58 protein-coding genes and 2 riboswitches (1 of these 60 running past the window's edge) are annotated in these 54,844 nt (G+C 64.8%); of the genes, 29 read left to right on the forward strand and 29 right to left on the reverse strand.

The window, feature by feature from the left end; translation table 11 throughout:
• Nucleotides 1-355: 355 nt before the first annotated feature.
• On the reverse strand, nt 356-973 hold the full coding sequence (gene thrH, locus B597_RS38490) for a bifunctional phosphoserine phosphatase/homoserine phosphotransferase ThrH (protein ID WP_003294463.1): 618 nt from the start codon (nt 971-973) through the stop codon (nt 356-358).
• A 191-nt stretch (nt 974-1,164) separates the two neighbouring features.
• Between thrH and B597_RS38495 the strand changes: the two genes are divergently transcribed.
• On the forward strand, nt 1,165-1,899 hold the full coding sequence (locus B597_RS38495; RefSeq protein WP_003294460.1) for a phosphoadenylyl-sulfate reductase: 735 nt from the start codon (nt 1,165-1,167) through the stop codon (nt 1,897-1,899).
• 48 nt (nt 1,900-1,947) lie between these two features.
• Here B597_RS38495 and cysB read toward each other — a convergent pair whose 3' ends face one another.
• The gene (cysB, locus tag B597_RS38500) at nt 1,948-2,922 is read right to left on the reverse strand and encodes an HTH-type transcriptional regulator CysB (protein ID WP_003294458.1); all 975 of its coding nucleotides are present in this window, start codon (nt 2,920-2,922) and stop codon (nt 1,948-1,950) included.
• Between the two features lie 178 nt (nt 2,923-3,100).
• Nucleotides 3,101-4,054, reverse strand: coding sequence for a putative 2-dehydropantoate 2-reductase (locus B597_RS38505; RefSeq protein ID WP_003294456.1), 954 nt, complete (start codon nt 4,052-4,054; stop codon nt 3,101-3,103).
• 274 nt (nt 4,055-4,328) lie between these two features.
• Here B597_RS38505 and B597_RS38510 point away from each other — a divergent pair, with 274 nt between their 5' ends.
• Nucleotides 4,329-5,405, forward strand: a complete 1,077-nt coding sequence (locus B597_RS38510) for a 3-deoxy-7-phosphoheptulonate synthase (protein WP_003294455.1) — start codon at nt 4,329-4,331, stop codon at nt 5,403-5,405.
• 31 nt (nt 5,406-5,436) lie between these two features.
• Here B597_RS38510 and B597_RS38515 read toward each other — a convergent pair whose 3' ends face one another.
• Complete coding sequence (locus tag B597_RS38515; protein WP_003294454.1) at nt 5,437-5,730, reverse strand: GNAT family N-acetyltransferase; 294 nt, start codon at nt 5,728-5,730, stop codon at nt 5,437-5,439.
• A gap of 391 nt (nt 5,731-6,121) precedes the next feature.
• On the opposite strand from B597_RS38515, the gene B597_RS38520 reads away from it, so the two are divergent.
• Nucleotides 6,122-6,376: an Lpp/OprI family alanine-zipper lipoprotein gene (locus B597_RS38520; protein ID WP_003294452.1), complete on the forward strand. Its 255-nt coding sequence runs from the start codon at nt 6,122-6,124 to the stop codon at nt 6,374-6,376.
• 66 nt (nt 6,377-6,442) lie between these two features.
• Here B597_RS38520 and B597_RS38525 read toward each other — a convergent pair whose 3' ends face one another.
• From B597_RS38525 to B597_RS38535, 3 genes are all read right to left on the reverse strand, one after another.
• Nucleotides 6,443-7,408 carry a L,D-transpeptidase family protein gene (locus B597_RS38525; RefSeq protein WP_003294451.1) on the reverse strand — a complete coding sequence of 322 codons (966 nt, stop codon included), beginning with the start codon at nt 7,406-7,408 and terminating at the stop codon, nt 6,443-6,445.
• 71 nt (nt 7,409-7,479) lie between these two features.
• Complete coding sequence (locus B597_RS38530; protein ID WP_024162224.1) at nt 7,480-7,761, reverse strand: hypothetical protein; 282 nt, start codon at nt 7,759-7,761, stop codon at nt 7,480-7,482.
• Nucleotides 7,762-7,804: 43 nt separating this feature from the next.
• A complete protein-coding gene (locus B597_RS38535) occupies nt 7,805-8,410 on the reverse strand; it encodes an arylesterase (RefSeq protein ID WP_003294449.1) in 606 nt (201 codons plus the stop codon).
• 11 nt (nt 8,411-8,421) lie between these two features.
• On the opposite strand from B597_RS38535, the gene B597_RS38540 reads away from it, so the two are divergent.
• Genes B597_RS38540 through greB form a run of 3 tightly spaced genes read left to right on the forward strand, consistent with a single transcriptional unit; the run spans nt 8,422 to nt 12,143 of the window.
• Nucleotides 8,422-9,108 (forward strand): ABC transporter ATP-binding protein, encoded by a 687-nt coding sequence (locus B597_RS38540; protein ID WP_003294448.1) that lies wholly within the window; start codon nt 8,422-8,424, stop codon nt 9,106-9,108.
• Nucleotides 9,105-11,606, forward strand: coding sequence for an ABC transporter permease (locus tag B597_RS38545; protein ID WP_003294446.1), 2,502 nt, complete (start codon nt 9,105-9,107; stop codon nt 11,604-11,606). Before B597_RS38540 ends, B597_RS38545 begins: the two co-directional genes overlap by 4 nt.
• Before the next feature lie 39 nt (nt 11,607-11,645).
• Nucleotides 11,646-12,143 (forward strand): transcription elongation factor GreB, encoded by a 498-nt coding sequence (gene greB / locus B597_RS38550; RefSeq protein ID WP_024162225.1) that lies wholly within the window; start codon nt 11,646-11,648, stop codon nt 12,141-12,143.
• Between the two features lie 36 nt (nt 12,144-12,179).
• Here greB and B597_RS38555 read toward each other — a convergent pair whose 3' ends face one another.
• The gene (locus B597_RS38555) at nt 12,180-13,595 is read right to left on the reverse strand and encodes an MltF family protein (RefSeq protein WP_031323573.1); all 1,416 of its coding nucleotides are present in this window, start codon (nt 13,593-13,595) and stop codon (nt 12,180-12,182) included.
• Nucleotides 13,596-13,762: 167 nt separating this feature from the next.
• Here B597_RS38555 and B597_RS38560 point away from each other — a divergent pair, with 167 nt between their 5' ends.
• The 20 genes from B597_RS38560 (at nt 13,763) to B597_RS38650 (ending at nt 35,716) form a co-directional block, all read left to right on the forward strand.
• Nucleotides 13,763-14,569: a TatD family hydrolase gene (locus B597_RS38560; RefSeq protein WP_003294441.1), complete on the forward strand. Its 807-nt coding sequence runs from the start codon at nt 13,763-13,765 to the stop codon at nt 14,567-14,569.
• A 105-nt stretch (nt 14,570-14,674) separates the two neighbouring features.
• Nucleotides 14,675-16,144 carry a methyl-accepting chemotaxis protein gene (locus B597_RS38565; RefSeq protein WP_003294440.1) on the forward strand — a complete coding sequence of 490 codons (1,470 nt, stop codon included), beginning with the start codon at nt 14,675-14,677 and terminating at the stop codon, nt 16,142-16,144.
• A 345-nt stretch (nt 16,145-16,489) separates the two neighbouring features.
• Nucleotides 16,490-16,588: riboswitch (guanidine-I (ykkC/yxkD leader) on the forward strand.
• A gap of 163 nt (nt 16,589-16,751) precedes the next feature.
• A complete protein-coding gene (locus B597_RS38570; RefSeq protein WP_024162226.1) occupies nt 16,752-17,567 on the forward strand; it encodes an ABC transporter permease in 816 nt (271 codons plus the stop codon).
• Nucleotides 17,564-18,397, forward strand: coding sequence for an ABC transporter ATP-binding protein (locus tag B597_RS38575; protein WP_003294434.1), 834 nt, complete (start codon nt 17,564-17,566; stop codon nt 18,395-18,397). The genes B597_RS38570 and B597_RS38575 overlap by 4 nt, the downstream gene beginning before the upstream one ends.
• A gap of 1 nt (nt 18,398) precedes the next feature.
• Entirely contained in the window at nt 18,399-19,127 is a 729-nt protein-coding gene (locus B597_RS38580) for an urea amidolyase associated protein UAAP1 (protein WP_003294433.1), read from the forward strand.
• A gap of 13 nt (nt 19,128-19,140) precedes the next feature.
• Entirely contained in the window at nt 19,141-19,776 is a 636-nt protein-coding gene (locus tag B597_RS38585) for an urea amidolyase associated protein UAAP2 (protein ID WP_003294432.1), read from the forward strand.
• A 229-nt stretch (nt 19,777-20,005) separates the two neighbouring features.
• The gene (uca, locus tag B597_RS38590; RefSeq protein ID WP_003294431.1) at nt 20,006-23,653 is read left to right on the forward strand and encodes an urea carboxylase; all 3,648 of its coding nucleotides are present in this window, start codon (nt 20,006-20,008) and stop codon (nt 23,651-23,653) included.
• Nucleotides 23,654-23,841: 188 nt separating this feature from the next.
• A complete protein-coding gene (gene atzF, locus B597_RS38595; protein ID WP_003294430.1) occupies nt 23,842-25,644 on the forward strand; it encodes an allophanate hydrolase in 1,803 nt (600 codons plus the stop codon).
• Nucleotides 25,645-25,924: 280 nt separating this feature from the next.
• Nucleotides 25,925-26,179, forward strand: coding sequence for a hypothetical protein (locus B597_RS47100; protein ID WP_152028183.1), 255 nt, complete (start codon nt 25,925-25,927; stop codon nt 26,177-26,179).
• Nucleotides 26,180-26,352: 173 nt separating this feature from the next.
• Nucleotides 26,353-26,455: riboswitch (guanidine-I (ykkC/yxkD leader) on the forward strand.
• A gap of 48 nt (nt 26,456-26,503) precedes the next feature.
• Nucleotides 26,504-27,505: an ABC transporter substrate-binding protein gene (locus B597_RS38600; protein WP_003294428.1), complete on the forward strand. Its 1,002-nt coding sequence runs from the start codon at nt 26,504-26,506 to the stop codon at nt 27,503-27,505.
• A 45-nt stretch (nt 27,506-27,550) separates the two neighbouring features.
• Nucleotides 27,551-28,573, forward strand: coding sequence for a fatty acid desaturase family protein (locus B597_RS38605; RefSeq protein ID WP_003294426.1), 1,023 nt, complete (start codon nt 27,551-27,553; stop codon nt 28,571-28,573).
• 1 nt (nt 28,574) lies between these two features.
• On the forward strand, nt 28,575-29,363 hold the full coding sequence (locus B597_RS38610) for an SDR family NAD(P)-dependent oxidoreductase (RefSeq protein WP_003294424.1): 789 nt from the start codon (nt 28,575-28,577) through the stop codon (nt 29,361-29,363).
• Nucleotides 29,363-30,121 (forward strand): SDR family NAD(P)-dependent oxidoreductase, encoded by a 759-nt coding sequence (locus tag B597_RS38615; RefSeq protein ID WP_003294422.1) that lies wholly within the window; start codon nt 29,363-29,365, stop codon nt 30,119-30,121. Before B597_RS38610 ends, B597_RS38615 begins: the two co-directional genes overlap by 1 nt.
• The gene (locus B597_RS38620; protein WP_024162227.1) at nt 30,118-31,002 is read left to right on the forward strand and encodes a DMT family transporter; all 885 of its coding nucleotides are present in this window, start codon (nt 30,118-30,120) and stop codon (nt 31,000-31,002) included. Before B597_RS38615 ends, B597_RS38620 begins: the two co-directional genes overlap by 4 nt.
• Nucleotides 30,999-31,760: a creatininase gene (locus tag B597_RS38625; protein WP_003294419.1), complete on the forward strand. Its 762-nt coding sequence runs from the start codon at nt 30,999-31,001 to the stop codon at nt 31,758-31,760. Before B597_RS38620 ends, B597_RS38625 begins: the two co-directional genes overlap by 4 nt.
• Nucleotides 31,757-32,413: a cysteine hydrolase family protein gene (locus B597_RS38630; RefSeq protein WP_003294418.1), complete on the forward strand. Its 657-nt coding sequence runs from the start codon at nt 31,757-31,759 to the stop codon at nt 32,411-32,413. Before B597_RS38625 ends, B597_RS38630 begins: the two co-directional genes overlap by 4 nt.
• Complete coding sequence (locus tag B597_RS38635) at nt 32,410-33,192, forward strand: N-acyl homoserine lactonase family protein (RefSeq protein ID WP_024162228.1); 783 nt, start codon at nt 32,410-32,412, stop codon at nt 33,190-33,192. The genes B597_RS38630 and B597_RS38635 overlap by 4 nt, the downstream gene beginning before the upstream one ends.
• Nucleotides 33,189-34,001 carry a hypothetical protein gene (locus tag B597_RS38640; RefSeq protein ID WP_003294416.1) on the forward strand — a complete coding sequence of 271 codons (813 nt, stop codon included), beginning with the start codon at nt 33,189-33,191 and terminating at the stop codon, nt 33,999-34,001. Before B597_RS38635 ends, B597_RS38640 begins: the two co-directional genes overlap by 4 nt.
• Entirely contained in the window at nt 33,998-34,873 is an 876-nt protein-coding gene (locus B597_RS38645) for an ABC transporter permease (protein ID WP_024162229.1), read from the forward strand. The genes B597_RS38640 and B597_RS38645 overlap by 4 nt, the downstream gene beginning before the upstream one ends.
• Before the next feature lie 3 nt (nt 34,874-34,876).
• Nucleotides 34,877-35,716 carry an ABC transporter ATP-binding protein gene (locus tag B597_RS38650; RefSeq protein WP_024162230.1) on the forward strand — a complete coding sequence of 280 codons (840 nt, stop codon included), beginning with the start codon at nt 34,877-34,879 and terminating at the stop codon, nt 35,714-35,716.
• Nucleotides 35,717-35,764: 48 nt separating this feature from the next.
• On the opposite strand, the gene amt is transcribed toward B597_RS38650, so the two are convergent.
• A complete protein-coding gene (gene amt / locus B597_RS38655) occupies nt 35,765-39,160 on the reverse strand; it encodes an ammonium transporter (protein WP_003294413.1) in 3,396 nt (1,131 codons plus the stop codon).
• Nucleotides 39,161-39,361: 201 nt separating this feature from the next.
• Complete coding sequence (locus B597_RS38660) at nt 39,362-40,387, reverse strand: alpha/beta fold hydrolase (protein ID WP_003294412.1); 1,026 nt, start codon at nt 40,385-40,387, stop codon at nt 39,362-39,364.
• A 142-nt stretch (nt 40,388-40,529) separates the two neighbouring features.
• Here B597_RS38660 and glnT point away from each other — a divergent pair, with 142 nt between their 5' ends.
• From glnT to B597_RS38675, 3 genes are all read left to right on the forward strand, one after another.
• Nucleotides 40,530-41,894: a type III glutamate--ammonia ligase gene (gene glnT, locus B597_RS38665; RefSeq protein ID WP_031323577.1), complete on the forward strand. Its 1,365-nt coding sequence runs from the start codon at nt 40,530-40,532 to the stop codon at nt 41,892-41,894.
• 20 nt (nt 41,895-41,914) lie between these two features.
• Nucleotides 41,915-42,985 (forward strand): putative urea ABC transporter substrate-binding protein, encoded by a 1,071-nt coding sequence (locus B597_RS38670; protein WP_003294409.1) that lies wholly within the window; start codon nt 41,915-41,917, stop codon nt 42,983-42,985.
• A 64-nt stretch (nt 42,986-43,049) separates the two neighbouring features.
• Complete coding sequence (locus B597_RS38675) at nt 43,050-43,670, forward strand: TetR family transcriptional regulator (protein ID WP_003294408.1); 621 nt, start codon at nt 43,050-43,052, stop codon at nt 43,668-43,670.
• On the opposite strand, the gene B597_RS38680 is transcribed toward B597_RS38675, so the two are convergent.
• The 19 genes from B597_RS38680 to B597_RS38760 all read right to left on the reverse strand — a co-directional run.
• Nucleotides 43,667-43,939, reverse strand: coding sequence for a DUF1652 domain-containing protein (locus B597_RS38680; RefSeq protein ID WP_003294407.1), 273 nt, complete (start codon nt 43,937-43,939; stop codon nt 43,667-43,669). The two genes, B597_RS38675 and B597_RS38680, sit on opposite strands and share 4 nt — an antisense overlap.
• A gap of 464 nt (nt 43,940-44,403) precedes the next feature.
• Nucleotides 44,404-45,573, reverse strand: a complete 1,170-nt coding sequence (locus tag B597_RS38685; RefSeq protein WP_024162232.1) for a tyrosine-type recombinase/integrase — start codon at nt 45,571-45,573, stop codon at nt 44,404-44,406.
• 100 nt (nt 45,574-45,673) lie between these two features.
• Nucleotides 45,674-45,880, reverse strand: a complete 207-nt coding sequence (locus B597_RS46085) for a DUF7696 family protein (protein WP_003294405.1) — start codon at nt 45,878-45,880, stop codon at nt 45,674-45,676.
• The gene (locus B597_RS38690; RefSeq protein ID WP_003294404.1) at nt 45,877-46,500 is read right to left on the reverse strand and encodes a hypothetical protein; all 624 of its coding nucleotides are present in this window, start codon (nt 46,498-46,500) and stop codon (nt 45,877-45,879) included. The genes B597_RS46085 and B597_RS38690 overlap by 4 nt, the downstream gene beginning before the upstream one ends.
• Nucleotides 46,493-46,729: a hypothetical protein gene (locus tag B597_RS38695; protein WP_003294402.1), complete on the reverse strand. Its 237-nt coding sequence runs from the start codon at nt 46,727-46,729 to the stop codon at nt 46,493-46,495. Before B597_RS38695 ends, B597_RS38690 begins: the two co-directional genes overlap by 8 nt.
• Nucleotides 46,719-46,928 (reverse strand): hypothetical protein, encoded by a 210-nt coding sequence (locus B597_RS38700; protein ID WP_003294400.1) that lies wholly within the window; start codon nt 46,926-46,928, stop codon nt 46,719-46,721. The genes B597_RS38695 and B597_RS38700 overlap by 11 nt, the downstream gene beginning before the upstream one ends.
• The gene (locus tag B597_RS38705; protein ID WP_003294399.1) at nt 46,918-47,151 is read right to left on the reverse strand and encodes a hypothetical protein; all 234 of its coding nucleotides are present in this window, start codon (nt 47,149-47,151) and stop codon (nt 46,918-46,920) included. The genes B597_RS38700 and B597_RS38705 overlap by 11 nt, the downstream gene beginning before the upstream one ends.
• A complete protein-coding gene (locus B597_RS38710) occupies nt 47,138-47,377 on the reverse strand; it encodes a hypothetical protein (protein ID WP_003294398.1) in 240 nt (79 codons plus the stop codon). Before B597_RS38710 ends, B597_RS38705 begins: the two co-directional genes overlap by 14 nt.
• Nucleotides 47,377-48,585, reverse strand: a complete 1,209-nt coding sequence (locus tag B597_RS46090) for a hypothetical protein (protein ID WP_003294397.1) — start codon at nt 48,583-48,585, stop codon at nt 47,377-47,379. Before B597_RS46090 ends, B597_RS38710 begins: the two co-directional genes overlap by 1 nt.
• A gap of 63 nt (nt 48,586-48,648) precedes the next feature.
• Nucleotides 48,649-48,789, reverse strand: a complete 141-nt coding sequence (locus B597_RS47395; RefSeq protein WP_024162234.1) for a hypothetical protein — start codon at nt 48,787-48,789, stop codon at nt 48,649-48,651.
• A gap of 11 nt (nt 48,790-48,800) precedes the next feature.
• Complete coding sequence (locus B597_RS38720) at nt 48,801-49,598, reverse strand: hypothetical protein (protein ID WP_003294395.1); 798 nt, start codon at nt 49,596-49,598, stop codon at nt 48,801-48,803.
• Between the two features lie 36 nt (nt 49,599-49,634).
• A complete protein-coding gene (locus B597_RS38725) occupies nt 49,635-52,394 on the reverse strand; it encodes a toprim domain-containing protein (protein WP_003294394.1) in 2,760 nt (919 codons plus the stop codon).
• The gene (locus B597_RS38730) at nt 52,391-52,627 is read right to left on the reverse strand and encodes a hypothetical protein (protein WP_024162236.1); all 237 of its coding nucleotides are present in this window, start codon (nt 52,625-52,627) and stop codon (nt 52,391-52,393) included. Before B597_RS38730 ends, B597_RS38725 begins: the two co-directional genes overlap by 4 nt.
• Complete coding sequence (locus B597_RS38735) at nt 52,624-52,857, reverse strand: hypothetical protein (RefSeq protein WP_024162237.1); 234 nt, start codon at nt 52,855-52,857, stop codon at nt 52,624-52,626. The genes B597_RS38730 and B597_RS38735 overlap by 4 nt, the downstream gene beginning before the upstream one ends.
• A gap of 76 nt (nt 52,858-52,933) precedes the next feature.
• The gene (locus B597_RS38740) at nt 52,934-53,308 is read right to left on the reverse strand and encodes a hypothetical protein (protein ID WP_024162238.1); all 375 of its coding nucleotides are present in this window, start codon (nt 53,306-53,308) and stop codon (nt 52,934-52,936) included.
• Nucleotides 53,305-53,622 carry an Ogr/Delta-like zinc finger protein gene (locus B597_RS38745; protein ID WP_003294391.1) on the reverse strand — a complete coding sequence of 106 codons (318 nt, stop codon included), beginning with the start codon at nt 53,620-53,622 and terminating at the stop codon, nt 53,305-53,307. Before B597_RS38745 ends, B597_RS38740 begins: the two co-directional genes overlap by 4 nt.
• Before the next feature lie 127 nt (nt 53,623-53,749).
• A complete protein-coding gene (locus tag B597_RS38750) occupies nt 53,750-54,292 on the reverse strand; it encodes an antA/AntB antirepressor family protein (protein ID WP_003294390.1) in 543 nt (180 codons plus the stop codon).
• A complete protein-coding gene (locus tag B597_RS38755; protein ID WP_024162240.1) occupies nt 54,289-54,771 on the reverse strand; it encodes a YmfL family putative regulatory protein in 483 nt (160 codons plus the stop codon). The genes B597_RS38750 and B597_RS38755 overlap by 4 nt, the downstream gene beginning before the upstream one ends.
• Before the next feature lie 36 nt (nt 54,772-54,807).
• Nucleotides 54,808-54,844, reverse strand: the final stretch of a protein-coding gene (locus tag B597_RS38760; protein ID WP_003294388.1) for a hypothetical protein. 200 nt of this gene lie beyond the right edge of the window; only the last 37 of its 237 coding nucleotides appear in the window; its start codon lies beyond the right edge, outside the window; its stop codon occupies nt 54,808-54,810.

A 54,844-nucleotide genomic window follows, 5' to 3' on the forward strand; every position in this document is an offset into this window, starting at 1 on the left:
CAAGTTTTTCCCGTATTCCAGCCCAACGCAACGACAGCGCCAGGACTTGGTGGGCTGAAGCCCACCCTACGGGCTGCAAGCGAATCAAAAGCGCGGCCGAGGCATCCGTCAGGTTTTCCCCGTATTCCAGCCCAACGCAACGACAGCGCCAGGACTTGGTGGGCTGAAGCCCACCCTACGGGCTGCAAGCGAATCAAAAGCGCGGCCGAGGCATCCGTCAGGTTTTTCCCGTGTCCCAGCCCAACGACAGGCCAGGATTTGGTGGGCTGAAGCCCACCCTACGGACTGCAAGCGAATCAATGGCGCGGCCGGCAGCAAACGCCTGTCGAGCTTTTTCTCGCAGCTTGGTGGTGCTTCAGAGCGTGAGCTTGCGGTTCGACGCTTTGAGGAATTCCTGCCTCAACTCATCGAACGTATGCACCGCCGGGAACTGCGGGAACTCGGCGATGACGTTGTCCGGCGCATGGAACAGGATGCCGGCGTGGGCTTCGCTGAGCATGGTGGTGTCGTTGTACGAGTCACCTGCGGCGATTACCCGGTAGTACAGGCTCTTCAGCGCGATGACCGACTGGCGCTTGGGGTCCTTCTGGCGCAGCTGGTAATCCACCACACGATCGTTCTCGTCGGTGATCAGACGGTGACAGAGCAGCGTGGGGAAACCCAGCTGGCGCATCAGCGGCTGCGAAAACTCGTAGAAGGTGTCCGACAGGATCACCACCTGGAAGCGCTCGCGCAGCCAGTCGACGAACTCCGGCGCGCCTTCCAGCGGCTTCAGCGTCGCGATGACCTTCTGGATGTCGGCAAGCTTCAGGCCGTGCTCGTCGAGAATGCGCAGGCGCTGCTTCATCAGTACGTCGTAATCGGGAATGTCACGCGTGGTCGCCCGCAGCGATTCGATTCCGGTGGCCTCGGCAAAGGCGATCCAGATTTCCGGAACCAGCACACCTTCCAGGTCGAGACAGGCTATTTCCACGGGCCACTCCTCAATGCAGAAAATTGAAGGCGGCACTCTAACGGCAGCTCGCGAGCGAAGCAACGCAAGCCTTATATCCGAAGCAGCTGATTAGCGTAGCTAAACGTTATTTAGCGGCATAAACGCCTTTTGCTACCATCCGCCGCCTCAGAGCGCCAAAGCGCCGATGTTACCTATAAGGAAGCCGCCCGATGAGCCCATCTATCGACGTCGCCGCGTTGTCCGCCGCCTACGCCGAAAAATCTCCGCAGGATGTCCTGAAGCTTGCCTTCGACCTGTTCGGCGATGACCTGTGGATTTCCTTCAGTGGCGCCGAAGACGTGGTGCTGGTCGACATGGCCTGGAAGCTGAACAAGAACGTCAAGGTGTTCACGCTCGATACCGGCCGCCTGCACAGCGAAACCTACCGTTTCATCGAGCAGGTCCGCGACCACTACGGCATCGCCATCGAGATCATGACGCCAGACCCCGCGCTGTTGCAGCCGCTGGTCAACGAGAAAGGCCTGTTCAGCTTCTACCGCGACGGGCATGGCGAATGCTGCGGGATCCGCAAGATCGAACCGCTGCGGCGCAAACTGACGACCGTCCGCGCCTGGGCGACCGGACAACGCCGCGACCAGAGCCCCGGCACGCGCAGCCAGGTATCGGTGCTTGAGCTGGACAGCGCGTTCTCGACAGCGGACAACGCATTGTACAAGTTCAATCCGCTGGCGCAGATGACCAGCGAGGAAGTCTGGGGCTATATCCGCATGCTGGAAATCCCCTACAACAGCCTGCATGAACGCGGCTTCATCAGCATTGGCTGCGAGCCCTGCACCCGCGCGGTGCTGCCGAACCAGCACGAGCGTGAAGGCCGCTGGTGGTGGGAAGAAGCGACCCACAAGGAATGCGGGCTGCATGCCGGCAATCTGATCGCCAGGAGCTGATTGACTGAAACAGGGCCGGCGGGCGCAGACGCGACCCGCGGTTTCCGGCTAGTAGGTCGGCAGTTGAATGTCGTCGAACAGCTCATCCAGTTCCGCCTTGTTGCGGCACTGGATCGCTGTTTCGAGCATGTCGCGATTCAGGTGCGGAGCGAACTGCTGAATGAAGTCGCACATGAAGCCGCGCAAGAAGGTGCCACGCCGAAAGCCGATCTTGGTCACGCTGGATTCGAACAGCTCGCTGGCATCCAGCACCACCAGGTCCGAATCCAGCTTGGGGTCGACCGCCATGCGTGCAACGATCCCGACCCCCAGACCGAGACGGACATAGGTCTTGATCACATCGGCATCGGCGGCGGTGAACACCACCTTCGGCGAAAGCCCCCGATGACCGAATGCCTCGTCGAGCTTGGAGCGACCGGTGAAACCGAACACGTAGGTCACGATCGGATGCTCGGCCAGCGTCTCCAGCGTGAGCTTTTCCAGCTTCGCCAGCGGATGCCCCTGAGGCACGATCACGCAGCGGTTCCAGCGATAGCAGGGCATCATCACCAGATCACCGAACAACTCCAGCCCTTCGGTGGCGATAGCGAAGTCGACAGTCCCATCGGCGGCCATCTCGGCAATCTGCATCGGCGTTCCCTGATGCATGTGCAGGGAAACGTCAGGATACTGCTTGATGAAGCTGCTGATCACCCGGGGTAGCGCATAGCGTGCCTGGGTGTGGGTGGTGGCGATGCTCAGCGTTCCCTTCTTTTCATTGGAGAACTCCTGGGCGATTTGCTTGATGCTTTCGCATTTGCGCAGAATTTCGCCTGCCGTGGTGATGATGCGCTCCCCGGCTGGCGTCACCCGGGTCAGGTGCTTGCCACTGCGAGCGAATACTTCCACGCCGAGTTCGTCTTCCAGAAGCCGGATCTGCTTGCTGATGCCGGGCTGAGATGTGAACAGGCTCTGCGCGGTCGCGGACACGTTGAGGTCATGGTGCGCCACTTCCCAGATGTAACGCAGTTGCTGAAGCTTCATAGATATCCCTCAAGGCAACGGCGCCACCGCGCCTGCCGCAACACTTATAACCAAATGGACGAATCACCCCTGATGATAGATATTCCGTCCGGTTTTTGCTGTGCGACCTTTAGTCAGAGTGGACGCCGCGACGAATTCAGCTTAGCAGCGCGGCGGCGACCGAGCCGGGACGCTGCCTTCAGCGGCCGCGGCGATCGAGAAAGCGCAGCAAGTCGTGCAGCAACGCGGTCCGCGGCATGCAGACGCCCGCCGCGGCGGCCGCCGCCAGCGGTGCCGCGTAGATGGCCTGGAGTTCCATGGGGCGGCGCTGGAATCGATCGTGATACATGCTCGGCAGATAATCGGGCATGCGTGCCGTCCCCATCAGCAGCTTGTCCGGAAAATCCTCGGGCAGGATATGTCCCAGCGCATGCGCCGCCGCACACACCTCCTGCATGATCGCCTTGATCTGTTCGCGCGTATCGTCACTGCCAAGCAGCGCTTCGGTGCCGGCATCCAGCAGCGCAGAAAGGCCGTTGAACGGCACGTTCCACACCAGCTTCATCCAGCGAGCCTGGGCCAGGCTCGGCATCGCCGACGAATCCACGTTCGCGCACCGGAACATCTCGACCATCTCGTTGAGCAGAGCGAGCTGCGCGTGCGAATCGTCCTGCACAGGCCCCGAGTGGTAGCCGAGGCTGACTCCGCCGAGTGCCTGATGCTCCACAACTCCTGGCGCCGAGCGATGAGCGCAGATCGCGCACAGACCACCCAGCAGGTGGATACTTGGCGGCAGTGACGGCCGCAGGTCGTCTTCGACACCCAGCCCGTTCTGCAGCACCACGACCTTGCAGCCCGGCGCGGCAACCTGCGCGATGAGGGGTGCCAGCTCCTCGTTACTGGTACTTTTGGCGCCTACCAGCACCCAGTCGCATGGCGGCATCTGCGATGCGTCACGATAGACCCGAGGCTGCTCCAGCAGCAGGGAACCATGAACGGCACTGTGGACACGCAGGCCGTGCTCGCGAACGGCAGCATATTCGCTGCGCAGCAGAAAATGGACCTCGTAACCGGCCCGCGCCAACATCAGGCCGTAAAAACCACCGATGGCGCCAGTACCGATGATGCCTATACGCGGGCTTACTGCAGTCATACACGCTCCATAGAAGGACCGATGGTCATGACCATCGCGCCAACCGATTGAAAAACCGAACAATAGCAGTCGGGTAGCCTGACTCCCAGCTCCCGGCCGGTTCGCGAGCGCAGCGTCCATCAGAAGCGGGCGGATCACGCCTATGGGCCATCAATCTCGTTGTCGAGTGCGGCCAATAGCGCTAAGGTTCCGTTTCCCCGCTGCGCCCTCAGGCTGTGTTCCGCCGCACCGGGATCGCTGGCGGACGGCCCCCGTGATTCCTGACGAGTAACAAATGGCTGATTTACCAATCGACGACCTCAACGTTGCCTCCAACGTGACCCTGATCACGCCCGAGCAACTGAAGCGTGAAATCCCGCTGACCGCCTCGGCACTGCAGACCGTCTCCCACGGGCGCCAAGTGGTTCGCGACATTCTCGACGGCAAGGACCACCGCCTGTTTCTGGTGATCGGCCCCTGCTCCATCCACGATCTCAAGGCTGCCCATGAGTATGCCGAGCGCCTCAAGGTCCTGGCGGAAAAGGTTTCCGATAGCCTGTTCCTCGTCATGCGGGTGTACTTCGAGAAGCCACGTACCACGGTCGGCTGGAAAGGACTGATCAACGATCCCTACATCGACGACTCGTTCAAGATCCAGGATGGCCTGCACATCGGCCGCAAGCTCCTGCTCGACCTGGCCGAAATGGGCCTACCCACGGCGACCGAAGCACTGGACCCGATTTCCCCGCAGTACCTTCAGGACCTGATCAGCTGGTCGGCTATCGGTGCACGTACCACCGAATCGCAGACGCACCGCGAGATGGCCTCGGGGCTCTCGTCTGCCGTCGGCTTCAAGAACGGCACCGATGGCAGCCTGACCGTGGCAATCAATGCCCTGCAATCGGTCTCCAGCCCTCATCGCTTCCTTGGTATCAACCAGTCCGGCGGCGTTTCCATCGTCACCACCAAGGGCAACAACTACGGCCACGTGGTGCTGCGTGGTGGCAATGGCAAGCCCAACTACGACTCGGTCAGCGTCGCAGTATGCGAGCAGGAGCTGAACAAGGCCGGCATTCGCCCGAACATCATGATCGATTGCAGCCACGCCAACTCCAACAAGGACCCCGCCCTGCAACCGCTGGTGATGGAGAACGTCGCCAACCAGATTCTCGAAGGCAACGAGTCCATCGTCGGCCTGATGGTCGAAAGCCACCTCGACTGGGGCAACCAGTCGATCCCGAAGGATCTCTGCGACCTCAAGTACGGCGTATCCATCACCGACGCCTGTATCGACTGGGAGACCACCGAGAAAGCCGTCATGAGCATGCATGAAAAGCTCAAGGACGTGTTGCCCGGGCGGCAGCGCAACTGAAATGAAAAACGCCGGTCTTCCGGCGTTTTTTTCATGGGCCCGGATCGGCCTTGTCCGGGCTCGATCGGTTGCGCTCGATATAGCGTTCGACATATGAGCAGGAAGGAATGACCTGATAGCCCTCGCGCTCGGCATATTCGAGCGCGTGCTGCGCCAGCACCGCGGCTATGCCTCGTCCACGCAGGGCATCGGGTACGAATGTGCGGTACATATCCAGCGTCTGCTTGCCCAGATCCATGTAAGCCAGATAGGCGCAGTGGCCATCGACCTCGGCCTCGAAACGATGACCGGCAAGATCATGGTGAACGCGCACCGTATCGCTCATCTTTAACTCCTCAGCAGGGTCGCCCTGTCTTCTTGTTCTCAGTGGCAGAAGGCACGTTGCTGCATCCGCCGTCAATTTCATGGGTCTTCTGTTCTACCTGTTTCCGCTCGATTCGGCCAGCCTCTCACTGATCAATATTTGTTCGACAGGATTAGGGGAACTTCGACCCCAGCGTCGGATCATTCCAACCAGGCAGCGTTAGAAACAGGCCCTGGGCTGGATGTTTTTCATCCAACTTGCCGTAATGAGCGCTGAAGCAACGGCAGTTTGAAAAAAAACCTGTAGCACCACCGTCGGCTCAGTTTACTTAAGCTAACTTATAGGTAGTATGTGCGCGCAAACTTTCCATAACGGAAGTTGCTTTATGGATTTCCACCTTAAGGGGAACAAGATGAACAACGTTCTGAAATTCTCTGCTCTGGCTCTGGCCGCAGTTCTGGCTACCGGTTGCAGCAATAGCATGACCAAAGAAAGCGAAGCTCGCCTGACCGCGACCGAAGACGCCGCTGCCCGCGCCCAGGCTCGCGCTGACGAAGCGTACAGCAAGGCCGACGAAGCTCTGGCCGCCGCTCAGAAGGCTCAGCAGACTGCTGACGAAGCCAACGAGCGTGCTCTGCGTATGCTGGAACGCGCCAGCCGCAAGTAAGCTTCACGAAATGAAAAAAGCCGACCTTTGCAGGTCGGCTTTTTTTATACGCTCACGACCGCCCCATCAGAACAACTGATCCTCCTGGGCCGCGACTTCGGTACGCTGCTCGGCAATCTGCACCGGCAGACCATCCTCGCCGGCGATGATCTCACGCACCATTTCCCAATCCAGATGCAGGTTGCCCGCCGCCTCGTCACGCTTGAGCAGCGTGTTGATGACAACGGCATGCTTGTCCATCAGGGTCAACGTCTTTTCCTCGCCCTCCTCCAGCGGCGCATGCGCCTCGAGGTAGACCTTGCCCTCGCTGACGCCGAACTTGTATGGCTCGTCGACGATACGCACCGGCGTGCCGACCTTGACCATCTTCGCCAGCTCCAGCACGTTGTGGTTGAGCATGCGGAAGCAACCGTGACTGACGCGCATGCCGATGCCGAATTTCTTGTTCGAGCCATGGATCAGGTAGCCGGGCAGGGCCAGGCTCATCTTGAACGGTCCCAGCGGGTTATCGGGCCCCGGCGGCACAACGGTCGGCAGCGGATCACCTTCGGCGGCATGCTCTTCGCGAATCGACTGCGGTGGGTACCATGCAGGGTTGCTGGTCATCGCCGAAATACGGGTATTGCCGACTGGCGAACCCCAACCTTCCCGGCCGATGCCTAGCGGAAAGGTGTGCACCACATTCTGCCCTTGCGGGTAGTAGTACAGGCGATATTCGGCAAGATTGATCACGATCCCCTCGCGGGGGCCGGACGGCAGGATGAAGCGGGTCGGCAGGATGATGTCCGTTCCCGCCCCCGGCAGCCAGGGATCGACGCCAGGATTCGCCGCAACCAGCTCCAGATAACCGAGGTCATGGGTTTCACCGAGCGCCGCGAAGGTGTCTTCGTAGCGAGCCTTGATGACCTGGACCTGGCCGACGATATCGTCCCCCTCGGGCGGCAACGGCAACTCAAGGGCTGCGCAGGTGCCTGCCGAGAGCAACGCAGCGAATGACAAACAGGAGGCGACAGCGGACGCGCGCGAGAGCATTCAGAGAATCCTTGGACATGGAATATGAAGAGATGGTGGCGATTGTACTTGAAGCCGCTGAAAACAGTGATCTACCACGCCGCTGCCGCGGACGGAAGTCCCTTGCGCCGCGCTTCCAGAAGCTGCCGGCAGTGTGGGCACAACTGCCGATCCTTCAGCGTGGCGCGTTCGAGCTCCCTCCAGCGCGGCTGGGCCGGCAGCAGGCCGCCGCACAGCGTACGGTCGGCATTACCGCTCAGCTCCAGTTGGCGCAGCGCCAGGTGCAGTCGATTTTCACGACAGGCGAACATGTCGTACTGCTCGTCCGGCACGATAAGTCGATAAGCGTAAAGGGTCCTGGCTGAGCGCGACATCTGAGGCTCCAATCGAGGGCGCGACAGTAGCTGCGCGCACGCCTCAAAGCAAGGGCTCGAGCGCCGGCCAGACCGTCTCCAGCAGCAGTGTCTGCGCTTGCGCCGTAGGATGGATGCCGTCGGCCTGCATCATGCCCGCAACGCCCCCTACGCCCTCCAGCAGGAAGGGAACATAGGCGACCGATTTCTCGCTAGCCAGCGAATCGAACGCATCGGCAAACGCACGGGTGTAACGCTGACCGAGATTCGGCGGCATGCGCATGCCCAGCAACAGCACGTCTGCTCCGGCACCACGACTGCGCTCGATCATCCCGGCAAGATTCTGTTTCAATTGGACCGGCGACTGACCACGCAGTCCATCGTTGCCTCCCAGCTCCAGGATGACCACCTCCGGGGCATGCTCCTCGAGCAGCGGTCCGAGCCTGGCAAGCCCACCAGCCGTGGTGTCGCCACTGATGGAGGCATTCACTACACGCCAGGAATCATCCTTTTCGACCAGCCGCTCCTGCAGCAGGTGCACCCACCCCTGGCTGGTTTCCAGCCCGAAAGCGGCGCTGATACTATCGCCGACCACCAGAACGGTTCCGGCCAGGGCTCCCTGAGTCCAGCAAAGCAACGCCAGGGCCCCGCATTTCAGCCAACTACGCATCGGATTCCCTCATGAGCGGCAACATTCTCGACGCCCGGAACCTTAACAAAGTGGTACCCAGCGCGGAAGGCGAGCTGAGCATCCTTGCCGACCTGTCGCTGCAGCTGGCCAAGGGCGACAGCCTTGCCATCGTCGGCACCTCGGGCTCGGGCAAGTCCACCCTCCTCGGCCTGCTTGCCGGACTGGATCTGCCGAGCTCGGGTGAAGTGCATCTCGCCGGCCATGCGCTTTGCATGCTCGACGAGGACCAGCGAGCCCGGGTACGTGCCGAGCATGTCGGCTTCGTCTTCCAGTCCTTTCAGCTGCTGGACAGTCTGAACGCACTGGAGAACGTCATGCTGCCGCTGGAGCTGGACGGTCGTCATGACGCGCGCGAGCGCGCTACCGGGCTGCTCACGCGAGTGGGGCTGGGAGAACGCCTGCATCACTATCCGCGCCAGCTTTCCGGCGGCGAACAACAGCGCGTGGCGCTGGCGCGCGCCTTCGCGGCCGAACCGGACGTGCTGTTCGCCGACGAGCCTACCGGCAACCTCGATACCCATACCGGCGCGCACATCACCGAACTGCTGTTCGAACTCAACCGCGAGCGCGGGACCACGCTGGTTCTGGTGACCCATGACGAACGGCTGGCCAGCCGCTGTCAGCGGATGCTGCGGCTCGAGGGCGGCCGGCAGATCGCTGTCGAGGCCGGCGCATGATGCGCCTGCCCAAGACCCGCCTCCTTGCCCTGGCGTATCGCCAACTGGTGCGCGACGCCCGCGCCGGCGAGCTGCGGGTACTGTTCTTCGCGCTGCTCGTCGCCGTCGCCGCCAGTACCGCGATCGGTTACTTCGGCGCGCGCCTGAACGACGCCATGCTACTGCGCGCCAGCGAGTTTCTCGGCGCCGATCTGGTGCTACGCGGCAGTGCTCCGGCGACACCGGAGCAAATAGAGGCAGGCCAGCGGCGCAGTCTGACGCATGCCCAGGTGGTGGAGTTTTCCAGCGTCATCGCCACCGACCAGAATCTGCAACTGGCCAGCGTGAAGGCGGCCGGTAATGGCTACCCGCTGCGCGGCACACTGCGTAGTTCCGCACAGCCGTACGCGATCGAGCAGCCGGGCGGCGGCCCAGCACCCGGCGAGGCATGGGCCGAAGCCCGGCTGTTCGCCGCGCTGGACCTGGTGATCGGTGACAGCATCGAGGTTGGCAACAAGCCTCTGAGACTGACCCGCGTGCTGACCTATGAACCGGACAGGGTTGGCGACTTCTACAGTCTGACCCCGCGCGTGTTGATGCATCTCGACGACCTGGCTGCGACCGGCGTCGTGCAACCTGGCAGCCGGGTGCGCTATCGCGAACTCTGGAGCGGCGAAAGCGATGCGTTGGCCGCGTATCAGGACGATCTGAAAAGCAGCCTGCAGCCGCACCAGCGCATCGAAACCGCGGGTGACAGCAACCGCCAGATCGGCGGCGCCCTGGGGCGCGCCGAGCGCTACCTGAACCTCGCCAGTCTCGCCGCGATACTTCTGGCCGGTGTAGCCGTTGCCCTTTCCGCGGCTCGCTTTGCCAGCCGCCGCTTCGATGCCAGCGCGCTACTGCGCTGTCTCGGCCTGTCCCGCGCTGATGCGCTGCAACTCTATGCCCTGCAGCTGGGCATGCTCGGCCTGTTGGCCAGTGTCGCGGGCGCCTTGCTCGGCTGGCTCGCACAACACGGGCTGTTCTTCCTCCTGCGCGATCTGCTGGCGCAGGAAATTCCACCTGGCGGCTTCTGGCCCGCTGTTGCCGGGATCGCTACCGGACTGGTGGCACTGGCCGGATTCGCCTTGCCCCCACTTGCCGCACTGGGACGCGTGCCGCCGTTGCGCGTGCTGCGCCGCGACATGCTGCCCGTGCCTCCGAGTGTCTGGCTGGTGTACGGCACGGCGATTCTCGCCCTCGGGCTGATCATGTGGCGCCTGAGCCTCGACCTGAAGATCACCCTGGCTCTGCTGGGCGGCGGTCTGCTGGCCACGCTGCTGCTCGGCGGCCTGTTGTTGCTGGGCCTCAAAGGCATGCGGCGGCTGCTGGCCGGCGCGTCGCTGAGCTGGCGCCTGGGCCTTGGCCAGTTGTTGCGGCACCCGCTGGCTGCCGCCGGCCAGGCGCTCGCCTTCGGCCTGATCCTGCTGGCCATGGCGCTGATCGCGCTGCTGCGTGGCGAGCTGCTCGATACCTGGCAGGACCAGTTGCCGGACGATGCGCCCAACCATTTCGTACTCAACGTGCTGCCAGCCGAGAAGGACGCGTTCGCCGAACGTATCGCCGCGCTCTCCAGTCATGCCGCGCCGTTGTACCCCGTCGTGCCGGGGCGTCTCGTTGCGATCAATGGCGAGCCGGTGCGCCAACTGGTCAGCAAGGAATCCCAGGGTGAGCGCGCCGTTCACCGCGACCTCAGCCTTACCTGGTCTGCCGAGCTACCGGAGGACAATCGACTGATCGCCGGCCAGTGGTGGGGCCAGAAGAATCAGCAGACCCCCGGCGTATCGGTCGAGGCGGAGCTCGCCGAGAGCCTGCGCCTGAAACTGGGCGACCGCCTTTCCTTCAGCATCGGCGGCCTCACCCGGGACGCCAGCGTCACAAGTCTGCGCGAGGTCAACTGGGACAGCTTCCAGCCAAACTTCTACATGATCTTCGAACCCGACAGCCTGCAAGGCATGCCTGCGACCTACATGACCAGCTTCCATCTGCCGGCCGGCAACGAGCGTGCTCTGGTGGAGCTGGCCCGCGCCTTCCCGTCGGTCACCCTGCTGCAGGTCGAGGCGCTGCTCGGCCAGCTGCGCAGCATTCTTGCGCAGGTGTCGCTGGCCGTTGAGTACGTGCTGCTGTTCGTACTCGCTGCGGGGCTTGCGGTGTTGTTCGCCGGGCTGCAGTCGACGCTCGACGAGCGCATCCGCCAAGGTGCGCTGTTGCGGGCGCTCGGGGCGGAGCGACGCTTGCTGCTCCGCGCTCGCCGGGCCGAGTTCGGTTTGCTTGGCGCAGCCAGTGGGCTGCTCGCGGCGCTCGGTTGCGAACTGGTCAGCGCACTGCTCTATCACTATGCCTTCGATCTGCGCTGGGAGCCGCATCCATGGCTGCTTACCTTGCCACTCATCGGAGCGCTGCTGGTCGGCGGAGCGGGCATCATCGGTACGCGACGCGCGCTCAACGTCAGCCCGTTGACCGTGCTGCGCGATAATTGAGCAGGTAGAATCGGCGCTTTTCAGCAAGGTCGGAATTCCATGAGTCGCTACCGTCCCCCCCGCCCGGCTGGCACCCCCCTGATCACGCCGGAGGGTGAAGCGCGGCTTCGCGCCGAACTGCACGAGCTCTGGCACGTCAGGCGACCGCAGGTAACCCAGTCGGTGAGCGAGGCGGCAGCGCAGGGTGACCGTTCGGAAAACGCCGAATACACCTATGGCAAGAAGATGCTGCGCGAGATCGACAGTCGCGTGCGTTTTCTCACCAAGCGTCTGGAAAAGCTCAAGGTGGTCACAGAGCGCCCCGGCGACCCGAACAGAGTGTACTTCGGCGCCTGGGTGACGCTGGAGGACGAGGACGGTGAGGAGGCCCGCTACCGGATAGTCGGGCCGGACGAACTGGACCTGCGTAAGGGCCTGATCAGCATCGACTCACCGCTGGCACGCGCGCTGGTGGGAAAGGCTCTGGATGCCGAGATTCAGGTACAGACCCCTACCGGTACGAAGCTCTGGTATGTGATAGCCATCGACTACCCGTGACCCGCCGGCCAGGCGACGCGTAGAGCGACCGGGCGATCAGTTGGCCGCCGTCTTGCGGTCGGCTTCCAGCAGGTAGCGCTCGCGCTGGTAGGCCAGGTAGTACTTGTTGACGCTGTTGACATAGGCCACCACCCCCATGCCGAGGGTTTCCATGGCGATTCGCTCGACCTGAAAGAACCACTGGTCCGGGTTGAGGCCGCGCCGACGCGCCTCGGCGCGCATGCTCTGTACCCGCTGAGGTCCCAGGTTGTATGCCGCCAGGATGAACGCCATGCGCTCGCGCTCGTTCAGGCGCGGGCTGGCGAAGTAGTTGCGGCGAATACTGGCCAGGTACTTCGCGCTGGCCTGCACATTGCGGTCCAGCTGCTCGATATTGCTCACGCCCATCGCGCGAGCCGTCGCCGGCGTCACCTGCATCAGGCCCGTTGCGCCGCCCGCGCCTCTGGCGGCGGGGTTCAGCGTGGACTCCTTGAATGCCAGGGCAGCAAGGTTCAGCCAGTCCAGCTCGATCTGTTCGGCATAGCGCTGCAGCGTCGGCCGGACCTTTTCCAGGCGCTGCCGGCCGACACGGTCGAGCGGGTACTGCACCTTGTACAAGCGTCGGTAAACCCGCTCGAAAGCTGCATCCTGGTTGTCTGGCAGATCGAAATCCTTGAGGAAGCGGTCGGCACTGGCTCGCAGCATGCTGGCCTCCTTGCGCACGAACCAGTGAATGCTGGCCTTGTCGCCCAACCTCAGGTGCTGTTCGATGCGCAACCTTGGCATGACCTTGGCCCAGCGCTGCGCGATGGTCTGTTCAACGACGGTCGCCGGGTAGACGCCGGCCTGCACCATCTCCAGCACATCCTCGACCGCCAGCGTCGGATCGACCCACTCGGCGACGATAGGCGCCAGCCTGCGGGCCATCAACTGCTTGTTGAGCCGCGCCAGCGCAGGCCCGGCGGCGCTGCCCGGAGATAATGCGAGGCTGCGCCCGGACAGCTGTTCCAGCCGCTGATAGCGAGGCCCGCCCTGGCGACCGACCATCACCAGCGACACGTCACGAACCACTGGCAGGCTACGGCTGACGCCTTTCATCCCGGACAGCGGCAACAGTTCACCCGGCGCCACCAGATCGCCTTCGCCGCGCTGCAGCGCGCCAAGCAACTGATCCTTGGCTTTGGGAATGAGCCTCAGGGTCACCGTCCGCCCCGCTGCCGCGTTGCGGTTCAAATATTGCTCGAAGGCCCGCAGCCGCGCGTACTCCACGCCGATCGCCTCGCCCTTGACCTCACCGGAACTGTTGCGACTCTGATTGACCAGCACGCGCAATACGCCGCTGCGGCGTATTTCGGCAAGATCACGTACCTTGTCGGTCGATTGCCAGGCCTCGGGGCCGGCCAGGCGCGCGTTCGCCATGGCCGGCAACAACGCCAGCAACAGGGAGAACAGAAGTGGCAGCAATCGTGACATCGAGGATGCACCGGTTCGAAGACGCTGGAAAACGCTAACGCGGTGCTCCCTGCCCGCGACGGTGGCAAGCGTCTCACAGGCGCCGGATTTGTGCCAGTTCAGCCCTAGCAAGCGCTTTAGGTATATTGTTTATATATCTGATTTTATTATGTTTTTAAGAGGCCCTTATGCAGCTCATCGACATCGGCGTCAATCTGACCCACCCGACATTCGCCTCTGCACCCGCTGCGGTCGTCGAGCGCGCCAGGGCAGCCGGAGTCACCCAACTGGTGCTTACCGGCACCAGCCTCGACGAAAGCGAAGCAGCGCTGAAACTCTGCCGCGCCCTCGATGAGACCCGCCAGCATCTGTTCAGCACCGCCGGGGTCCATCCGCATGACGCCAGCCATTGGACAGCCGACAGCGCAAGCCAGCTGAGCGCCCTGCTGAGCGAACCCGAGGTGCGGGCGGTCGGCGAGTGCGGACTGGATTTCAATCGCGACTTCTCGCCTCGCCCACAGCAGGAGCGCGCCCTGGAGGCCCAGTTGCAGCTGGCGGTCGAACTGCAGCAGCCGGTGTTCCTGCATGAGCGTGAGGCCAGCGAGAGGCTGGTGGCGATCCTGCGCCCATTCCGCGACCAGCTGAAAGCTGCCGTGGTGCACTGTTTCACCGGCGACAAGCGCGCGCTGTATGCCTACCTCGACCTCGACCTGCACATCGGCATCACCGGCTGGATCTGCGACGAGCGCCGCGGCACCCACCTGCACCCACTGGTCAAGGACATTCCCGAAGGACGATTGATGCTGGAAAGCGACGCCCCCTATCTGCTGCCGCGCAGCTTGCGACCGAAACCCAGGAGTGGCCACAACGAACCGGCCTATCTGCCCGAGGTGCTGCGCGAGGTCGCCCGCCATCGCGGCGAAAGCGAAGCGTCCCTGGCAGCCCACTCCACAGCCTGTGCGCGATCATTCTTCGGCCTGCCCGGTCTGGACTGATTCACAGAATTTGCTCAAGCTCTGCCCACCGCGGCCGCTAATTGTTCAGCCGTACCGCAAGCGTTCATCCGCGCTCGGGCAAATCCATATCGAAGAAGAGCAGTCATGGCCGTCTGGATTCGCGATCTGTCGCTCAAGTACAAGTTCTGGGCACTCAACATGGTGTCCTTCGTCATCGCTCTGTTGCTGGTGCTTTACGCCGTGCAACTGGAACAAGACGCCCGTAGCGCCGATAGCCGCGCAGCCAGCCAGGCCCAGGCCGCATTGCTGGCGGCCTGGCCGGAAGCCGCGGAGCTGCCGCAAGGCCAGGGGCTGATCGCCTTCCAGGCCGGCCAACCCGTACAGGTCGAAGGCCAGCCAGTGGCTGACAGCGGCTGGACGCAACTGCCCCACGACCGTCTGTTCTCCAGCAACCCCGTGGTTGGAGTGCAGGTGGTCGAGCGCCCGGATGGACAGAAGCTGGCCGTGCTGGCGCGTGCGCCCAGTATCATCGAGGTGCTGAGCGAGCATTTCATCAGTTATGCCGCAACCGTCGCGGTACTGATGTTCGGGCTGCTGGCTGCATCGCAGTTGCTGATCCGCTTCCTGCTCAGCCATCTCAATACGCTCAAGGATGTCATGTTGCACGTAGAACGCAGCGGCGACCTGCAGGCCCGCGTGCCGCTGGACAGCCGCGATGAGGTCGGCCAGATGGCCAGCGCCTTCAACGCCATGCAGGACGGTTATCAGCGCGTGGTCAGCACCGTCGCCCAGGCCGCGGCCCGCCTCGACGAGGGTGCCGGGCGCCTGGCCAGGAGCATGAATGACGTCCATCAGGGCATGCGCGGTCAGCAGGGTGAAACCGACCAGGCCGCGACGGCGATCAACGAGATGAGCGCCACGGTCCATCAGATCGCCAACCATGCACGCGAAACACGGGACCAGTCGCAGAACGCCGACCGGCTGGCCGGCGATGGCCACCGGGTGGTCGGCCAGGTCGAGAAATCCATTTCCAGCCTTTCCCGGGGTGTTCAGCAAACCGGCGAGATGATCGAGCAGCTCGCTGCCGACAGCCAGAAGATCAACGGTGTCGTCAGCGTAATCCACAGCATCGCCGAGCAGACCAACCTGCTCGCACTCAACGCTGCGATCGAAGCGGCGCGCGCCGGCGAGCAGGGTCGTGGCTTCGCCGTGGTCGCCGACGAAGTGCGCAACCTGGCCAGGCGTGTACAGGACTCCACGGACGAGATCACCCAGATGATTTCCAGCCTGCAGGCCATGACCCGTGATGCAGTGGAGTTCATGCAGGAAAGCTCGCTCAAGGCCGATGACTGCGTCCGGGAAGCCCATGAAGCGGCTCAGGCGCTGGAAGCCATCACCGATGCAGTGGCGCAGATGCGTGACAGCAACATGCAGATCGCCGTCGCCGCCGAGCAGCAGAGCCAGGTTGCCGAAGAGCTCAATCGCTCGGTCACCGGCATCCGCGATGTCACCGAACGGACCGTCGACCAGACCGTCGCCTCGGCTACCACCAGCGAGGAACTGGCGGCCCTGTCGGGGGAACTTAGCCGGGCCATCCGCCAGTTGAAGTTGTAACTCCTCCGCCGTTTCTCCTACGGTTGAACCGGGCGGCGCTCCGCAAAGGAGCGCCGCGACGAAGCCCAACGCACCACACCGATGCCTGCCGGGCTTCGCTGCGCTCAGCGCCAACCCACGTAGCTACGCCAGGCAAAGCACCTGCAGCAACGTGCCGGCGACAGCTCGCTTCGAACACTCCCTGCAAGAAAAGCATGCACCCCTCTCGATATGCGCACCACGATGGCGCAGCCACATGCCGTTCTCACGCTTGCAGCGCCCGGGATACGGCCATGCCGGCGTTTGGCACTGCTCTTGCTACGACCAAGGTGCAGGAAGCTGCAGCTCATGGAACGAGAACAATCCGAAATAGCCGACTAGGGTTCCGGCTCGCGTTGCGAGTGGCTGGTCCGAGAGTTGGCGACCTCCAGTGAGGTTACACGGCGGGACAAAAGCCCGGGAGAAGAGCGTCATGCCACGCAGCTCCTGCGCCATTCCCACACACTGGAGGGTTTGTCATGTGCCCATTCGAATCGGCTTTGCCGGTCACTGTCCTGCCGCATGCTGGTGCACTAGCCGCTCGTAGCGCTAGCAACCGTGTGTCGGTCGCGGTGCGGGGTGCATGCCCATGCGCCTGATCAATCGCTCTCCGAGCCGCAGCGGCTGGCTGGCGCTGGCCATCCTGCCGTTCGCCCTGCTGCTGGCGCTGTACCTGACCAATTCGGCCCAGCGCCTGGAACTCAACCCCAACGACAAACTGCTACCCAGCTTCAGCCAGATGGCCGCCGCGGTGGATCGGCTTGCCTTCACCCCGGACAAGCGCTCCGGCGACTACCTGTTCTGGCAGGACAGCGCCTCCAGCCTGAAACGCCTCGGCACCGGCCTCGCCATCGCCGCCGTTGCCGGTCTTTGCCTGGGCATTGCCGCCGGTACCCTGCCGTTGTTCGCAGCGCCGTTGTCGCCCTTGCTCACGGTACTGTCCATGGTGCCGCCGCTGGCGATCCTGCCCATCCTGTTCATCGTCTTCGGCCTGGGCGAGCTGTCCAAGGTGATGCTCATCGTCATCGGCATCACGCCGATTCTCGCGCGGGATCTGGAGCAGCGAGCCCGCGAAATCCCCCGCGAGCTGCTGATCAAGGCGCAGACCCTGGGCGCCAACACCTGGACCCTGATCCTGCGCCTGGTGCTGCCGCAACTGATGCCGCGCCTGCTGATCAGCCTGCGCCTGGTGCTCGGCTCGGCCTGGCTGTTCCTCATAGCCGCCGAAGCCATCGCCTCTACCGACGGTCTGGGCTACCGCATCTTCCTCGTGCGTCGCTACATGGCCATGGACGTGATCCTGCCCTACGTCGCCTGGATCACTGCATTGGCCTGGGCCATGGATTATCTGCTGCGGCGCCTGACGCAAAAGCTGTTCCCCTGGTACGAAGGAGCCAAGGCATGAGCGACAAGAATGGCAAGACCGTCGCAGGCGGCCCGAACAGTTTCATCCAGGTCAGGAATGTCTGGCAGCAGTACGGCGATCAGGTGGTGCTGGAGCGCCTGAACCTGGCTATCGCCGAGGGTGAGTTCTGCACCCTGGTCGGTGCCTCCGGCTGCGGCAAGTCGACCTTCCTGCGTCTGTTGCTCGGCCAGGAATCGCCCAGTCGTGGCGAGATTCTGCTCGATGGCCAGCCGCTGGCCGACGAACCGGACGCCAGCCGCGGCGTAGTCTTCCAGCGTTATTCGGTGTTCCCGCATCTGTCCGTGCTGGATAACGTCGCGCTCGGCCTTGAACTGCCCCGTGCACCACTGCTGGGTCGCCTGTTCGGCCAAAGCAAGCGCGACGCGCGCGAGCAGGCAGCGCAGATGCTGCACAAGGTCGGCCTCGGGCATGCCCTCGACAAGTATCCGGCGCAGCTGTCCGGCGGCATGCAGCAACGCCTGGCGATCGCCCAGGCGCTGATCATGAAGCCACGCGTGCTGCTGCTGGACGAACCCTTCGGCGCGCTCGACCCGGGTATTCGCAAGGACATGCACGCGCTGTTGCTGGAGCTGTGGCGGGAAACCCGGCTGACCGTGTTCATGGTCACCCACGACCTGTCCGAAGGCTTCACCCTCGGTAGCCGCATCCTGGTCTTCGACAAGCCGCGCATCGATCCCCACGAACCCGGTGCCTACGGCGCGCGCGTGACCTACGACATTCCCTTGCACGCCAGCCGCGGCGCCAATGCTGCCGACAGCCTGCCGGGCCACCTTTCTGCCCACCTTCCAACTGCCTACCAAGGAGCCTGACATGAGTGCTTCCCTCAGCCTGCGCCCGACCCTTTACGAGGAAACCGTCCCCGGTGGCGGACATACCTCCTTCGTGCTCAAGCGCGGCCAACTGCTGCGTATCACCGACATCCAGGGCGGTGCCAACGTCAGCCTGCTGCTGCTCAACGCCATGGAAAAGAGCGAACGACTGAACCTGCCGGACACCCTCAAGTGCCAGCACACCGCCAAACTCACCGCTGGCCACTGCCTGTACTCGGACATGGGCCGCGTGCTCGCCGCGATCACCGCCGACACCTGCGGCTGGCACGACAGCTTCGGCGGCGTGCTGAACGCCGATGAAGTACGGCAGAAGTACGGCGCCGGACGCTACCAGGAGCTGCGCAACGGCTTTTTCCGCAACGGCACGGACAACCTGCTGGTGGAAATGGGCAAGTGGAACCTGAACGTCCAGGACCTGCTGATGGTGCTCAACCTGTTCAGCAAGGTCACCGTGGATGAGGAAGGCGGCTTCGTCTTCCAGAGCGGCAACAGCAAGGCCGACGACTACATCGAGCTCTACGCGCCAATGGACACCCTGGTGATCCTCACCGCCCTGCAGCACCCGCTGGACCCGGCTCCCGAATATGCGCCCAAGCCGGTCCAGCTCAGTTGGCACAAGATCGAAAGCGACGGTATCAGCGTGCTCTGCCGCACTTCGCGCCCGGAAAACGGCCGCGGCTTCCACAACACCGAACGGCTCTACATCTGAGGAGGATGCCGACATGACTATCGTAGAAAGCAGTCTGCACCCCGAAACGGCGGTGTTTCACCATACGATCCCGGCCGGTGAGCCCTACCTGTTCGAGGTCAAGGCCGGACAGACCCTGCGCCTGCTCGATGTCGAAGGCAATCAGGCCATCGATACCCTGTTCTTCTCTGCACGCAACCCGCGCGAGCGCTTCGACCCGCAGCGCACCCTGCGCCGGCAGAACAAGGTCTACCTCACCGCCGGCACAGTGCTCTATTCCAACCTCGGCAATCCGCTGGCGACCATCGTCGCCGACACCTGCGGCCGCCATGACACCCTCGGCGGTGCCTGCGCCCAGGAGAGCAACGTGGTGCGCTATGCCTTGGACAAGCGCTACATGCACAGCTGCCGCGACAACTTCCTGCGCGCCAGCCTGCATGATGGCCGCCTGGAGAAGCGCGACATCGGCGCCAACATCAACTTCTTCATGAACGTCCCCGTGACCCCCGAAGGCGGCCTGACCTTCGAGGACGGCCTCTCCGCCCCCGGCAAGTATGTGGAGCTGAAGGCCGAGATGGACCTGATCGTGCTGATCTCCAATTGCCCGCAGCTGAACAACCCGTGCAACGGCTGGAACCCGACGCCGGCCGCAGTGCTGGTGTGGAACTAAAGGCACCGTAGGGTGGGCTTCAGCCCACCATGGAGGCCGAATCGCCGGCCGGTGGGCTGAAGCCCACCCTACGAGCGCCTGTAGGAGCGGCCCATGGCCGCGAACGGCGACAACGCCGCCCAAAGGGCTCGCGCCATGGGTGCTCCTGCAAAAGCATTTCAACCCTCGGACGACCGAGGGCGACAACGGACTAAAGCGGGACGGCCCGCCTCCCCCTGAGGGAACCTGAATGTTCGACAAACTCCTGATCGCCAACCGCGGCGCCATCGCCTGCCGCATCCTGCGCACCCTGAAGGCCCTAGACTGCCAGGGCGTGGCCGTCTACTCCGAGGCCGACGCCGCCAGCCTGCACATCCAGCAGGCCGACGAGGCCCACAGCCTCGGCGAAGGCCCGGCCGCCAGCACCTATCTCGTCGTCGAGAAGATCCTCGACATCGCCCGCAAGGCTGGCGCCAAGGCCATCCACCCGGGCTATGGCTTCCTATCCGAGAACGCCGCCTTCGCCGAAGCCTGCGAAGCGGCCGGCATCGCCTTCGTCGGCCCGACCCCGGAGCAACTGCGGGTCTTCGGCCTCAAGCACACCGCCCGCGCGCTGGCCAAACAGCATGGCGTGCCGATGCTGGAAGGCACCGAGCTGCTGGAAAACCTCGACGCCGCGCTGAAAGCCGGTGAGGCGGTAGGCTACCCGGTGATGCTGAAGAGCACTGCCGGCGGCGGCGGCATCGGCATGCGCGTGTGTCGCTCGGCCGAGGAACTTTCGGACGCCTTCGAGGCGGTCAAACGGCTGGGCCAGAACAACTTCAGCGACTCGGGCGTGTTCATCGAGAAATACATCCAGCGCGCTCGTCATCTGGAAGTGCAGGTGTTCGGCGACGGCGCCGGCGAGGTGATCGCCCTCGGCGTGCGCGACTGTTCGGTGCAGCGGCGCAACCAGAAGGTGCTGGAGGAAACCCCGGCGCCGAACCTACCGGCGGGCATGGCCGAAGCGTTGTGCGCGGCGGCGATCACGCTGGCAAAAGCGGTCAACTATCGCAGCGCTGGCACCGTCGAGTTCGTCTACGACGCCGAGGCCCAGCACTTCTACTTCCTCGAGGTGAACACCCGCCTGCAGGTCGAGCACGGCGTCACCGAGCAGGTCTGGGGCGTCGACCTGGTGCGCTGGATGATCGAGCTGGCCGCCGGCGATCTGGCTCCGCTGGCCGAACTGGTGAAGGACCTCACGCCCAGTGGCCATGCGATCCAGGCGCGCCTGTATGCCGAGGACCCAGGCCGCGACTTCCAGCCAAGTCCCGGTTTGCTCACCGCGGTGGACTTTCCCGAAGCAGACGGCAAGTCCCTGCGCATCGATACCTGGGTCGAGGCCGGTTGCGAGATCCCGCCCTACTTCGACCCGATGATCGCCAAGCTCATCAGCTGGGCGCCGGATCGCGAGGCGGCCCGCGCTGCGCTGGATAGCGCCCTGGGCGACACCCTGCTCTACGGCGTGGAAACCAACCGCGACTACCTGCGCCAGATCCTCGCCTACGGTCCGTTCGCCGTGGGCAATCCCTGGACCCGCTGCCTGGAAGGCCTGAGCTATCGGGCAACCACCTTCGAGGTGATCACCGCCGGCACCCAGACCACCGTGCAGGACTTCCCCGGCCGCCTCGGCTACTGGGCGGTGGGCGTGCCGCCGTCCGGGCCAATGGACGGCCGCGCCCTGCGCCTGGGCAACGCCCTGCTGGGTAACCCGGTCGATGCGGCGGGGCTGGAAATCACCATGAGCGGGCCGATCCTGCGTTTCAACACCGACGCGGTGGTCGCGGTGACCGGCGCGGATATTCCACTGAAGCTGGACGACATCGAGCAACCCATGTGCACCGCCCTCTTCGTTCCGGCCGGCAGCACCCTGGCCATCGGCACCATCGCCGGTGCCGGCGCACGCAGCTACCTCTGCGTGCGCGGCGGCCTGCAGGTACCCGAGTACCTGGGCAGCAGGAGTACCTTCACCCTCGGCCAGTTCGGCGGGCATGCCGGCCGCGCCCTGCGTGCCGGCGATGTGCTGCACCTGGCGACATTGACCGATCCCTCGGCCGGCACCAGCCTGCCGCCCGAGCAGTGCAGCGTCCTGCCGGCGATCCGTGAGATCCGCGTGATCTATGGCCCGCACGGCGCGCCGGAGTACTTCACCGAAGGCTACATCGAGCGCTTCTTCGCCACCGACTGGGAAGTGCACTTCAACTCCAGCCGCACCGGCGTGCGCCTGATCGGGCCCAAGCCCGAGTGGGTGCGCGAGAGCGGCGGCGAGGCCGGCCTGCACCCCTCGAACATCCACGACAATCCCTACGCCATCGGCGCGGTGGACTTCACCGGCGACATGCCGGTCATCCTCGGCCCGGACGGCCCGAGCCTGGGCGGCTTCGTCTGCCCGGTGACCCTCATCGAGGCCGACCTCTGGCAGCTCGGCCAGCTCAAGGCGGGCGACAAGGTGCGCTTCGTGCCGGTGGACGTGGCGACGGCGCGGGAGTTGGCGAAGGCCCTGGCCGAGGAATGCACCAGCCCCTGTGGGAGCGAGCTTGCTCGCGAACCGGTCTTCGGAGGTGCATCGTTCGCGAGCAAGCTCGCTCCTACAAAACGGGAAGCGCTCAGCTCCCCCATCGTCCTCGACCTGGGTGAAGCCGACACCCGTCTGCTCGCCCGCCTCTCCGGCGATACCCATTTGCTGCTGGAAATCGGCCAGCCGGAGCTGGACCTGGTGCTGCGCTTCCGCGGCCATGCACTGATGCAGGCGCTGGAGGCGCGGGATCTGGACGGCGTGATCGACCTCACTCCCGGGATCCGCTCGCTGCAGGTGCATTACCAGCCGGAAACCCTGCCGCTGGCGAGCCTGCTCGAATGCATCGTCGATCTGTGGGATGACGTCTGCTCGGCTCGCGACCTCAAGGTCCCCTCGCGCATCGTCCACCTGCCGCTGTCCTGGGACGATCCGGCCTGCCAGTTGGCCATCGAGAAGTACATGACCACGGTGCGCAAGGACGCCCCCTGGTGCCCGAGCAACCTGGAGTTCATCCGCCGCATCAACGACCTGCCCAATCTCGACGAGGTCTATCGCACCGTATTCGAGGCCAGCTACCTGGTGATGGGCCTGGGTGACGTCTACCTCGGCGCACCGGTGGCCACCCCGCTGGACCCGCGCCACCGCCTGGTCACCACCAAGTACAACCCGGCGCGCACCTGGACAGCCGAGAATTCGGTCGGCATCGGCGGCGCCTACATGTGCGTCTACGGCATGGAGGGCCCCGGCGGCTACCAGTTCGTCGGTCGCACCCTGCAGATGTGGAACCGCTACCGCGCGGTGGAGGCCTTCGGCGGCCAGCCCTGGCTGCTGCGCTTCTTCGACCAGATCCGCTTTTACCCGGTCTCGGCAGACGAGTTGCTGCGAATCCGCCGCGACTTCCCGCTGGGCCGCTACCCGCTGCGCATCGAGGAAACCGAGCTGCGCCTCTCCGATTACCAGGACTTCCTGGCGAAGGAGGCCGACAGCATCGAGGCCTTCCGCACCCAGCAGCGTGCCGCCTTCGATGCCGAGCGCCAGCGCTGGATCGCCTCCGGCCAGGCGCACTTCGAGAGCGAGGAAGTCGCCGCCGAGCTGGGCGAGGACGCCCCGCTGGGTACCGGCCAGCACGGCATCGAGAGCCATATCGCCGGCAACCTCTGGCAGGTCTCGGTGGCCGAAGGCGCGCAAGTCGAGGCCGGCGACGTGCTGGTGATCCTGGAGAGCATGAAGATGGAAATCCCGCTCACCGCGCCGGTCGCCGGCGTGGTGAAGGACATCCGTGTGCAACCCGGCTCGCCGGTGCGCGCCGGGCAACGGGTGGTGGTGATCGAGGAGGCGTAAGGCCCAGACCCACCCGACAAACGCCGGGACCACCGTAGGGTGGGCTTCAGCCCTCCAGAGCGAACTCCGCACGGTGGACTGAAGCGGTGCGCCGCCCGGCCCATCCTACCGATGGCACGGCGACAAAGCCGGCCAAAATACCATGGTGGACAACGCTGCGCCGTTGTCCACCCTACAAGGAACACGCCATGACGACGACATTCGATCTGCGCCTCGACACTCTGCACACCGCCTATGCCGCCGGGGAAACCACCGCGCGCCAGCTGATCCTCGGCCTGCGCGACAAGGCGGCCACGCTGAACGACGAGTTCAACGCCTTCATCCACCTGCTGAGCGCCGAAGAGCTCGAGCCGTACCTCGCCGCCCTCGATGCCAGGTCGCCCGCCGAGCTGCCGCTCTATGGCGTGCCCTTCGCCATCAAGGACAACATCGACCTCGCCGGCATCCCGACCACTGCTGCCTGCCCGGCCTTCGCCTATACGCCCGAGACCAGCGCCCCCCTCGTCGAACAACTGATCGCCCTCGGCGCCGTGCCGCTGGGCAAGGCCAACCTCGACCAGTTCGCCACCGGCCTCAACGGCACCCGCTCGCCCTACGGTGAATGCCGTAACAGCGTGCATCCGGCCTACCCGTCCGGCGGTTCCAGTGCCGGTTCGTCGCTGGCCGTGGCGCTGGGCCTGTGCAGCTTCGCGCTGGGCACCGACACCGCCGGCAGCGGCCGGGTGCCGGCGGCACTGAACAACCTGGTCGGCCTCAAGGCCAGCAAGGGCCTGGTCTCCACCGCCGGGGTGGTGCCGGCCTGCCGTACCCTGGACGTGGTCAGTTTCTTCACCGCCACCGCGAGCGAGGCCAGCCAACTGTTGGCGCTGACCGCCAGGCTCGATCCGCGCGACGAATACAGCCGCGCCAATCCACTGTGGAACGACGGCTCGGCGTTCGGCAAAGTCGGCACCTTCCGCTTCGGCGTGCCGAAAGAGCTGGAATTCCTCGGCTGCCCGGAAAGCCCCGCGCTGTTCGCCGCAACGATCGAACACTTCAAGGCCATCGGCGGCGAGCCGGTGGAAATCGACTTCTCCCCCTTCCTCGAAGCCGCGCGTCTGCTCTACGAGGGCCCCTGGGTGGCCGAGCGCTACAGCGTGGCGGGCGAGCTGATCGAGCAGCAGCCCGATGCGGTGCTGCCGGTGATCAAGGCCGTCCTGGAAAAGGCGCCCGGCACCACCGCCGTACAGCTGTTCCGCGCCCAGTATCGGCTGCAGCAACTGAAAGCCATCTGCGACCGGATCATGGCCGAGGTCGACTGCGTGCTGACCCCCGCCTACCCGCGCCCGGTCACCCTCGACGAGCTGCATGCCGAGCCGGTCAAGCGCAACTCGGACCTGGGCTACTACACCAATTTCATGAACATGCTCGACTACGCCGCCGTGGCGGTGCCGGCCGGCACCATGCAGAACGGCCTGCCCTGGGGCGTGACCCTGTTCGGCCGGGTGTTCACCGACCAGCACCTGCTGAGCCTGGCCGATGCCCTGCAACGCCAGACCGGCCTGACGCTGATCGGCGGCAACGCCCTCAGCGCCCCGGCGCCACAGAACCCGGCGCGCAACGACCGGGCGAAGGTGGTGGTCTGCGGCGCACACCTGGACGGCCTGCCGTTGAACTGGCAGCTCCGCCAGCGCGGCGGTCGACTCATCGAAGCCACCAGCAGCTCGCCGAATTACAAGCTTTACGCCCTGGCCGGCGGCCCGCCACTCAGGCCGGGCATGCTGCGCGTGGCAACGGGTGGTGCCGCCATTGCGGTGGAGGTCTGGGAAATCCCCAGCGCCGAGCTGGGCTCCTTCCTCACCGGCATCCCTGCCCCGCTCGGCCTCGGCAAGGTGGAGCTCGCCGATGGCCGTTGGGAAAGTGGGTTCATTTGCGATGCCTACGGTCTCGACGGCGCCGAGGACATCACCCGCTTCGGCAGCTGGAAGGCCTGGCTGGCGCAACGCGGCTAATGTCATAGCGGTTGGGCGCCACGCCCATCGACCTGCAAGGCGGCTGGAGCAGCAGCGCGCCCCATTGGCTTGCAGGCGTCCCACCTGAAAAGCGCCACACCATATGGCGTGGCGCATTGGCAGGCTCCGGCCCGGCCCTGATCCCGAGCCGGGGCAACTGCCATTCAATCCATCGCGCTCGCAGCGCGCCCCTCTCTCTTCGTTACCCGCTGTCCTCGCTACCAACAGGGCGCAGCAGCGTCCGTCCGCCGCATCCCGACCCGACATCGACGGCGGGCGGATGATGCCGCAGACCGGCGCAGGGGCGGTCCGGTCAGAAAATCAGTGCGAACAGACCGAAGACGACGATCAGGCCAATGAGAAAGATGATGCCGATGGTGCTGCCAAGAAACTTCAACATGCGGTGGCTCCCGTTTTTCGTGAGTTCATCTGTTCCGACTGGCCGGTGCCGCCATCGTTCAAGGTTTCCCTATTCCGAGTGCTACGGCACGGCATGCTGCGCAGCACCATTCGGGAGCGCAGGCTGCCCGATTGACCTGCATTCGCGCACGGCGATCAGCGCAACATGTCCGGCGCGTGAGTCCAGATGCGCCGCCACACGGGGGTTTGCCGCGTTTACGTGGCACCTGGCACGCAACCTGCTCTGTCTACCGTGAACGGGATGGGTCGCCACCGGCACTCATGACGCTTGGCACAATCAGGAGCAACTTCAAGGAGAACTAGGGTTCCGGCTCACAGGAAGTGGGCGCTGGTCCGAGAGTTCTCCGGTCCCAGGGACGGGACTACACGGAGGGATAAAAGCCCGGGAGACGCGATGTCATCCCGTGCCTGTCATTCCAATGTGTAGGGAAATCACGCCATGTCCAAACTGCGCTCGCTGAACAAGACCCTCATTGCCGCCGGCCTAGCCGTCGCGACACTGTTCTCACCGCTGGCGATCCAGGCCGCCGAGAAGCTGAAGATCGGCACCGTCGTCTGGGCCGGTTACGGCCCCTTCTATGTCGCCGACAAACTCGACCTGTTCAAGCCCCATGGCCTGGATGTCGACCTGCAGTTCTTCAACGACCCGGCGCTGATTCCCACCGCCATGCTTAGCCGCGCGCTGGACGGCGGCATGCTCACCTACGACCAGGTGGTCGCCTCGGTAGCCAAAGGCCTCAAGCATCGCGTAGTGATGCCCATCGACTTCTCCAACGGTGGCGACGCCATCGTCGCCGAGGCCTCGATCCAGTCCATCGCCGATTTCAAGGGCAAGAAGGTCGGTTTCAACCCGCTGTCGCCATCGGATTTCCTGCTGGCCTATGCGCTGCAGCAGAACGGCCTGAGCGAGAAGGATATCGATGCGGTCAACATGACCCCTGAAGGCATCCCCGGCGCCATGGCCTCGGGCAACCTGCCGGTCGGCGTGACCTACGAGCCCAACGTCTCGCAGATTCTCTCCATGGGCGGCGGCGACAAGTTCAAGGTGATCTATTCGTCCAAGGACGCGCCGGGCCTGATCACCGACGTGCTGGTGTTCGACGAGGCAGTCATCGCCAAGAAGCCCGCCGCCATCAAGGCCATGATCCAGGGCTACCTCGACGGCCTGGCCTACATGAAGGCCCACCCGGATGAGGCCGCGAAGATCATCGGCGAAGTGCTCGGTGTCAGCGCCGAAGAAGCCGTCGAGCAAATGGCCGGCGCCTACAACATCCCACTTGCAGAGATGGGCAAGAGCTTCACACCAAGCGACGACACCCATTCGTTCCATGGCAGCGGCGCGATCATCGCCAAGCTGCTCAAGGACAACGGGCAGATTCCGGCCATTCCCGATTTCAGCAAGACCTACGACGCCCAGTTCACCGAAGCGCTTGCCCAGTAAGCCCGATGCCAGGCGGGCTGCTGCCCGCCCAGGCTGGAGAAGACCATGACCGCCAAACCCCTGTACCGCTACGCCGACGGCCGAGTGCCCAACACGCTGGCCATTCTCTACACCGCACTGGCCTATTTCGGCGGCCTGGCCCTGCTGTTCGCCGCCAATGGCTGGCTGAACGCGCTGGGTACGCTGCTGCTGGCCCATGGCATGATCATCGCGGCCTACCTGATCCACGAATTTGCCCACGGCGCCATTTTCAGCGTGCCCAAGCACAACGAATGGGCCGGCAACGTCTGCAGCTGGCTGTGCGGCAGCTGCTACGCCGAGTTCCAGGACCTGCGCAAGAAGCACATGCGCCATCACGTCGACCGTGCCGACGTGATCACCTTCGACAGCAAGGCCTTCCTCAAGGCACGCCCGCTGTGGTTCCAGAAAACGGTGCTGGCGTTGGAATGGGCCTATGTACCGGCGGTGGAGCTGATCATGCATTTCTACGTGATCGCCCTGCCCTTCATTACCGACAACGAAAAGCACCGCGCCCGCCGCGGCCAGGTCGCCGCCGTGCTGGCGATCCGCGCGCTGGTCTTCGCCGGCCTGGCCGCCATTTCACTCAAGGCGGTGCTGCTCTATGCCGTGGCCTGGATGATCATGCTCAGCGTGCTGCGCTTCGCCGATGCCTACCAGCACACCTACGAGGCCTTCGCCGTGCTGGAGGACGGCGGCAAGCTGCCGGAGGACAAGCGCCGCGACCGTGTCTACGAGCAGCAGAACACCTTCAGCAACGTGGTTTCCGAGCGCTGGCCGGTGCTGAACCTGCTGCTGCTGAACTTCTCCTTCCACAACGCGCACCACGAAAAGCCGGTGGCGCCCTGGTATCGCCTACCCAAGCTGCACGCCGAACTGTATGGCAGCACCTACAACCAGGTGATCCCGATGCGCAAGCTGCTCGGCAGCTTCCACCGCTACCGCGTGCGCCGTGTACTGGACGACGACTACGGCGTGGTCAGCGAAGGGCCGAACAAGGCCGACAACTTCTACGGCGCCGTGGGCGTCTCCTTCCTGACGGCGGTGTGACATGCACAAGGCACTGGATTACCGTGGCCGCTGCGTGGTCATCAGCGGCGCCGCCGGCGGCATCGGCCGCGGCCTGGCGCAAAGCTTCGCCGCTGCCGGCGCCAGCCTGGAACTGCTCGACCGCGATGCCGAAGCACTCGCCGATTTCGCCGACACCCTCGACGCCGACACGCCGTTGCACTGCACAGCGCTGGATCTCGGCGATCGCCAGGCGGTGCAGCAGTACGCCGACGACCTCGCCTGTCGCGGCCTGCATGCCGATGTGCTGGTCAACAACGCCGGCGTCGAATACGCCACGCCGCTGGGCGAATGCAGCGCCGAGGCCGACCAGCGCTGGTCGGCCCTGCTGGAGAACAACGTCGGCTCCATGCAGCGCCTGACCCGCGCGCTGTTGCCGCGTCTGCGGGCCGGCGCCAGCGTGATCAACCAGGCCTCGATCTGGGGCCTGAAGGGCGTACCGGGCTTTTCCGCCTATGTCGCCAGCAAGCATGCGGTGGTCGGCCTGACCCGTTCGCTGGCCTGGGAACTGGGTCCGCGGCGGATTCGGGTGAACGCGGTATGCCCCGGCTGGATCGGAACCGATGCGGCGATGCGCTCGCTGCAGGTGATGGCCGACGCCAACGGTCGCAGCGACAGCGACGAATTGGCAGCGATCCTCGCCAACCAGGCCATCCCGGAGTTGCTGACGCCGGCCGACCTGGGCGGTACCTTCCTGTTTCTTGGCTCGCCGCTGTCGGCCGCGCTCACCGGCCAGGCGCTGTCAGTCAGCCATGGCGAGGTGATGCACTGATGGCCGCCAAGCTCCTTGCGGGCCAGACTGCCTTGGTCACCGGTGCGGCGACCGGCATTGGCCGTGCCACCGCCGTGGCGCTCGCTGGCGAGGGCGCGCGGGTCTGGATCAACCATCGCGACCAGCAGTCCCTGGCCGAGCGGCTGGTCGAAGACATCATGGCGGATGGCGGCGCCGCCTGCGCCATCGAGGCCGACGTGAGCGATCCGGCTGCGGTGGCGGCGATGTTCGAGACCATCCTCGGCACCGGCCAGCTGGACATGCTGGTGAACAACGCCGGCGTGATCCTGGAAAAGCCCTTCCTCGCCACCGACGAAGCGGACTGGGCCCGGGTACTCGGGGTCGACCTCGGCGCGGTTTACCGCTGCTGCCGCCATGCGCTGAGGCACATGCAGCCGCGCCGCAGCGGAGCCATCGTCAACGTCAGCTCCGATCTCGGTTTTCTCGGCCGCGAGCACTACGCCGCCTACTGCACCGCCAAGGCAGGTGTCATCGGCCTGACCCGTTCGCTGGCGCGCGAATTCGCCGCCGACGGCATTCGCGTCAACGGCGTCGCACCCGGTCCGATCGCCACCGCCATGGTCAGCCCGGAACACATGAGCGAGGAATGGATGGCCAGGGAACTGGCCATCCCCATGGCACGGCTGGGCACGCCGGAAGAAGTCGCGGCCGCCATCGTCTTCCTGCTTTCGCCCCGGGCGAGTTATTTCACCGGACAGATTCTCGGGCCCAACGGTGGCTCCTGGATGGGCGCATGACCAGCCTGATGCCGCAAAGCATGCTGATCGGCGGTGCCGTCATGTGGGGGCTGGGCTGGCTGCCACTGCAGTTCTTCGCCACTCGAGGCCTGGTCGGCATGCCGCTGGTGTTGCTGACCTACAGCCTGCTCAGCCTGCTGGCAGTGCCGGTGCTCTGGCAGCAACGGCGGGAGTGGGCCAGCCAGTATCGCCACGTGATCACCATGGGCCTGTGCGGAGGCTGGGCCACCGCTGCGCTGGTCACCGCCCTGGCCGAAGGCAACGTGGTGCGGGTGATGCTGTTGTTCTACCTGGCACCGGTCTGGGCGATGCTCGGCGGCTGGCTGCTGCTGGGCGAGCGCTTCAGTGCTGCGCGGCTGTTCGCCCTCGGGCTGGCGATGCTCGGCATCGCCCTGACGCTGGGCATCAGCAGCGAAACGCTGGCGCTTCCCAGCGCCACGGACTGGCTGGCGCTATCCGCCGGGCTGGCCTTCAGCCTCAACAACCTGGCGACACGTGCCGCCGACCGGGTGCCGCTGGCGAGCAAGGCGCTGGTCAGCTTCGTCGGCAGCGCCCTGCTCGGTGCGCTGTTCTGCCTGTTGCTGCGCCAGGCTCCCCCGCCCATCGATTTCACCCTGGCCTGGCAGATCACCCTGTTCGCCCTGGTCTGGCTGGTCAGCATGGCCGCGGTGCAGTACGGCCTCACCCATCTGGAGGCCGGTCGCGCCGCCGTGCTGGTGGTATTCGAACTGATCGCCGCGGTGCTCTCCTCCGCCTGGTTCGGCAGCCATGCCATCGGCCCGAACGAATGGCTCGGTGCCGCACTGATTACCGCCGCCGCGCTGATCGCCGGCTGGCCCGAACGTCCCGTTTCCGTCGCTACAAGGAGCACTTGCGCATGACCGTGCACATGGACCAACTCAGCTGGGTCGATTACGAACGCCGCGTGCGCGAGGGCGCCGTGGTCTTCCTGCCCTGCGGCGCCACCGAGCAGCATGGGCCGCACCTGCCGCTGGGCACCGACGCGCTGCTGGCCAGCGCGATCAGCGCCGACGTCGCCCGGCAGGTCGGCGGGCTGGTCGCACCGGCGCTGTCCTACGGCTACAAGTCGCAACCCAAGTGTGGGGGCGGTCAGCATTTCTGCGGCACCACCAGCCTGGATGGCGCGACCCTCAGCGCCCTGGTACGCGACGCGGTGCGCGAATTCCATCGCCATGGCGTGCGCCGCCTGGTGCTGGTGGTCGGCCATTACGAGAACCAGTGGTTCGTCGCCGAGGGCATCCAGCTGGCGTTGCGTGAGCTGGGCCCGGATGCCGGCCTCGACGTGATGCGCCTGGAACACTGGGACTTCTGCCGTGAGCAGACCCTGACCGATGTCTTCCCCGACGGCTTTCCCGGCTTTGCCCTGGAGCATGCGGCAGTCATCGAGACCTCGATGATGCTGCACTACCACCCCAGCCTGGTAGCGCTGGAGCGCATCCCCGACGACGCTCCCGCCGACTTCCCGCCCTACGACATGTACCCCAGCCGCACCGAGTGGGTGCCACCGTCCGGCGTGCTGTCCTCGGCGAAAGGCTCCAGCGCGGCGAAGGGCCAGCGGCTGGCGGCGGACGTCGTCGACGGCATCGCTGGCGCGGTGCGCAAGGAGTTCGCCCTGTGACTGGCGCGACAGGCCTGCAACCGGGGCGCACCGCCCTGCTGGTGATCGACATGCAGCGCGACTTCTGCGCGCCGGGCGGCTATGCCGATCAGGCCGGCATGGACGTGAGCCGTCTGCGCGCGCCCATTCCGGCGATCCAGGCGCTGCTCGATCGCGCCCGCAGCCTCGGCATGCTGGTCATGCATACCCGCGAGGGACACCGCCCGGACCTGTCCGACCTGCCCGAGCCCAAGCGCCGCCGCGCCGAAGCGGCGGGCGCGCCCATCGGCAGTCCCGGCCCGCTCGGGCGCCTGCTGGTTCGTGGCGAGTTCGGCCACGACCTGATCGACGAGCTGCAGCCGCGCGCCGGTGAACCGGTCATCGACAAGCCTGGCTACAGCGCCTTTGCCCATACCGACCTGGAGCTGATCCTGCGCCGGCGTGGCATCGAGCGGCTGATCCTGACCGGGGTGACCACCGAGGTCTGCGTGTCCTCGACGCTGCGCCAGGCGATCGACCTGGGTTTCGACTGCCTGACCGTCAGCGACGCCTGTGCCTCGCCCGTCCCGCAGCTACACGTCGCCGCGCTGGCGATGATCGAGGTCGAAGGCGGTCTGTTCGGCGGCGTGATAGACAGCGCCACCCTCCTGCAACGCCTGGAGGGTTCGGCATGACCGACGTACTGCGGCTCTGGCCGCTGCTGACCGCCACGCATCGCTACGACAAATCGATCTCTACCCGCAACCGTGGCCAGGGCACGCTGATCGAGGCGCCGATCCTCGCCTTCCTGATCGAGACCAGGCAGGGACGCGTGCTATTCGACGTCGGCTGCGACTATGCCAAGCTCAGCGACCCGGCGGCGCGGGCGCGCTGGTACGACCCACTGGAATTCCCCATGGGCCCGCCCGAAATGCGCGAAGACCAACGCCTGCCCGCGCATCTCGCCCGACACGGCCTGACGCCGGCCGATATCGATCTGGTATTCCTCAGTCATCTGCATTTCGACCACGCCGGTGGCCTGTGCGAGGTCTGCGGCTGCGACGTACATGTGCACGAGGCCGAGCTCGCCGCGGCCCGCGCCCAGGCCGACGATGCCTATTTCGCCGACGACTTCGCCGGTGACCATCGCTGGAAGCCGCAGCGCGAGGAATACGAGCTGCTCCCGGGGTTGCGGGCGATCAATACCCCCGGCCACACCGCCGGCCACATGTCGCTGCTGATCGAACTGCCACGGGGCAAGCCGGTGATCCTTGCCGGCGATGCCGCCGACCTGAGCGAGAACCTCGTCGATGAAGTCGCTCCCGGCCTGTGCTGGCAAGATCGCGACGACCTGGCGCTGGCCAGCATCCGCAAACTCAAGGCGCTGGCAGGCGAAACCGGTGCCGACATCTGGCCGAATCACGACATGGCCTTCTGGCGCACCCTCAGACGCTTCCCGGAGTACCACGCATGAAAACCGTACCCGATGCCTACCTCGGCGTGTGGCGCCGTCGCCTGCTGACCACCACGGCCGGCCTGCGCGACGAAACCAGCGAGGTGTACTGGCTGCAGACCGCACGTCTGCATGCCGACGTGCGTTTGCCGCAGCCACAGCCCGTGCCGCCGCCCGTCTCCCTGGAAACCTGCAGCCACGCGCAACAGATGGCGCTGTGCGAGCAGGCCGGCTTCGCCGGCGTCACCGACGTCAATGGTGATATCTGCCAGTGGCACCGCCTGATCGACTTCCAGCCGCCGGGTGGCCCGGGCGATATCGGCCTCATGCGTTTCGAGGACACTGACCGGCTGCTGGAAAACGGGCTGGATGGCAGTTATCACGAAGTCTGGCAGCGTATGCCCGAGTCGGACGGCGTCAACTGGGGACTCTGGTTGTGCGCGGTCGATCAGCCTTCGCGCCAGGCTTGCCTGCTGGTAGCCGGCGACTACTTCATGTTCGCCGCCGACCGGCCACGGCCACTGGCCGCCAATGGCGGAGGCCACCTGCGCGAGCAACTGGCCGCCGTCGGCCCCGCACTGCGGCCGCAGCTACTGGCCTGCGAGCTGTCCTTCGGTCGTCATCGCAATGGCGCCACGCCCTGGCAGATCACCCATTCGACGCTGCCGGGGCGCGTCGGCGAGGCGCTGCTGCCCAGCTACTGGCGCTTCGCCGATCCGGCCAGCCTGCCCCGCGAGGACCTTCGCCGCCTGGGTCGCTACGCCCCGGCCGACGGCTGGGTCAGCATCGCCCTTCCCACGCCCACCGCCCCACAGGAGGTGCCCGCATGACCATGCAGATCGCCATCGCCCCGCCCACCGCCAGCCGCACCACGCAACAGCCGGACGCCCGGGCCGCCACCGTGGAGTCCCGGCGCAAGCCCCGTTTCTGGCGCATCCGTGGCGAGCTTTCGCGGCGCACTGCCTGGCTGCTCACCGGCGCCGGGCTGAGTCTGCCTTTCCTGCTCTGGTGGCTGTGGACCGCCCTAGGCCTGGCCGACCCGATGTTCATGCCGAGCCCCGGCGCGGTGCTCGAACGCATCGGCCGCTGGTGGACCAGAGAGGGGCTGCTGGGGGACATCGGCATCAGCGTCTGGCGGGTCATGGCGGGCTTCGGCGCCTCGGCGCTGATCGCCCTGCCGCTGGGGCTGTACATCGGCACCTACCGGCCGGTGCAGGCCTTTCTCGAGCCGCTCACCGACTTCATCCGCTACATGCCGGCGGTGGCGTTCATCCCGCTGGTGATGCTCTGGGTCGGCATCGACGAGGGCTCCAAGGTGCTGATCATCTTCATCGGCACCTTTTTCCAGATGGTGCTGATGGTCGCCGAGGATGTCCGTCGCGTGCCCATGGCACAGATCGAGGCGGCGCAGACCATGGGCGCCAACCGCGGCGAGATCGTCAAGCTGGTGATCCTGCCTTCGGCCAAGCCGGCGCTGCTAGACACTTTGCGCATCACCTGCGGCTGGGCCTGGACCTATCTCGTGGTGGCCGAACTGGTGGCGGCCAATTCCGGTCTCGGCTACGCCATCCTCAAGGCGCAACGCTACATGCACACCGACAAGATTTTCGCCGGCATCCTGCTGATCGGCGTGATCGGCCTGTTCACCGACCAGGCCTTCCGCTGGCTGCACCGCCGGGCCTTCCCCTGGATGAGGAAATGAGCCATGTCCGATAGCAAGATCCGTGTCCGCCAGGTTGGCAAGACCTTCGTCAGTGACCAGCGTGAAGTGCAGGCGCTGGACACCATTGACCTCGATATCCAGGCCAACGAGTTCGTCACCTTCGTCGGCGCCTCGGGTTGTGGCAAGTCCACCCTGCTGCGCATCATCGCCGGGCTGGAGAGCCAGAGCCGAGGCGACATCCTGCTCGACGGCAAGGCCATCGACGGCCCCGGCGTCGACCGTGCGATGGTCTTCCAGCACTACAGCCTGTACCCCTGGCTGACGGTGATGCAGAACATCAAGTTCTGCCGTCAGCTCAAGGTAATCGGCGATACCGTGCGCAACGACGGCGACGTGGAAACCGCCGCCGGCCGCGCCGACGCGCTGCTCAACCTGATGGGCCTGACGCGCTTCGCCGACGCCTACCCCAGCCAGCTTTCGGGTGGCATGCAGCAGCGTGTCGCCATCGCCCGTGCGCTGATGCCCAAGCCCGCCACCCTGCTGATGGACGAACCGTTCGGCGCGCTGGATGCGCAGACCCGCGAAGTCATGCACGACCTGATCCGTCACGTGCACAAGCTGGAAAAGACCACCATCCTGTTCGTCACCCACGACGTCGAGGAAGCCATATACCTGGGCAGTCGCATCGTGCTGATGGCACCACGGCCCGGGCGCATCGACTCGATCTACGAGGTGCCGCTGCCGGCCCAGCGCAACCAGGACATGAAGCTCGCGCCGGAATTCACCGCACTCAAGCGCGAGATCCTCGGCCGCATCCGCGAAACCTCCGGCATGCAGACCGATCTCGACCAATTGGCCAGACTCAGCGCGATCGCAGGCTGAAAGCCGGGCCCCCAGGCCGTGAGAAAGCCATGCATTCCCACGGTCTGTTCAGCGCGGCATCATCCGCACCCCGGAGAGCTCGGTCAGCGGTCGCGGCCGGCCCAGGTGGTAGCCCTGCACGAAGTCCACACCGATCTCCTTGAGGCAATCGAGGATGGCCTGCGACTCGACGAATTCGGCCACCGTCTGCAGCCCCATCTCGTGGCCGATGGCGTTGATCGAGGCCACCATGGCCCGCGCGATGGGGTCGTGCTCGATATCGCGGACGAACGCACCGTCGATCTTCAGGTAGTCCACCGGCAGCGTCTTCAGGTAGCCGAAGGACGACAGCCCGGAGCCGAAGTCATCGAGGGCGAAGCTGCAACCGGCCGCCTTGAGCTGCTCCATGAATTTCATCGCGCGACTGAGATTGGCGATGGCCGCCGTTTCGGTGACCTCGAAACACAGGCATTCACTGGGTATCCGGTGCCGCTCGATGGCCGCCAGGATGAATTCGAGAAAGCTCTCCTCGCCCAGCGACATCGCCGACAGATTGATCGAATAATGACCGATCGCCCCCTTCTGACGCCGGCACAGGTCGCCAACCCAGGCGAGGAAGTTGCCCACCACCCAGCGGTCCACCGCCGGCGCCAGGTCGTAGCGCTCGGCCGCCGGCATGAAGGCACCGGGCGGGATGATGCTGCCATCCTCGCCGAGCATCCGCACCAGCACTTCGTAGCGCGGGACGTCGTCCGGATGGCGAGACGAAACGATCGGCTGCACGTACAGCCGCAGGCGATCGCCATCCAGGGCCTGGCGCAGGCGGTGGGTCCACTGCATCTCGCCGCGGCGCTCCAGCAACTGCTGGTCGTCGGCCTGGTAGACATGGACCCGGTTGCGCCCACCTTCCTTGGCCGCGTAGCAGGCGCTGTCCGCGGCACTGAGCAGCGGCCCGAGGCTGCGCGCGTTGGCGTCGATGCCGACCAGGCCGATGCTGGCGCCGATGGCGAAGCTCTTGCCTTCCCAGTTGAAGCGGAACTCGTCCACGGCGCGGCGTATGCCCTCGGCGATCAGCACCGCCTGCGGCAGCGGGCAGTCGAGAAAGAGGATGCCGAACTCGTCGCCACCCAGCCGCGCGAGCACATCGGTACTGCGCATGCGGGTCTTCAGCAAACGCCCCAGCTGGCGTAGCAGTTCATCACCGGCAGCATGCCCGCAGGTGTCGTTGACCACCTTGAACTGGTCGAGATCCATGTAGCAGAGCACATGCTCGCGGCCATCCTCCGGCTGTTCGCGCAACAGACGATCGAGCTGGCGCTCGAAGGCCGAGCGGTTGACCAACCCGGTGAGGTTGTCGTGGTTGGCCTGGAAGGTCAGCTTGCGTGCCAGCTGGCGGGTGACGGTGACGTCGCGGAAAGTCAGCACCATGCCGATGACCGTACCGTCCGAATCGCGGATCGGCGCCAGCGCGTCCTGGATCGCGATGCGCGTGTTGTCGCGCCGCTCGAGAATCCCCGGCGGTCGCTCGGTATGGCCGCAGGCATCGCTGCGTCGACGCAGTGCTTCGCCGGTAGCCGTTGTCAGCCGCGCGCCGGACGTCTCGTCGAACAGCCGGTAGACCTCTTCCAGCGGCAGATCCAGCGCTTGCGCCTGCTGCCAGCCGGTCAGTTGCTCGGCACTCGGGTTGAGATAGCGAATCCGCCCTTCGCGATCGGTCGTGATCACGCCATCGCCGATGGACGCCAGGGTGACCTGGGCCAGCCGTTTCTCGGCGAACAGCTGTTCCTCAATGCGGCGTCGCTCGGTGATATCCCGCACGGTGCACACGTAGACTTCCTGGCCGCCGCCCTGGCTGGCGGTCAGCTCGGCCGCGAACGGCTGGCCGTCGCGGCCGTGCAGCATCAGCTCGCAGGTGACCTCACCGCCCGTCGGCGGCAGCAGCGAGCCGGACCACGAAGAACCGCAGGCGATGAACTGTTGTAGCGGCTGGCCGACGATGCGCTCGGCGGGTAGCCCCAGCAGGCGCTCGGCGCCGGGGTTGCAACTGGTCAGCACGCCGTCGCCGCTGAAGGTGACGATGCCGTCACGGATGTCGCGAACGATGCTCTGGGTCTTCGCCACAGCACTCTGCAACGCGCGGATCACCTTGTTGTACTGCTCGGCGATCTGCCCGACCTCGGTGAACGGCTCGACCTCCACCTCGCGGTGGAACTGGCCGTGGCGCTGGTGATCGTCCATGGCCTGGAGCAGTTCGATCAGCTCGGTGCGCGCGCCGTGCTCGCTGACGTTCAGGCCGATGCGCTCGTCTTCCGGGTCGACCCGCAACGGGGAATGGCGATTGATCATCCGCAGTAGCACATAGGTCACGCCAAATGCCCAGATGGCGCAGGCCAGCATTCCCTGGAGCTGCACCAGCAACTGTGCGCCACGTCCGAGGCCGGTACCCAGCAACAGCGGATCGCCAAACAATGCCACGGCCAGCGTGCCCCAGATGCCGGCGGCCAGGTGCACCGGCACCGCCCCCACCGCGTCATCGATGCGCCAGCGCAGGAGCAACCGCTCGGCCAGGCACATGCTCAGGCTGCCACCCAGGCCGATCAGGATCGCGGCCGGTCCACTGACAGCATGAGCGCCAGCGGTGATCGCCACCAGCCCGGCGAGCATGCCATTGAGCGGCAGCACCGGCTCGATATGGCCATGACGCCACCAGGACACGCTCATCGCCGCCATGATGCCGGCCATCGCGGCCAGCACCGTATTGACGATGATGCCCGGCACGCGCAGGTCGAACGCCAGTGTGCTGCCACCATTAAAGCCGAACCAGCCGAACATCAGCAGCAGGCCGCCGAGCATGGCCTGCGGGAGGTTGGAACCCGACATGTTGCCCAGCCGCCCGGCCGGGTCGAAACGCCCCGCGCGCGGCCCGAGGACCATCACCGTCGCCAGCGCGATCCAGCCACCGACGCCGTGCACCACAGTGGAGCCGGCGAAATCCACGAAGCCACGCTCGGCCAGCCAGCCCTGCCCTTCGCGCAAGGCGCCGCCCCAGGCCCAGTGACCGAACAGTGGATAGATCAGCCCGGCCGACAACGCGGCGACGATCAGGTAGGCGTTGAAGCGCATCCGTTCCGCCGCGGCGCCGGAGACGATGGTCGCCGCCGTGGTGCAGAACATCGCCTGGAACAGGAAGAACGCCAGCGACCAGCTCTCGTCAATGGCGAAGGAGGTGAAGAACAGCCCGCTCCCGGCCAGGCCGTAGTGGCTGGCGCCGAACATCAGCGCGAAACCGAACAGCCAGTAGACCAACAGTGCGATGCACAGATCGGCCATGTTCTTGATCGCGACATTGATGGCGTTCTTGCTGCGCGTCAGACCCGCTTCGAGGCAGAGAAAACCGATCTGCATGTTGAACACCAGGCCGGCGCATAGCACGACCCAGAGGGTATCGATCGAGGCTGTTGGCATCACGTGTCCACGCATGAAAGAGGGATCGCCAAACCGCACCCAGTCGAAGAAGCGGATGGCATTAAGCCATTGCCAGATTCATGCCATGCAGTGGAATCGGCTATCCCGCCAGGCGCAGGTCGTCGCTCAGCGTAGCGAGCCCCAACGATTCATGCCAGGACGCATCCGCGTCCGGGCCGTACCCCGCCGCGGAACGACCCTTCACGGTTTGTCGAGCAGCGCCCGCATCGCCGCGAAAACCTGTGCCATGGCCTGCCGATCGCGTCCGGGGCCACCGGCACAGTGTCCCCAGTCGGACTCCAGCACGCGCAGTTCTGCGTTCGCCATCAGGGACGCCTCATGGCGGGCGTCATCGACGGTGAAGTACAGGTCGGTGCTGCCGGGCATCACGATGGCGCGCGCGCGAATACGCCGCAGCGCCTCAGCCAGCGAGCCGCCGCCGAAGCTGCCGGCGGGGTCGGCCGATTGCCAGCTGTGCAGCACGCAGAGCAGGTCGTTGGCATCCTGCTCCAGATGGTCGCGCTCCCAGAAGTCGAGCAGTTCATAGACGCTCTCGAAGCCCAGCCCACGCCACAGTTCGCGACGGTAGAACGCCTGGGAATAGGCCCAGCCGGCATAGGCACGACCGAACGCCCGCAGGCCCCGCTCGGGCGGCGTGACGTAGCGTCCATCCTGCCAGGCAACATCGGCGCACAGTGCCGCCTTGACGCCTTCGAGAAACACCCGGTTGTGCGGCCAGCAACGCGCCGTGCAGCAGAACGGCAGGATGGCGCGCATCCGTTCGGGATAGGCCATCGCCCAGAACAGTGCCTGCATGCCGCCCATGGACCAGCCACTGACCAGGGCAAGCTGCCAGTCGTCACCATACAGCCGGTCGAGCAGCGCCTTCTGTGCCCTCACGTTGTCCAGCAGGCTGACATGCGGAAAGTCCGCCGCGGCCTGGCCGGGTGCCGCGTTGCTCGGCGATGTCGACCAGCCGGCGCCGAACAGGTTGGTCAGCACGATGCAGTAATCGCCACCCGCGAGTGGCCCATCTGCACCAAGCAGGGGCAGGCTGCCCCAATGTGTGCCGCCGTAGTAGCTCGGAATCAGCACGAGGTTGTCCCGCGCCCGGTTCGGCGTGCCCACGACCTGGTAGCAGAGCCGCGCGTTACGCAGATGCTGGCCATTTTCCAGGCGCATTTCGCCCAGCGCGAAAAACTTCTTTTCCCTTTTGATTTCAATCATCTGCATGACTCCGGCATCGGCGCAACGGGGGCCAGACGGCACCAGCGCAGGCCCGCCTCTATACACGCTGGCATGTATATTGGATGAAGGAATCGTGCCAGCGGCCCCGGCCGCCATTCATGACTCCAAGGAGCGCAAGCAGATGACCAGCTTTCCCCTCTCCTCCGTCGAGGAGCTGAAACAGCAGCTGCAGGACAAGGGCGTGAAATATGCCATGGCCAGCTACGTCGACCTTCACGGCGTTATCAAGGGCAAGTTCGTTCCCCTCGCCCACCTTGGCCAGATGCTGCGCGGTTCGGAGCTCTATACCGGCGCCGCGCTGGACGGCGTGCCGCAGGAGATCAGCGACAACGAAGTCGCGGCCATGCCCGATCCGGCCACCGCCACCCAGTGCAGCTGGAATCGCGACCTGGCCTGGTTCGCCAGCGACCTGTACCTCGACGGCAAGCCCTTCGAGGCCTGCTCGCGCGGTATCCTCAAGCGCCAGACCGAAGCCGCCGCCGCGCTGGGCTACACCTTCAACCTCGGCATCGAGACCGAGTTCTTCCTGTTCAAGGACACCCCGGATGGCGGCTTCGCGCCGATCTCCGAACGCGACGACATGGCCAAGCCCTGCTATGACCCGCGGCTGCTGATGGACAACCTGCCCATCATCGACGAACTGGTACAGGCCATGAACGAAATGGGCTGGGGTGTCTACTCCTTCGACCACGAGGACGCCAACGGCCAGTTCGAAACCGACTTCAAGTACACCGACGCCCTCGGCATGGCCGACCGCTTCGTGTTCTTCCGCATGATGGCCAACGAGATCGCGCGCAAGCACGGCGCCTTCGCCACCTTCATGCCCAAGCCCTCGGCCAATCGCACCGGCAGCGGCGCGCACTACAACATGTCGCTGGCCGACATCGAGACCGGCAACAACCTCTTCGAGGTCGATACCGAAGACACCTACGGCTGCGGCGTGACACCGCTCGCCTACCACTTCATCGCCGGGGTGCTGAAGCACGCCAAGGCAATCTGCGCAGTCATCGCGCCGACGGTCAACAGCTACAAGCGACTGATCCGCAAGGGCGCCATGTCCGGCTCGACCTGGGCGCCGGTGTTCTGCTGCTACGGCAACAACAACCGCACCAACATGCTGCGCATCCCTTCACAGGGCGCACGCGTCGAATGCCGCGCCGCCGATATCGGCTGCAATCCTTATCTCGGCGCGGCGATGATCCTCGCCGCAGGCCTCGAGGGTATCCGCGACAAACTCGACCCAGGCCAGCCGCACCGCGAGAACATGTACCACTACAGCGAGCAGGAAGTGGCAAGCATGGGCATCGAAACCCTGCCGCGCACCCTGAGCGAAGCCATCGACGCCTTCGAGGCGGACCCGCTGTCGCGCGAGGTATTCGGCGACGCGATGTTCAAGGCATTCGTCGAGTTCAAGCGCGACGAATGGAATGCCTACCACACCCATGTTTCCGACTGGGAAATCCAGCGCTACCTGAAGTTCTTCTGATCGACTAAAGGAGATTCACCATGCAAGCCACCCCCTTCAAGCGGGCGCTCTGCGCCGGCGCCCTGATCGTCGCAGCCCTTTCCCCGTTCGCCGCCCAGGCCGAGGAGAAGAAATCCTTCGATATCGCCTGGACCATCTATGCCGGCTGGATGCCGTGGAAGTACGCCGATGAGTCGGAAATCATGAAGAAATGGGCGGACAAGTACGGGATCGAGGTGAACATCACCCAGGTCAACGACTACGTCGAATCCATCAACCAGTACAGCGCCGGCCAGTTCGATGGTGTGGTCGCCACCAGCATGGATGCCCTTTCGATTCCGGCCGCAGGAGGCGTCGATACCACCGCGCTGATCGTAGGTGACTACTCCAACGGCAACGACGGCCTGGTGATGAAGGACAGCGACGACATCAAGAGCCTCAAGGACCAGCAGATCCATCTGGTCGAACTTTCGGTTTCCCACTATCTCCTGGCCCAGGCCCTGGACAGCGTCGGCATGAGCGAGCGTGACGTCCAGGTCGTGAACACCTCGGACGCCGACCTGGTCGCCGCCTTCAGCACGGACGACGTGCGCAACGTCGTCACCTGGAATCCGTTGCTGGACGAAGTGGCCGCCATGCCTGGTGCGCACAAAACCTTCGATTCCAGTCAGATTCCGGGCCATATCAAAGACCTGACCATCGTCAACAGCGAGACCCTGGCGGACAACCCCGCCTTCGGCAAAGCCGTGGTCGGTGCCTGGTATGAAGTCATGGCCATCCTCGCAAGCAATACCGAGGAAGGCGCCAAGGCGCGGGCGGCGCTCGGTCAGGCCTCGGGTACCGATCAGGCCGGGTACGAAAGCCAGCTCAAGGGCATGAAGATGTTCTGGGCGCCGGCCGACTCGCTGGCCTTCATCCAGAGCGACGAGGCTTACCAGGCCATGGACAGCGTTCGCCAATTCTCCTTCGAACACGGTTTGCTGGGCGACGGCGCCGATTCGGTGGACTTCATCGGTATCGCCATGCCTGGCGGCACGCTCGGCGATCAAGGCAACCTCAAGCTGCGCTTCGATACCACTTACATGCAGATGGCCGCAGACGGCGAACTATGAAGGCTTGCCACGCAGCGGGCCCTGCCGGCACGCTGCGTGGCCGCTGTGCATTTCGAGGAGCCCCATGCGCCGGACCAAAGAAGACGCCGAACAGACCCGTCTCAAGATCATCGAAGCGGCTCTGGAACTGTTCAGCCGCAACGGTTATTCGAACACCACACTGGCGATGATCGCCGAAACGGCCGGCTTCAGCCGCGGCCCGATCTACTGGCACTTCAAGAGCAAGGACGAACTGTACGAAGCGGTCCTCGCCTATTCCCAGGAGCCCCTGGAACAGCTCATCGAACACAGCCGGGAACTGGCCGCTGAGCCGGCTGGCGCACTCGCTCATTTCATCAATGAATGGTTTCGTCTGCTGCTGGAGGAGCGCTGGTATCGCCAGTCCTTCGAGATCCTGCTGAACAAGACCGAACTCACGGCCCAGATGGCCAGCACACTCAAGCGTGAGCGCAAGCTGACCCGCGCCATGGTGCAACTGCTGGAGGAACTCATCGCCACAGCCCGGCAGGATGGCCAGTCAGCACGCTCACTCGCCGTCCTGCTCTACTCCAGCCTGATGGGGATCACCCACACCTGGCTGCTGTCGCCCAAGCTGTTTTCGCTCAGGGCACAGGCTCCCTTCATGGCGGACAACCTGTTGGCACTGGTCGCGCTGTCGCCCTGTGAAGAATTACCCCGGGACTAGCCGAGCAAGCAAGATCGCCTGACCTTGGTCAGCAACGCGGGCCTGAGCGCCCCGGCATCCAGGTCGATGGCATTGATGAGCGCGGTGATTTCCGCCGAGGAGAGGGACAGGCGGCACGGCAGGCCGGTCAGCAGCAGCGACTCTCCAGCCGCCTCGTCTATCAGCATCACACGGATCGTCGATGGCGAATCCATCCGGGCGCTGAATACCAGCGGCTCGTAGTATCGCTGCACCACAGCGAAGGCTTCGGGTTGCCTGAAGCGTTTCATGTACGACAACTCCAAGTTGTCAGACGTCGGATTCCAACCATGCTTTCGCAATGCGCTGGCTGGCAACTGCAACACAATACGCATCGACAGGGCTGCCTGCTTCGAAGATGCCCCAAGGATGTTGCAGCTCATCGCGTCGCCAGATGAAAGGGGCAGCCGTCGTGGCTTGGCAAAACAGCTGAACAGCTGCCTGCGCCCGCCCCGTGGGAGCGAGAGCATTCACACCCGTTTGTGCCCCATAAACGCTGAAGGCCCCGGAGTACGGGGCCTTCAGGATTGGATATGGCGGAAGCGCAGAGATTCGAAATCAACGTCTGCCGACTACAGAGGCGCGTGTTTGCTGGCCTGCAGCGTTGCGCGCAGTGCCCATGGGAACGAAATGGGAACATTTTGGGAACCGGTGGATAGCCGAAAGCCCCGAATGGCGGGGCTTTCAGCGGTTTTTGGCGTGGGAATGAGCGGCGTTACAGCTTGAGCTGTCGCTCGATGAGGCTGGTCATGTCGGCGGCGTCCTCGTTGATCCAGGTGCCGTAGTGCTTGTGGATCATCGCCGTGGACGTGTGCCCCATCTGTTCGGCGATCCAGTCGAGCGGCACCACGCCGCTGGTGAGCATCTGGCTCGCGAACGTGTGCCGGCAGTTGTTCGGCCCGCGGTGGCGCACACCCGCCGCGCGCAGGTGAGCGTTCCACCAGCCATTGCGCATGTTGTCCGCCGTTGAATACGCCTGATCGGTGTGCGAGTTGTGGAAGACGAAGCGCACGTTCTGCTTGCGGATCGTCCGGTTGTCCCGGTCCGTCACCTCGATCTCCACGGCCGGCAGATCCTTCGTCCGCTCCGCCTGCTCGCGCAGCGCCTCGAGGGCCGGCTTCAGTAGCTTCAGCTTTCGCGTCGAGCGCTTGGTCTTCGTCACCTTGTAGGCGCTGCGCACCCGGGCGCGGCGGAAGATCACCTCGCCCCGCTCCAGGTCGACATCCTCCCAGGCCAGCGCGATCGCCTCGCTCACCCGCGGCCCGGTCCAGATCATGAACTTGATCAGGGCCAGCTCCTGCTCGCGGCCAGGCGATGGTGTGCCGAGGATGGCATCGATCTCCTTGCGCTCGAACGGGTCCGGGTCTTCATCGTCCGGCATCCGGATCACGATGCCCTCCGTTGGGTCGAACGCCACCTGATTCGTCGTGCGGTACAGCTGATAGATCTGCCGCACGATCGCCACGATCTCGCGCACCGTCTTGTTGTGCAGCTTGGGCATCAGCTTCTTCTGCACCCAACGCTGCATCTCAACGAACGTGATGTCCTCGGCCTGTCGATCGGCCCACTGCCGCCGAATATGGCAACGAATCTTGCTTTCGTGACTGCTGATCGCTGATGGCGCCAGTTCGTTGCGCTTGATATCCAGCCAGAGGTCGATCCAGTGGCCGAAGTTCGCCTCCTTCACCCGCGCCGAGTCGGGAAACCAGCGCGCATAGTTGAACGTCCCGGCCTGAATCTCGTGCCGAATGATCGCCGCCTGCCGCTCCGCACGTTCCAGGTTGCCAGGCGTTGGCTCGCCGGCGAACGGCTCCTTGCACAGCGCCCCCTCGTAGCGGAAGTAAACCCTGATCGAGCGGCCCCGTACCTCAACTCCATCTGCCATATGCGTCCCCACGCGAAACCCAGCGGGCACGGTACCGGTGCCGCGCTCGCAGCAATAGAAAAAGGCCCGTTGCCGGGCCTCGAATTTGGTGTTGTGAGTTCTAGGTCAACCAGTCGGCCCGCAGCCGCCACTGCCGGCGCATCTCCTCGACCAGGCGATCGGCCGAGGCCTGGCCGCGGCGCTTGGTGATCAGCTCGGTGAGTTCCTCGATGCGCTCGGGTGTGTCGTAGCCCTTGCGCAGCCAGGTACGCGCCTCGCATTCGAGCATCCGCTGTTTAACATCCGCGTCAGCCACCTGAGCGCTCATGGTGCGTTGCTCACGCCGCAGTTCGGGCAGTCGCCGTACACCTGGCGCTCGCTCAGGAACCGGCCGCAGCCGTGGCAATGGGTGACATGCCGTCGGATGCGTTGACGCTTGATCTTCGGCAGCTTGAGGCCGACCGAGCGCAGCGCTTTCTTGTGATCCAGCTTGCAGGACTGGACCACGGTGCGGCTGCGGGCGTCGATGTAGCGCTTCGGCCAGACCTGGTAGCCCTTGGCCCGTGCTTCTTCTGCCTCGGTCGCCGGCCAGGTGCCGGCCTCTGCCAGGTTGGAGCTGCTGGAGCCGTGCGACTGAATCCAGTACAGGTCGTTGCCATCCCACATGCGTTCGTAGGCCAGGTAGATTTGGTCGTCTGCCTGGTCGAAAGCCTGCGCGTCTGCATCGTCGATGTACTGATGATCGACGCCAACCTCTGCCAGGGCGCGGACGTAGTTGACCGGCCAAGGGAGATCGGTTTCGCGGCACTCATACTGCCTGACGGCCATTTCGCGGCTGAACTGCTCGGCTTCGTCCAGGTTGGACGTATAGCCGCCGCCGAGGCGCCAGAACATCGCTCGGCTGCCGACATTGCTGCGACTGTCCTGCAGGAGGAATAGGTCATCCATTAGCCACCTCCTTTGCCTTGGGCGTTTCCGGATGCACAAACAACTCCACCCCGCTGCGCAGCAGGTCGCGCTGGGTTTCGCGGAGCTTGGTGGGATCGAGGCCCAGCTTGCGGGCCAAGGCTTCGGCGGCCTGGCGGGCGCTGATGGTGTTGCTGGCGGTGCGCTTGTCGCCGCGCACGGTGGCCACGTAGGTGCCGGTGGTGAAGCGGGTGCGGATTTCAACGGGCATAGCGGCGGCCTCCCTGGGCTTTCTTGGCGGTGAGGTTGGCCATGTAGCTGGCCCACTCGGCGGCTTTGCGCTGCTGGCGGATGCGGCTGCAGGCCTGATGCCGGCGCGTGGCGCGCGCCTTGCCGCAGATATCGCAGAGGCTGGGCAGGTCCAGCCGGTGGCTGGCCATGGTTGGGCGGATGCGGGCTTTAGTGGACATTGGCCACCTCCTCCGCTGGCACACGTGCCACATGTCGTGCGGTGCGCTGCAGCACCTCAATAGCCGTGCCGGCATCGTTGTACTTCTCGATCGCGCGGGCGGCTTTGCTGATCATCATTTCGCAGGCCTTGCGCACTTCGTCCGGTGTAGCGCAGCCGCACGCTCGGCAGTAGGCGGTCAACATGACCTCCGCGGCACCATCGGCTTCGTCACGCGTGAGCATGGCGCACCTCCTCCTGGAACAGCCGCTCCCATTCCGAGCTGATGCGCCCGGCCTTGTTGCGGTTGCGGGCGGTGACGCTGGGTGTCTCGGCATAGCAGGCCTTGCAGACGCTGCCGAGGCCGTCCGACTTGGCGGCCTGGCGGTAGAAAAATTCGGTATCAGCGGGCCATAGCTCGCCGCACTTGCGGCAAAGCTTTTCAGGCACGGAGGGGATAGTGATTGGCATCACTCACCTCCTTGGGCGGGCAGCACGCCTTCGGCAATGGCTTTAGCGCCAGCCAGGCGATAATCGTTTTCGGTGCTGCACGGGTCTATCGGCAGCCTTGCGATACGTCGCAACGCTTCCACCAGACCGCTCTGCTCCGTCTGCGGGGCGGTCTGCGCGATGGGGGCGGCAACGTGTGTCTCGGCCAGAATCCGATAGCGGCCGCTGCATTTAGGGCAGGCTGCTCCCATCGCGTTCTCTTTGCCGCAGTCAGGGCACTGATCCTCGACCGGGCTTGGCCCGCTCCAGTCACACATCGCGCACGTCGCGTCTGTCGGGTGAGCGTCGTTGATGCCGACATGACCGCAGCCGGTGCACTCGCGGCACTCAACGTAAGCAGGCTGCTGCTCGGTCTGCGCGGGGCGGGCTGAGAGGGCGGCGCGCTCCTGCCATGCTGCCCATGCTGCGTTTGTGCGTGCACTGGCGTAGTCATCAGTGCCGGCACTCCATTGCAGGCCGCCGACAATCAGCCACTTGTCGCCCTGAGTTTTAGCCCACGCCTCAAACGTTTTCCGCTCATCCTGCGCCGGGGCAGACCACCCCGCGACGGGCGCCTCGAAACGGTCGCCGGCCAGATCAGCCAGGGCTGAGGATACCGGCTGCGGGGCGGTCTGCGCGATGGGGGCAAGCGACACGACGGAATGCCCTTCCTTTTCCAGCGCCACAAGGCTTGGGTGGTCGCGCCGAGTCGAGAAGCAGACCGCGTTGCCGTTTGCGGCGAACACGGCGTATGCCATCGGCTGAACTGTCAAGCAATCCTTGACGGTTGCCTGCTGCTCGGTGTGCGCGGGGCGACTGGGCAGCAGGTGCCGGCAGTCGTTGCACGCATGAATGTGCGGGCTATCGAAGCCCTTGAACATCCCGCTGCCGTGCCAAGGGTGATGGTCTGGAATGACACCGCAAAAATCGCATGGCGGGTACTGCTCATCCTGCGCCGTGGCTTGCTCTTCGAGCAGCGCCTCGATTTCCTTGAGCCGCTCCTGAGCATCAGTGACATAGGACGGGTCGAAGCCGCTCGGCACCTGCGGGCGGCAGCCGGCCAGCCAGATGACTTTCTGGCAGGCGTCCAGGTCGCGATGGATCTTCTTCAGTAGCTCAACCGAAACGAGGCGCTGCTCATCCGGCGTGGTAGCCTTCTCGGCGCTGACTTCGGGGGTTTGTGCTTGCATGGTGCTTCTCCTTTGGTTTGGTCAGGCCCTGGTGAGTTGCCGCTCACCGGGGCCTTCTTGTTTTCAGCGTGCGATCAGCAGGAACAGGTCCGGCAGGTGGTTGGCCGCGGTCAGCAGGCCGGCCAGGCCGGTACCGATCCAGCCGGTCATGGCCAGTCGGGCGCGCAGGCTGAGGCCTGGTTCGTCATCGTCGTAGTGGTTCACGGCCGTTGCCCTCAGCCGTAGATGCCGTAGCTGAACTCGTCGGCATCGCAATCGACCAGCACCTTGGCGTTGCCGAAGTAGAGCGAGGCCAATGTGCGTTCCCATTTCTCACGGATATCCAGGTGCAGAGAGACCTTCTTGTCGTCGAGCCGAGCGAAGTAGACCTCGCCGACCTGGACCTCACGCTCCCACGGCTCCTTGGCTGGGCGCACCTCGTCGGACAGGCGAATGTGTAGGTGATGCTTCAGCGAGTAATCGTCGCGGCTGCTGCGGCTCGAGTACGGGTTGCCGGACTTCCAATCACTTTCCGGTTGAGGGTCGAAGTAGATGGTCAGTGTTGTGCTGCCATAGGCTTCCGTTTTCTCGAAACGGATCTCGGGAGCCTCCCAGCCATTTTCTACGGCCTCCTCCTTATGAGCCTCGATGAAACCCTCTAGCAGGGCCCTCAGCGACACCTCTCCGGACACTGCGTCGTTTTTCAGCACCTCCTCAATGGACGCGGTCGCCTTGGTCATCAGCGTCTCGGATACAGCAGCGGCCTCCCAGCGCTGACGCAGCGCCTCCGCCACTAGGGCGTTGTAGCGAGTCAGCTCGAACATGTCGGAGACATTGGCGGGCAGCGCCTCTTTCACCGCGTCCTTGATGGCTTTACCGAAGTCGCCATAGGAGCGGAACGCATCGTCAACGACATCCTTGAACAGCTTCTCGATACCGGCGTCGATCAGTTCGCGCGGTCGGTCGCCTGCGGCATACGCGCTCACGCGCTCGGCCAGTAGTTGCTCCAGGGTCTGGGTTTGTTGGTTTTGCATGGTGCTTCTCCTTGGGTTGGGGTGTTGCTCGACCGATCAGGCGTTGCCGCGCCCGGTCTGGTCGGGGTTCTGGAAGATCCAGCACTTCACGGTTGTGCCGCGCTGGGTGAGTTGGTTGTTGCGGCGGTTGAAGGCGGCGCGCACGGCGCTGTCCACGCCCTTGTTGTGGGTGAGGTATTTGCGCGAGCGGCTGTTGGGCAGCAGGGTGCGCAGGGTCGCCACGTCGGCCAGCTTTTGCTTGTGCTCGGAGGCGCGTTCGGCGAACTCGTTGAGGTTGATGGCGATGACGTCCGGCTTCTTGCTGTGGTCGACCACCGGGTCTTCGCTGAGGCTCTGCAGGTAGTCGAACACCTCCCAGAACTCGGCCACCTCGGCCGGGTCGGCGTTGACGGCGGTCTGGCGAGCCAGGGCCATGGCAACCAGCTCGCGCTGCGCGCCGGCGTGCTGCCGATCGGTGAGCGGGATGATCAGCCGCAGGCAGTCGACCAGGGCGAGCAGCTGGGCGTGGTTCTTGATGATTCGCTCGATGCGGATCTCTTTCAGCCCGCGCAGGGCCTGCTCGTGCACCTTCACCTGGGCGCGGAAGGTTTCCAGCACCTTGCCCTCGGCGCGGGTGGCCATGAGCAGGAAGTGCGACACATCCATGGCGCTCAGGTGGTTGAGGTTGTCCGCAGCGGCGCGACTGGCGGCAGTGACCTCGGGGCGCACGAAGTGCAGCTTGACGATACGGGTGAGGATCGCCTCGCTGGCCATCACGGTGGCGTTCTGGCTGATGACGATGGTGCCGCGGAACGGGGGCTCGTAGGTTTCGTTGCCGGCGGTCTTCACACCGGTGACGCCCAGGGTGCCTCCGTTGAACAGTGGCTTGAGCTCGTCCCAGTCGTAGGCCTTGGCGGCGCCGCGGTCGTTGTCGCTGCGGTCGGCCTCGAGCAGGACCAGCGGCATGCCCGATACCTGCCCCATCCAGCGGCGCAGGCCGGCCTTGGACATTTTCGAGGGGTCCTTGCCCTCTTCGTCCGGGCGGCCGAAGAGCTTCCAGAGGAACATCAGCAGGGTGGACTTGCCGGCGCCGGCCTCGCCCGTTACTTCCAGGAAGGGGAAGGACTGGTATTCGTCGCGGATCTGCTCGGCGAACAGGGAGCCGAACCAGAATGCCAGCGCGACGATGCCCTGGGTGCCGAAACAGGTCCAGAGCCAGTCGAGCCACTCGGCGCGGTAGCTCTCGTCGGTACGGGCGATTTCCAGGCGGATGCTCTTCTGCAGGGTCTTGAGGCGCAGCTGCTTGAACTCGAAGTAGTCCTCACTGTTGGCCTGCTCGAGCACGCCGCCGCGCACGGCCAGGTCGCCGAACACGTAGCAGCCGTGCTCCTTGCTGTAGCCGATGAAGTCGATGGTCTTGACGGTTTTCAGGCCGAAGAGCTGGTCCTTCATGATTTTGTCGAGCTGGCTGCCGGTACCGGTGAACACGGCGCCGGCGGCCATGCCGAGCAGGCGCTTCTTGAACTCGCTGGCGGCCGCGACCTGGCCACCGGTGAAGGTGTTGCGCACCGTCGGCTCGTCGTGCGGGAAGTCCACGCGGAAGTAATACCAACTCTCGTCGGTCACCTCGTTGCGCTGGAAGTACAGCGCGCGCGGGTAGCAGTTGGCGATTTCCACCACCGCGCCGCACTGGTGCAGCGCTTTCTCAGTCATCTGCCGATCATTGAGCAGCTGGTCATCGTGGTGCTCGCTGCCTTCGAGCGCTTGCTTGGCCTTGTTGAACTTCTCCAAGTCCATCTTGAACCAGTACAGGCGGTTCTCGAAGGCGAAGTGGAATTCGTGGCGCTGGCGCCAATCGAACATCAGCGCGCCCTTCTCCGCGGCGCTTTCGGCCAGCAGCAGGCTGCCGTGGTAGCGGGCCTCCTTGAGGTCGCGCTCGATCTGCTCCTCCCGCTTGTCGTCGCCCTCGATAAAGGCCCAACGTTGGTGCAGGTCGTTCCAGTCCACCTTGCGGTCGCGCTGCGGGATCTGCGCGGCCTCGCAGGTAAAGCCCAGCTCGCGCGCCATCTTGGCCCAGCGGCGGGTAAAGCGATGCGCGCCCGGCTCGTTGTCCAGCGCCCAGACCAGCCGCGGCAGCTTGCGCCCTGCCGCGGCGCGGGCCTTTACCAGGGCTTTGAGCGACTCGGCCGGGAAGGCGTTGCTGCTCATGGCCGACACGGCGTCGAGTTCGTGGTGCAGCAGCGCGATGGCGTCGAAGATGCCCTCGACGATCCACAACTCGTCGACCTCGAGCAGGTCCACGCTCGGCGGGCACCACCAGTAGCTGCGTGGCGACTTCCCTTTCGTGAACCGGGCCTTAATCTTGCCGAAGCGGTGCGGGCGGTCGATCAGGCGTTCCCAGTAACCGCCATGCTCCAACGGGAAGCGAACAGTGGCACTGCCAATACGCAACTCTGGGTGCCAGAAGCTCTCCTGCGTGTACCAGCCCTCGATCAGCTCCAGGCGGAAGCCGCGGGCGTGTTGCAGGTAGCCCTTGGCCGTGGCGGCTGGGTCTTCCTTGGTTGCCGGTGCGCGCTTGCTCCAGTCGTCGAACAGGTCGTCGAACAGCTCTTTCACGTGCCACTGCTCGCCGCACTTGCTCTCCCGGCCACATTTGATGAACCACGGCTGGTCATAGCGGGAATAGAGCTCCTTTTTGCCGCAGCTCGGGCAGGTGCCGCCGCGCATGTAGTCGGTGCCGGCGCGGCGCTTGAGGCCGTAGTCAGCCTCGAAACGGCGCAGCACCTCTTCGCGGATGTGGCGGTCCATGTCTTTCATGGGCGTGGCCCCCAGACGAACTCGTGCACCTCTTCCCGTAGCGCAATGTGTTCTTCGCAGGTGATCACGTCGCACTCGAGCAGAGCGCTGAGATAGCCGCCCAGGCGGCAGACCATGCGAAATTTCTCGTCGTAGTCGCCTGCCTCGACCAGGTCGACCAGCTGCTGCTTAAACATGTAACGCGCCGGATCGGCCGCCAGGGCCTCGCAGGCGGGCATCGGTTGGGTGTTCATGCCGGGGCTCCTTTGCGTGCCTTCAACAGCTCGCGCATGGTGCGGTTGAGGCCGGCGATGTGGGGGTGGTCGCGCAGGATCTTGGGGCCGCGCAGGCCCTGGGGCGTGTAGCGGTATTTGTCGTCAAACCAGCAGGCAGCCATCAGCTGTTCGTACTGGCTGGTCAGCCAGCGCAGGTAGGCCTCGGCCTGGGCCGGATCGAGGGTGATTTGGATGGAAACGCTTGTCATAGGGGCCACCGTTCGGGCGCAACTTGCCCCTACCCGCGCAAAGGCGGGCATGGGCTTGGGTCAATTCAGGGGGTGATCAGTGAGTGGCTGCTGCAGCCAGCGGCGCCGCGGGCGGCTGCAGGCGCGCCGGCAGGTGGCGCAGGGGGATTAATACCGCTTCACCCGAAAAAAAATTGAGCAGGGCCACGCGGGTTTCGTCTGCACCGGAGGCGTAGTCGATGCCGATCACCGGGCGCTTGAGGCATTCCAGCTCGCTCATGGCCAGGTGTACCAGCTGGTCAGCCATGAAGGCCGGCACGTCCAGCGCGTTGACCAAGTAGCTGACGGCGCGTTCGAACAGGAGGCCATCGTCGGTCAGGTGCTCGGCCTGGTGGCGTTGCAGGAAGGTGAGCGCCGCGCGCTGCATGGCGGTGCGGTATTCGTGGGCATCGTTGATGGTGGTGACGTTCATGCGGTTGCTACCTCCGGTTCCATGTGGTCCAGCATGTCGAGCTGGTCGGTTTTCTCGCGGCTGTCGCGCAGTGCCTGCATGCGTTGCACCGAGGGTGCTACCGGCAGCCGTACACGCGGGCGATCGAGCCCGGACGGGCTCAGTTCGTGGTCCCAGGTCAGCGACCCGGCGTAGGTCGCGCCGCAGGCGATGTTCATGCACTGGGCGTACATGGTCTTGAACGTCGGCGTTTGCGCCTCGCTGTTACGGATGCGCATGCGGTGCCCGCAGGCCGGGCATAGGCATTTGTATCCGCCGTTGTTGGCTACGCTCACTGGTTCCCCTCCCCTGTTGCCGTAAAGCCGGCCCGGCCAGTGCCGGTAAACGAAAGCGCCGTAGCGCCTACTGCTATTTGCCAGGCTCCGACCCACCTACGGTGGGCTGGAGCTGTATCGGGTGTGCTTAACGGTTCCCGTCGAACAGGTCGCCGCTTGGCTGCACGCTACGGCCCACGCTTTCCATTGCCGGCGCCGGGATGGCGAGCTGGTGGCAGTGCTGGGTGAGCTGCGCATACAGCGTGGCGCGGATGGCTGGCACGGTTTCAGCCTTGAGTTGGGCGATCAGCTTCGGGATCTGCCGGTGCATGGCCAGCTGGTGGTTCATGCTGAGGTAAGAAGCGCCTCGGCTTTCCCGCGCTTGGCGCTCCATGGCGATGAAGTAGCGGCGCACCTGGCGGCCCTGGTCGTTGTTCTCGACCATGGCCAATTCCTTCGCCATATCGAGTGTGAGGTGGTACTCCAGGCCTGGTCGGCCACCGGTACTTTTCGCCAAAACGGGCGAAAAGTCCTCGCCTTCAACGAAGCCGTACTGCTCGATTCGGCCCTTGATCCAGTTGCTGAAATCGCGCCCGACCTGCATGAATTGGTGAAGGTCGCGCGCATCGCACAGCTGCTGCGTTCGCCCTTCGATCTCGCCCTGTAACACCGGGATGAGGTTGGTAGTCACTGTTGCTCTCCTTGTTGCCGCTTGGTGTGAAGCTGAATCACCGCCTGGACTTCCTCGTGGCGCGCCGCGATGTGCTTGCGGTGCGCCGCCAGGATGGCCTCCAGCTCCAGGGCATCGATCACGCCGTCTGCGAGCGCGTCGGCGATGAATTGGTCCACGGCGCCACGTTTGGTTGTGGTCACCAGAGCGCGGGCATACAGGTCGATGTTGTCGAGTTCGTCCGGGTTGGCGATCGGCACGAACACGCCGCCGTACAGTGCAGCGATGTAGTCAGGCAGATGGGTGGTGCGCGCCTCTTGTTCGAGCTGGTGGATCTGCTCATCGCTCAGGGGGCGGCTACCGGCATTCTCGTAAATGTGGTTATCCAGCTTCTTCGGCGGGAGCCCCAGCCGGGCGGCGGCACACTCGCGCCCGCCTGGGTAGGCGGCGAGCGTGGCGGTCATCACCTGGCGGCGGCTGGCTAGAACTTCGCGCTTCATCTTCTAGTTTTCCCTGTGGCTTAAGCCGGTTACGGTTTAACTGGCTTTGGCGAAGGGATGTGCGAGCAGGCCG

It is taken from the genome of Stutzerimonas stutzeri KOS6 (assembly GCF_000307775.2).
GTDB lineage: Bacteria > Pseudomonadota > Gammaproteobacteria > Pseudomonadales > Pseudomonadaceae > Stutzerimonas > Stutzerimonas stutzeri_B.

What these genes read in the sequence shown, in the direction of transcription:
- B597_RS38670 (WP_003294409.1), top strand. Translation starts at nt 41,915, where the DNA reads ATGCAAGCCACCCCCTTCAAGCGGGCGCTCTGCGCCGGCGCCCTGATC.
- B597_RS38645 (WP_024162229.1), top strand. Translation starts at nt 33,998, where the DNA reads ATGACCATGCAGATCGCCATCGCCCCGCCCACCGCCAGCCGCACCACG.
- B597_RS38740 (WP_024162238.1), bottom strand. Translation starts at nt 53,308, where the DNA reads ATGAACGTCACCACCATCAACGATGCCCACGAATACCGCACCGCCATG.
- cysB (WP_003294458.1), bottom strand. Translation starts at nt 2,922, where the DNA reads ATGAAGCTTCAGCAACTGCGTTACATCTGGGAAGTGGCGCACCATGAC.
- B597_RS38690 (WP_003294404.1), bottom strand. Translation starts at nt 46,500, where the DNA reads ATGGATGACCTATTCCTCCTGCAGGACAGTCGCAGCAATGTCGGCAGC.
- B597_RS38625 (WP_003294419.1), top strand. Translation starts at nt 30,999, where the DNA reads ATGACCGTGCACATGGACCAACTCAGCTGGGTCGATTACGAACGCCGC.
- B597_RS38515 (WP_003294454.1), bottom strand. Translation starts at nt 5,730, where the DNA reads ATGAGCGATACGGTGCGCGTTCACCATGATCTTGCCGGTCATCGTTTC.
- B597_RS38635 (WP_024162228.1), top strand. Translation starts at nt 32,410, where the DNA reads ATGACCGACGTACTGCGGCTCTGGCCGCTGCTGACCGCCACGCATCGC.
- B597_RS38605 (WP_003294426.1), top strand. Translation starts at nt 27,551, where the DNA reads ATGACCGCCAAACCCCTGTACCGCTACGCCGACGGCCGAGTGCCCAAC.
- B597_RS38735 (WP_024162237.1), bottom strand. Translation starts at nt 52,857, where the DNA reads ATGACAAGCGTTTCCATCCAAATCACCCTCGATCCGGCCCAGGCCGAG.
- B597_RS38700 (WP_003294400.1), bottom strand. Translation starts at nt 46,928, where the DNA reads ATGTCCACTAAAGCCCGCATCCGCCCAACCATGGCCAGCCACCGGCTG.
- B597_RS47100 (WP_152028183.1), top strand. Translation starts at nt 25,925, where the DNA reads ATGATGCCGCAGACCGGCGCAGGGGCGGTCCGGTCAGAAAATCAGTGC.
- B597_RS38680 (WP_003294407.1), bottom strand. Translation starts at nt 43,939, where the DNA reads ATGAAACGCTTCAGGCAACCCGAAGCCTTCGCTGTGGTGCAGCGATAC.
- B597_RS38575 (WP_003294434.1), top strand. Translation starts at nt 17,564, where the DNA reads ATGAGCGACAAGAATGGCAAGACCGTCGCAGGCGGCCCGAACAGTTTC.
- B597_RS38560 (WP_003294441.1), top strand. Translation starts at nt 13,763, where the DNA reads ATGCAGCTCATCGACATCGGCGTCAATCTGACCCACCCGACATTCGCC.
- B597_RS38620 (WP_024162227.1), top strand. Translation starts at nt 30,118, where the DNA reads ATGACCAGCCTGATGCCGCAAAGCATGCTGATCGGCGGTGCCGTCATG.
- B597_RS38725 (WP_003294394.1), bottom strand. Translation starts at nt 52,394, where the DNA reads ATGAAAGACATGGACCGCCACATCCGCGAAGAGGTGCTGCGCCGTTTC.
- B597_RS38505 (WP_003294456.1), bottom strand. Translation starts at nt 4,054, where the DNA reads ATGACTGCAGTAAGCCCGCGTATAGGCATCATCGGTACTGGCGCCATC.
- B597_RS38540 (WP_003294448.1), top strand. Translation starts at nt 8,422, where the DNA reads ATGAGCGGCAACATTCTCGACGCCCGGAACCTTAACAAAGTGGTACCC.
- B597_RS38660 (WP_003294412.1), bottom strand. Translation starts at nt 40,387, where the DNA reads ATGATTGAAATCAAAAGGGAAAAGAAGTTTTTCGCGCTGGGCGAAATG.
- B597_RS38710 (WP_003294398.1), bottom strand. Translation starts at nt 47,377, where the DNA reads ATGCCAATCACTATCCCCTCCGTGCCTGAAAAGCTTTGCCGCAAGTGC.
- atzF (WP_003294430.1), top strand. Translation starts at nt 23,842, where the DNA reads ATGACGACGACATTCGATCTGCGCCTCGACACTCTGCACACCGCCTAT.
- B597_RS38720 (WP_003294395.1), bottom strand. Translation starts at nt 49,598, where the DNA reads ATGCAAAACCAACAAACCCAGACCCTGGAGCAACTACTGGCCGAGCGC.
- B597_RS38650 (WP_024162230.1), top strand. Translation starts at nt 34,877, where the DNA reads ATGTCCGATAGCAAGATCCGTGTCCGCCAGGTTGGCAAGACCTTCGTC.
- B597_RS38755 (WP_024162240.1), bottom strand. Translation starts at nt 54,771, where the DNA reads ATGAAGCGCGAAGTTCTAGCCAGCCGCCGCCAGGTGATGACCGCCACG.
- B597_RS38530 (WP_024162224.1), bottom strand. Translation starts at nt 7,761, where the DNA reads ATGTCGCGCTCAGCCAGGACCCTTTACGCTTATCGACTTATCGTGCCG.
- B597_RS38495 (WP_003294460.1), top strand. Translation starts at nt 1,165, where the DNA reads ATGAGCCCATCTATCGACGTCGCCGCGTTGTCCGCCGCCTACGCCGAA.
- B597_RS46090 (WP_003294397.1), bottom strand. Translation starts at nt 48,585, where the DNA reads ATGCAAGCACAAACCCCCGAAGTCAGCGCCGAGAAGGCTACCACGCCG.
- B597_RS38580 (WP_003294433.1), top strand. Translation starts at nt 18,399, where the DNA reads ATGAGTGCTTCCCTCAGCCTGCGCCCGACCCTTTACGAGGAAACCGTC.
- B597_RS38730 (WP_024162236.1), bottom strand. Translation starts at nt 52,627, where the DNA reads ATGAACACCCAACCGATGCCCGCCTGCGAGGCCCTGGCGGCCGATCCG.
- B597_RS38555 (WP_031323573.1), bottom strand. Translation starts at nt 13,595, where the DNA reads ATGTCACGATTGCTGCCACTTCTGTTCTCCCTGTTGCTGGCGTTGTTG.
- B597_RS38520 (WP_003294452.1), top strand. Translation starts at nt 6,122, where the DNA reads ATGAACAACGTTCTGAAATTCTCTGCTCTGGCTCTGGCCGCAGTTCTG.
- B597_RS38570 (WP_024162226.1), top strand. Translation starts at nt 16,752, where the DNA reads ATGCGCCTGATCAATCGCTCTCCGAGCCGCAGCGGCTGGCTGGCGCTG.
- B597_RS38535 (WP_003294449.1), bottom strand. Translation starts at nt 8,410, where the DNA reads ATGCGTAGTTGGCTGAAATGCGGGGCCCTGGCGTTGCTTTGCTGGACT.
- B597_RS38615 (WP_003294422.1), top strand. Translation starts at nt 29,363, where the DNA reads ATGGCCGCCAAGCTCCTTGCGGGCCAGACTGCCTTGGTCACCGGTGCG.
- B597_RS38675 (WP_003294408.1), top strand. Translation starts at nt 43,050, where the DNA reads ATGCGCCGGACCAAAGAAGACGCCGAACAGACCCGTCTCAAGATCATC.
- B597_RS38610 (WP_003294424.1), top strand. Translation starts at nt 28,575, where the DNA reads ATGCACAAGGCACTGGATTACCGTGGCCGCTGCGTGGTCATCAGCGGC.
- B597_RS38705 (WP_003294399.1), bottom strand. Translation starts at nt 47,151, where the DNA reads ATGCTCACGCGTGACGAAGCCGATGGTGCCGCGGAGGTCATGTTGACC.
- B597_RS38685 (WP_024162232.1), bottom strand. Translation starts at nt 45,573, where the DNA reads ATGGCAGATGGAGTTGAGGTACGGGGCCGCTCGATCAGGGTTTACTTC.
- B597_RS38600 (WP_003294428.1), top strand. Translation starts at nt 26,504, where the DNA reads ATGTCCAAACTGCGCTCGCTGAACAAGACCCTCATTGCCGCCGGCCTA.
- B597_RS38640 (WP_003294416.1), top strand. Translation starts at nt 33,189, where the DNA reads ATGAAAACCGTACCCGATGCCTACCTCGGCGTGTGGCGCCGTCGCCTG.
- B597_RS38525 (WP_003294451.1), bottom strand. Translation starts at nt 7,408, where the DNA reads ATGCTCTCGCGCGCGTCCGCTGTCGCCTCCTGTTTGTCATTCGCTGCG.
- uca (WP_003294431.1), top strand. Translation starts at nt 20,006, where the DNA reads ATGTTCGACAAACTCCTGATCGCCAACCGCGGCGCCATCGCCTGCCGC.
- greB (WP_024162225.1), top strand. Translation starts at nt 11,646, where the DNA reads ATGAGTCGCTACCGTCCCCCCCGCCCGGCTGGCACCCCCCTGATCACG.
- B597_RS38695 (WP_003294402.1), bottom strand. Translation starts at nt 46,729, where the DNA reads ATGCCCGTTGAAATCCGCACCCGCTTCACCACCGGCACCTACGTGGCC.
- B597_RS38545 (WP_003294446.1), top strand. Translation starts at nt 9,105, where the DNA reads ATGATGCGCCTGCCCAAGACCCGCCTCCTTGCCCTGGCGTATCGCCAA.
- amt (WP_003294413.1), bottom strand. Translation starts at nt 39,160, where the DNA reads ATGCCAACAGCCTCGATCGATACCCTCTGGGTCGTGCTATGCGCCGGC.
- B597_RS38585 (WP_003294432.1), top strand. Translation starts at nt 19,141, where the DNA reads ATGACTATCGTAGAAAGCAGTCTGCACCCCGAAACGGCGGTGTTTCAC.
- B597_RS46085 (WP_003294405.1), bottom strand. Translation starts at nt 45,880, where the DNA reads ATGAGCGCTCAGGTGGCTGACGCGGATGTTAAACAGCGGATGCTCGAA.
- B597_RS38510 (WP_003294455.1), top strand. Translation starts at nt 4,329, where the DNA reads ATGGCTGATTTACCAATCGACGACCTCAACGTTGCCTCCAACGTGACC.
- glnT (WP_031323577.1), top strand. Translation starts at nt 40,530, where the DNA reads ATGACCAGCTTTCCCCTCTCCTCCGTCGAGGAGCTGAAACAGCAGCTG.
- B597_RS38565 (WP_003294440.1), top strand. Translation starts at nt 14,675, where the DNA reads ATGGCCGTCTGGATTCGCGATCTGTCGCTCAAGTACAAGTTCTGGGCA.